This window comes from Rhizobium cauense, from assembly GCF_019511525.1.
Lineage (GTDB): Bacteria > Pseudomonadota > Alphaproteobacteria > Rhizobiales > Rhizobiaceae > Rhizobium > Rhizobium cauense.
Window position 1 is genome coordinate 396,926 of the sequence record NZ_JAEUAT010000005.1, and the last position, 54,097, is coordinate 451,022.

The window sequence follows — 54,097 nt, forward strand, 5'->3', positions numbered from 1 at the left end:
GATGGCTTTCATTGATGACGCTGAGGCGCTCAGGCGCGAACGCGGCGGTCAGCTTTTCTTCGATGCGGGTCTGCAGGGTCATGGTCTCGTTGCTTTGCGAAAAGGTTCCCACCAAGCCAGCAACATTTCGGTTTGTCAATTCTTGTTGTCGCCTCTTGGGAGGCCTAAAATTAGAGCCGTCATGAGACTCGATTCCAAATACTTCGACCGCATCCGCACCCGCCGCAAACGCGAGCAGGAAACCGAACAGGCTCCCCCTTCCTGTCAGTGGGACGGCTGCGACAAGAAAGGCGCGCATCGCGCTCCCGTCGGGCGCAATGCCGAGGGGCAGTTCTTTCTGTTCTGCTTCGAGCACGTCAAGGAATACAACAAGGGCTACAACTATTTTTCCGGCCTCTCCGACGGCGAGATCGCGCGCTATCAGAAGGAAGCGATAACGGGCCATCGCCCGACCTGGACGGTCGGCGTCAACAAGTCGGCCAAGGACAGCCCGCTGCATTCGGATATGCGCTCGGGTTCCTACCGCGTCCGTGATCCCTTCGGCTTCGTCAACGGCACCAAAAGCAACGGTCCGCGCTTTCCGGAGCAGCGCAAGCTGAAGACCCTGGAAGCGAAGGCTTTCGACACGATGGGCCTTGAAGCCAGCGCCACCTCCTCGGAGATCAAGAGCCGCTACAAGGAACTCGTCAAGAAGCACCATCCGGATGCCAATGGCGGCGACCGTGGTTCGGAGGAAAGGTTCCGCGCCGTCATCCAGGCCTATCAATTATTGAAGCAGAACGGTTTTTGTTAATTCCTGTCCTTGCTCTTGGTCTTCAATCAGGTATGGTCCCAAATCGGCTGAGGCCGCAGGCAACCGCGGCATAAGTTTCTGCGTTTGTCCCACAGGCGCCTCGGCCACTTCCGGGCGCGGCGTTTCTTGTCCGGGACTTTGTTCAAGAATGCTCGCTAGCGGTAGATTATCGCCCCCGAGGTTTCGTTTCAGTCCCGGAGAAGCATCGCCGACGTTCCGACATGAACGAGCGCGGGGTCGACTGCGGCGTCATGGTTGCGAAATGGGCTGAGACAGTATGGCCGGGTGTCCGCCACCCGCCTTGGAGACATGATGAGCAAGATTGACCTTGATATTTCGGAGATCCCGGACACCACCGTTTCGGTCAGGGAGGTCTTTGGGATCGATTCCGACATCCGCGTGCCGGCTTACAGCCAGGGCAGCGCCTATGTTCCGGACCTCGATCCCGATTATCTCTTCGACCGCGAAACCACGCTCGCCATTCTTGCCGGCTTTGCTCACAACCGGCGCGTGATGATCTCCGGCTATCACGGCACCGGTAAGTCCTCGCACATCGAACAGGTCGCCGCGCGCCTCAACTGGCCCTGCGTGCGTATCAACCTCGACAGCCACGTCAGCCGTATCGACCTCGTCGGCAAGGACGCCATCGTCGTCAAGGACGGTCTGCAGGTTACCGAATTCAAGGATGGCATCCTGCCGTGGGCCTACCAGCACAATGTCGCGCTCGTCTTCGACGAGTACGATGCCGGTCGCCCTGACGTCATGTTTGTCATCCAGCGCGTTCTGGAATCCTCCGGCCGCCTGACCCTGCTCGACCAGAGCCGTGTCATCCGCCCGCACCCCGCCTTCCGCCTGTTCGCGACCGCAAACACCATCGGTCTCGGCGATACGACCGGCCTCTACCATGGCACGCAGCAGATCAACCAGGCGCAGATGGACCGTTGGTCGATCGTGACCACGCTGAACTATCTGCCGCACGACCATGAAGTGAACATCGTCGCCGCCAAGGTGAAGACTTTCGGCAAGGACAAGGACGGCCGCGATACCGTCTCCAAGATGGTCCGCGTTGCCGACCTGACGCGTGCTTCGTTCATGAACGGCGACCTGTCGACCGTCATGAGCCCGCGTACTGTCATCACCTGGGCCGAAAATGCCGAAATCTTCGGCGACATCGCTTTCGCCTTCCGCGTGACATTCCTCAACAAGTGCGACGAGCTGGAACGTCCGCTGGTGGCCGAGCACTATCAGCGCGCTTTCGGCGTCGAGCTGAAGGAAAGCGCCGCCAACATCGTTCTGGAGGCTTAAGGCCGACCGATCATGGCTGCTCGCGGTGACAATTCGAAAGCAAAGCCCGGCTCGCCTGTCGACGTCGAACCGTTGCGCCGGGCAATAACCGGCAGCGTACGCGCGATTGCCGGCGACGGCGACGTCGAGGTGACCTTCGCCAATGAACGCCCGGGAATGACAGCCGAGCGGATCCGCCTGCCGGAGCTCTCCAAGCGTCCGACGCTGCATGAACTCTCCGTGACGCGCGGGCTCGGCGACTCGATGGCGCTCAGGCTTGCCTGCCACGACGACAAGGTGCACGCGACCATGGCGCCGCAGGGCTCCGACGCGCGCGCGATCTTCGACGCCGTCGAGCAGGCGCGCGTGGAATCGATCGGCGCCCTGCGCATGGAAGGCGTTGCCTCAAACCTTCGGTCGATGACCGAGGAGAAGTATTCGAAGGCGAATTTCTCCGGCATCGAACGGCAGGAAGATGCGCCAATCGGCGAAGCCATGGCCATGTTGGTGCGCGAGAAGCTGACCGGCGAGAAGCCTCCGGCCTCAGCCGGCAAGGTGCTCGACCTCTGGCGCTCGTTCATCGAGGAAAAGGCCGGCACCGAACTCGAAAACCTTTCGGGCGTCATCAACGACCAGCCGGCTTTCTCTAAGGCGATCCGCAACATGCTTTCGGCCATGGAGATGGCGGAAGAGTATGGAGACGACGACAGTGAGCCGGATTCCGACGACGATTCGGAGCAGGAAGACCAGCCGAACGGCGACGAGCAGGACCAGGACGAAGTCGATGAGGACGCCGGTTCGGATGCCGCACCCGTAGAGGACAGCGAAGTCGTCGACGAGCAGATGGAGGACGGCGAGACCGAAGGCGCCGAAATCTCCGACGACGACATGCAGGAAGAAGGCGAGGAAGATTCCGAGACGCCGGGGGAAACCCGACGCCCGAACACGCCTTTCGACGACTTCAACGAGAAGGTCGACTACCACGTCTTCACCGAGGAATTCGACGAGACGATCACCGCCGAAGAACTCTGCGACGCCGCCGAGCTGGAGCGCCTGCGCGCCTTCCTCGACAAGCAGCTCGCGCACCTGCAGGGCGCCGTCGGCCGCTTGGCCAACCGCCTGCAACGCCGCCTGATGGCGCAGCAGAACCGTTCCTGGGATTTCGATCTCGAGGAGGGCTATCTCGACCCGGCACGCCTGACGCGGATGATCATCGATCCGATGCAGGCGCTCTCCTTCAAGATGGAGCGCGACACGCAGTTCCGCGATACGGTCGTGACGCTTCTGATCGACAACTCCGGCTCGATGCGCGGCCGCCCGATCACGGTCGCGGCCACCTGCGCCGATATCCTGGCCCGCACGCTTGAGCGTTGCGGCGTCAAGGTCGAGATCCTCGGCTTCACGACGAAGGCCTGGAAAGGCGGACAGGCGCGCGAAAAGTGGCTCGGCAGCGGCAAGCCGCAGACGCCGGGCCGCCTCAACGATCTGCGTCATATCATCTACAAGTCGGCCGACGCGCCCTGGCGTCGCGCACGGCCGAATCTCGGCCTGATGATGCGCGAAGGATTGCTTAAGGAAAACATCGACGGCGAAGCGCTGATGTGGGCGCATAACCGCCTGATCGGCCGTCGTGAGCAGCGCAAGATCCTGATGATGATCTCCGACGGTGCGCCGGTGGACGACTCGACGCTGTCGGTCAATCCGGGCAACTACCTGGAGCGGCATCTGCGTGCCGTCATCGACCGGATCGAGACGCGCTCGCCGGTAGAGCTTCTGGCAATCGGCATCGGCCATGATGTGACGCGCTACTACAGGCGCGCCGTAACGATCGTCGATGCTGACGAGCTGGCCGGTGCGATGACCGAGCAGCTTGCGTCGCTCTTCGAAGACAAGACCGCCCAGCCGCGGGGCGGTCGCCTCCGCCGCGCCGGCTAACGCGAAAGGGCGCTTTCTGGATGCTCCGGAAGTCCTTCGCCAGCCTGATATCAATTGCTTTCGGGCTGGCGGCTCTCGTTCCACCGGCACTTGCCGATGGCGACGTTGAGGTCCGCAGTCGCGTCATCACCGATTTCAAGATCGGCTCCGATGAGACGAAGTTCGGCACCCTCGAATTTCTCGGCGGGCTGGAAATGGTGTCACCACAGAGACTGTTCGGCTCGTTGTCGTCGATCCGGTTTCGATCGGACAGGACGCATTTCGTTGGCGTGCTCGATACCGGTCACTGGATGACGGGTCGCATCGAGCGTGATCCGCAGGGGCGCCTCTCCGGCGTTGCTGATGTGGCGATCACCCCAATGAAAAACCGGGTAGGGCGCAGCTTCGAAGGCAAGGGACATATGGATGCCGAAGGCCTGGCGCTGCACGGCGATCAGATTTTTGTGTCCTTTGAACAGCAGCACCGCGTCGACGTTTATCCTGATCAGGGCTTCGAAGCATCGCGTGCGATCGATACGATCCCTCTTCCCTTTCCGAGGAAATCGCTGCGGGCCAATCGCGGTTTCGAGACGATCGCCGTTGCGCCCGTCGACAGCGCCTTGAAGGGTGGCACACTGATCGTCGCGGAGCGCAGCCTGGATGCCGACGGGAATGCCTATGCGGCGATCCTCGATGGACCGCTGGAGGGGCGCCTGTCGCTTGCTCACTACGGCGATTTCGATGCGACGGACGGAGCGTTCCTGCCTGACGGTGACCTGCTGCTTCTGGAGCGCCGCTTCAACATGGCGGAAGGCATCGGAATGCGAATCCGCCGCATCAAGGCCGCTGACATTCGCCCCGGCGCGGTGATGGACGGCGAGGTCCTGCTCCAGGGCGACTTCAGCTATCAGATTGACAACATGGAAGGTCTGGATGTTTTCGCCGCAGAAGATGGCACGACGCATGTGGTGATCGTCTCCGACGACAACCATTCCATCCTGCAGCGGAATCTGATGCTGGAGTTCCGGCTGGTGGAGCCGCGAGCCGGCGACACGGCCCGCTTGCAGAACTGAACCTTGCATCAGCCGCCGATCACTCAAGCAGCCTAGCCGCAAGATAGCCAGTCGCGCACAGAGCTTCCGTGTGCTCGAACGCAAAACGGCGGAGCATCGCCCCGCCGTCCGTCCGAGATACCGGCTTCGGGCTTTTAGTTAGCGCGTGCGGCCTGCATCGGGCGCAGCACATTCATCAGTGCGCCGTAGGGCAGCAGCATCACCAGGCCGACGATCATCTTCACCGAGAAATCGCCGATCGCCCAGGAGATCCAACGCGGAGCCTCGGTCGTGAGGACGCCGAGAACAGGCGCGGACTCGAGCGCGAAGGGATCGTTCGGGCCAAAGAAGACGAAGAAGGCCGCAAAGGCGAAGGAGAAGAAGATCACCGTGTCCAGCATCGAGCCAACAAGCGAGCCGACCAGCGGCGCGCGCCACCAGGCCTGACGACGCAGGCGGTTGAAGACCGAGATATCGAGCAATTGGCCGGCGAGATAGGCCGAGCCGGAGGCGATCGCGATACGCGGAAGCGACGTATAGAAGGACAGCGCCACGCCAACGACGAAGCCGGCGAAAACCACCTTGCGGGCAGCCTGAGGTCCGAACTGGCGGTTGGTCAGGTCGGTGATGAGGAAGGCGACGGGATAGGTGAAAGCACCCCAGGTCAGGATGTCGGCCAGGTTGATGCCGGCCAATTCGGCATTCAGCGGGAACTGCACGAGGAAGTTCGAGGCGACGACAACGAGCGTCATCAGTGCGACATAGATAAGCGTAGAGCGTGTCGTCAGCATTTTTTTATCCTGGGGTATGCCACCAGTTAGAGGAACAGACCGACAAAGCAAAAGGCCTGTCCGGAGATCATCCGTGCAAGCCTTTTGAAGCCGTATGTAGAAGAAGCGGTCGAAGCTTACGCAGCAGCGGCTTCGGCAGTCTTCTTGACGATCTGGCGGCGCAGCAGACGAGCGCGCATCGACAGTTCGTTTTCGCTTGCCTTGATCAGGAAGGCATCGAGACCGCCACGATGCTCGACGGAACGAAGAGCAGCAGCCGAAACGCGAAGACGGTAACGCTGGCCGAGCGCGTCGGAGATCAGCGTAACCTGGCACAGGTTCGGGAGGAACCGGCGCTTGGTCTTGTTGTTGGCATGGCTGACATTGTTGCCAACGAGGACTGCCTTGCCGGTCAATTCGCACATGCGGGACATGGAACACCTATTCTTGTTTTTCTCGGCCATCAGTTGCGTGCCCACAGAAAATCGGGCTAGCAATCCATCAGGCCATGATTGGAAAGTTGCGGTTCTATAGTCAGACAGGCCGTGCGCGTCAAGCCAAACCTTGGCGTTTCCCGCAATTCTGTCAAAAAGCTCGTGTTTGCTTCGTCGTGATACAGGCGTATAGACCGTGAGGAACGGCTTTACCAGCCGCCTGAACAGGGTTCATTTCATGGCTCATCTGGGCAAACGTTTTCTAATTTCCACGCTCGCTGCGCTGATGGCCATTCCGGCCGGCGCAAGTGAGATCGTGCATCGGACGGAATACAAGGTTTCTCTTGGCATCCTGACGATCGCGCGCGCCGCCTTCCTGACGAAGATCGAGGACAACAAGAGCTACAGGGTCTCCGGCGATATCAGCTCGGCCGGCCTTGCCGATCTCGTCACCAACATCTCGGCCAAGACTAGCGTCGACGGCGTGCTGCGCGGCGACCGGCTACAGGCGTCCCGCTACTATCTGTACTACAAGAGCGGCAAGCGCGCCCGTACATACGAGGTGCGCTACAACAACGGCAATATCGTTTCGACGACCGTCAAGCCGCCTCGCAAACCACCGAACAACTGGGTCAATGTGCCGGCAAGCGACTTGCGCTCCGTCCTCGATCCGATCTCTGGTCTCATTTTCCCCGCGGACGCCAATGTCTGCGCCCAGAAACTGCCGATCTATGACGGCGAAATGCGGATGGACCTCGTTCTCTCGCCCAAAGGCCAGCAGAACTTTTCGACAACCGGCTTCAACGGCAAGGTGACCGTGTGCAATGTGCGCTTCGTTCCTCGCTCCGGTTACAAGAAGGGTCGTAGCGACATCGACTATCTGAGCAGGAGCAGCCGCATGGAAATCTGGTTTGCCAAGTCGGATGCGGCGAATGTATATGCTCCGGTCTACGTTCGTATTCCGACGCAATACGGACCGGTGACGATTACCGCGGTGAAATACGGCGCAAGCTGACGGAGCGTGGTCTCCGCAAAGGGGGACAGGTGAAGCTTCGGGCAACGCTAATCGGCTTTACGGCCATCCTCATGTGGTCGTTCCTGGCGCTGTTCACGGCTGCATCGGGCACGATGCCGCCGTTCCAGTTGTCTGCCATCTGCTTTGCCATCGGAAGCATTCCCGGCATCGTCGTGCTGATCCTCAATCCGTCGCGGCTGCGGCTGCTCAAGCAGCCGGCCAAGGTTTGGATCGTCGGGATTGCCGGCTTGTTCGGATACCATTTCCTCTATTTCACGGCGCTCAGAAACGCTCCGGCGGTCGAGGCGGGGCTGATTGCCTATCTCTGGCCGCTGCTGATCGTCGTCGGGTCGGCGCTGCTGCCAGGCGAGCGCCTGCGCTGGTATCACATCGTCGGCGCTTTGGCCGGTCTCTGCGGCACTTTCCTGATTGTCGGCCGCAACGGCATCAATTTCGACGGTGCCTATGCCGTCGGATACGGTGCCGCCTTCCTTTGCGCCTTCACCTGGTCCGGCTACTCGCTCCTGACGCGTCGTTTCGATGCGGTCTCGACCGACGTCGTCACCGGCTTCTGCATGGCGACGTCGATCCTGTCTCTCATCTGCCACCTCGGGCTTGAAACGACGGTCTGGCCGGAAACCGTGTCGCAGTGGATTGCAGTGGCCGGCCTCGGGCTCTTCCCCGTTGGCGCTGCCTTCTATGCCTGGGATTACGGCGTCAAGAACGGCGACATCCAGATTCTGGGCGCCGCAAGCTATGCCGCGCCGCTTCTGTCGACGTTGAACCTGACGCTCTTCGGTTTTGCCGAGCCGAGTTGGCGCATTGCGCTCGCCTGCGTGCTGGTCACCGGCGGTGCCGTGCTTGCTGCAAACGAGATGTTTCGCCGGAAGGCCGCGACGGCAGAAGAGCGTGTCGCCGCGGAATAGCTTTCAACCGACCGGCTTCCAGTCCGGCGGCGCCATCTCGAAGGACGCGAAGTGGAAGCCCGGTGCAACCGTGCATCCGACCAAGGTGTACTCACCCGTCGTTGCGGCAGACTGCCACCAGTTGGCAGGGACGATCGCCTGCGGACGTTCACCCTTGAGGATATCGCTCCCGAGCGTCAGCGTCTCGCTGCTGCTTCCATCCTGCGAGCGGTGAAGCGTAAGCGGCGCACCGGCGTAGTGGTGCCAGACCTCGGCCGCGTCATGGACACGATGCCAGTGGGAACGCTGTCCGGCCTTGAGCAGATAGTAGATCGCCGTCGAATGGCCGCGGGATCCGCCCTCGATGTCGCGGAACGTCTGCACGTACCAGCCGCCTTCGGGATGCGGCTGCATTCCAAGTTCGCGAATAATATCGTCCGGTGACATCAGAAAACGTCCTTGCGCCGGCGGATTTCCGCGAAGACTTCCTCGTTGGTCTTGGTTTCCATCAAGAGGTTACGGCGAATGGCGGGATCTGCTGCGCGAAGGAAGGGATTGGTTTCCTTCTCCAGTGCCAGCGTCGTCGGAATGGTGAACCTGTTCTCGGCCCGGAGAGCTTCGATTTCGGCCGCGCGGCTTACCAGTCGCTGATTGTCCGGATCGATGGTGAGCGCAAAGCGTGCATTGGAGAGCGTATATTCATGGCCGAAATAGATCGCCGTTTCATCAGGTAGCACGGCAAGCTTTTGCAGCGAGTGCCACATATCGGCAGCCGGGCGCTCGAAAAGACGCCCGCAGCCAAGGGCAAACAGCGTGTCGGCGGCGAAGAGCAGCTTGTCGTCGACGAAGTGGTAACAGATATGTCCGGCCGTATGACCGGGGGTCTCGATGACCTTTACGTTATGATCGCCAAACAGAAACGTGTCGCCGTCGGCCATCGTCTTGTCGAGGCCGGGGATCGCCACCGCCTCGTTGATCGGACCGATGATCTCGCAGCCATATTGCTCCTTCAGCGCGAGATTGCCTTCGACGTGATCCGTGTGATGGTGGGTCGTGAAAATATGGGTGATCGTCCAGCCGCGACGGGTTGCTGCCTTTTCGACCGCGCCTGCATCGGGCGCGTCAATCGAGGCCGTCAAACCGGTTTCGGGGTCGTGGACAAGCACACCGAAATTGTCGGTACGGCAGAGAAAAACGTCTAAATCCAAAGGTTTCATAGTCTCAGGGAGCCTCTTTATCGCGGGTATATCGGGAATGTAGAGGGTCGCGCCTTGAAGTCCAACCGCCCACTGATAACATTTACCTCGATGCACGCTGATATCGTCGACCTACGCCAGTTCTATCATTCCGACCTCGGACGCATTGCCGAGCAGTCGATCGCCATGGCGCTTTCTTCGCTCTGGGTGAGGCTGCCGCAGGAGCGTCTTGTTGGTCTCGGCTATGTGGTGCCCTTCCTCGACCGCTTCCAGCCCGACACGGAGAGGACCTTTGCCTTCATGCCGGCGGGGCAGGGGGCGGTGAACTGGCCGGTGGGGGCGCTATCCTCGACGGCTCTGGTTTTCGATGAGGAGTTGCCGCTGCCGGATTCCTCGATCGACCGGGTGCTGATGGTCCATTCCCTTGAGTTTGCGGAGAGCCCGCGGGAGACCCTGAAGGAGTTGTGGCGGGTTCTGGCGCCGGGCGGGCGCCTGGTGATCGTCGTTCCGAACCGCCGCGGCGTCTGGGCGCGCATGGAACATACGCCGTTCGGCTCCGGGCGGCCCTATTCGCGGGGACAGCTGACAAATCTCCTGCGCGAAACCAATTTCACGCCGGGGGCAACGGCGGAGGCGCTGTTCTTTCCGCCCTCGAAGCTGCGTACGATGATGCGCCTGCGGGGCGTCTTCGATCGTGTCGGGCGGACTTTGTGGCCGGCTTTCTCGGGCGTCATCGTCGTCGAGGCGCAGAAGCGGCTCTATCAGGGGCTGCCGGTCGCCGCCCGCGCGTCGCGACGCGTCTTCGTGCCAGTCCTCGCGCCCCATGGCGTTCCGACGACGCGCAGCCGCTAGTCCTTCCGCACTCGACAAGGCCGCCGTTCCGTTCTATTGCCACAAGGCAGTTTTCAGCCGAGTTTTCCGGTATTTTCCAAGGTCGATCCGATGAGCGAAGAGATGAGCAAGCCCGTTCCGCGTCCAGGCATTCTGGATATCGCAGCCTATGTGCCGGGCAAGCACCATGCGCCGGGTGTGGCCAAGGTTCACAAGCTCTCATCCAATGAAACGCCGCTCGGCGCGAGCCCGAAGGCAATTGCAGCCTTCCGCGCCGCTGCCGAAAAGCTGGAACGGTATCCTGACGGGCAGGCTCTCGAGTTGCGTGAATCGATCGCGGCGGTTCACGGTCTCAATCCCGCTAATATCATGTGTGGCAATGGTTCGGACGAGCTGCTCGCCCTGCTTTGCCACGTCTACCTCGGCACTGGCGACGAGGCTGTTATTACGGAGCATGGCTTCCTGGTCTACAAGATCCAGATCATGGGCGCTGGCGCCACGCCCGTTACCGTGCGGGAAAAGGATGCGACGGTCGATGTCGATGCAATCCTCGCCGCGGTCACACCGAAGACGAAGATGATCTTTATTGCCAACCCAGGAAACCCTACGGGTACCTATGTTCCGGTGAGCGAGATTCGTCGCCTGCACGCTGCCCTGCCGAAGAACGTCGTCCTCGTCCTCGATGCCGCCTATGCGGAGTATGTCCGCCGCAACGACTACGAGGCCGGGATTGAGATCGTTTCGTCCAATCCGAATGTCGTCATGACCCGGACCTTCTCCAAGATCTACGGTCTTGCCGCGTTGCGTATCGGCTGGATGTATGCGCCCGCCGACATCATTGAGGCTCTCGACCGCATTCGTGGTCCGTTCAATATGAACGCGCCGGCCATCTCCGCTGGCGCCGCGGCCATTCGTGACCAGTCGTTCACGCAGGAAGCCGTGGCCTTCAATCAGATGTGGATCGAAAAGATGACGGTCGCACTTGAGGCGCTCGGTCTTAAGGTCACCCCGTCGGTTGCAAACTTCATTCTTGTTCACTTCCCCGATGTCGACGGCAAGCGAGCACCCGAAGCCGATGAGTTCCTGACCAGCCGCGGCTATATCCTGCGTGCGGTAAAGGGCTACGGATTCGCGAACGCACTGCGCATGAGCATCGGCACCGAAGAGGCGAACCGCGGTGTCATCGAAGTCCTTGGAGAGTTTATGGGACGCAAGTCATGACCGTGCAGTTCGATCGCATCGCGCTGATCGGGATTGGCCTGATCGGCTCCTCCATCGCGCATGACATCAAGCGTCTTGGTCTCGCCAAGGAAGTCGTCATTGCCACCCGCAGCGCCGACACGCTGAAGCGGGCCGAGGAACTGCAACTTGGCGACCGCTATACGACGTCATCGGCTCAGGCGGTGAAGGATGCGGACCTGGTCATCGTCTCGGTGCCTGTTGGCGCCTCGGAAAGCGTGGCGAATGAAATCGCAGGCAGCCTGAAGTCCGGCGCGATCGTGACCGACGTCGGTTCCACAAAGGCTTCGGTTATCGCGCAGATGCAGCCGCATATGCCGCCGCATGTCCATTTCATTCCCGGACACCCGCTGGCCGGTACGGAAAAATCCGGCCCGGATGCCGGTTTTCCGGGTCTCTTCGAGGGCCGCTGGTGCATCTTCACGCCGATCGCCGGGACCGACGAGACGGCATTGAAAACGCTGCGGCTGTTCTGGGAAGCATTGGGCTCCAAGGTCGACGAGATGGATCCGTCGCATCACGACAAGGTGCTCGCCATCGTCTCGCACCTGCCGCATCTGATCGCCTACAACATTGTCGGCACCGCCGACGATCTGGAAACGGTGACGGAATCGGAGGTCATCAAGTACTCTGCTTCCGGTTTCCGCGACTTCACGCGTCTGGCCGCCTCCGATCCGACGATGTGGCGTGATGTCTGCCTGCACAACAAGGACGCGATCCTCGAAATGCTGGCGCGCTTCTCCGAGGATCTCGCCTATCTGCAGCGAGCCATTCGCTGGGGCGAGGGCGACAAGATCTTCGACCTTTTCACCCGGACCCGTTCGATCCGCCGCTCTATCATCCAGGCGGGCCAGGATGTCGATGCGCCCGATTTCGGTCGCCCGCATCCGCTCGAGAAGAATGCCTGATCTCAGATCGGCGGGATCGATCCCAACGGAATGAAGCCGCCGACCGTGGCATTGCCCCGCGCAACCACGAGATCCACGGAAACCTTGTCGCCGCCGCCTGCGAGCGCCTTCAGAAGCTTGGCGGCGGTATCGACGGTCTTGGCGATCTCGGGGAAGGTCTGCTTGATGCTGTCGCGCCAGGGGCCGAGTTGCTCGATCTCCAGCTTGAACTTGCCTGAGAGATAACCCTCCTCGTCGAAGGAGAAGGGGCCGCTCAGCGTCATGACCCTGCCGTCACCGATATCGGTCACGACCTTGCGCAGTTCGCCGCTGGCCCCGTACAGCCCTTTCTGGTCGCTGCCGTCGATCATGCCGGCCTTGCCGGCGAGCGTTACGTCGGCGCTGGCCGAAAGTTTCGGGAAGGCTGGCCAGTCCTTGATGGCTGTATTGGAATCAGTAACCGATATCGCGCCATCGAGGTCGCCGCCATTCTGGCGAAGGTGGATTTCGGTGTGGGCGGCGTCGAAGTTGATCGTTTGTCCTGTCTGGGAGGAGACAGCCGTGCCCTTGAGGCCCTCGATAATCGTCGACGAGCGGTCAACTCCCTTCAACTTGGTGATCAGGCTGGATTGCAGGCTCGCCCATTCGGCATTGAGGGAAAGGCCATTGGCGCTGCGAATCTCAGCGGGCGAATCGAGTTCCCACACGATATGGCCGGGGGCGTAGACCTGCGCCGCGGAGCGCAGCTGGCCGAAGGTCGCCGAAACGCCGTTGACGTTGTCGTCGACATCGACCTTCGCGCAGAAAAGGCCGATACGGAAGGGATAGCCGCGGAAGTCGATATCGGTGCATTCGCCGCTGACGCCGGCCGTGTTGCCGGGCGCGATTGCCTTCAACACGCTCGTCTTCAGCGTCGATGCTGCATAGAACCAGGCGCCCGTATAAAGCGCGATCAACAGAACGATAGCGCTGCCGAGCAACCAGAATTTTCTGCCGCCGCGGGATTGGCTTGACGCTGCCATGATGTTCTCCAATGGTGACTCGCGAGTTGGGATGTCGGTCTGGCGTGGGATATGGACGAATTTTGGGTATTTGGCTACGGATCACTGATGTGGAATCCGGGCTTCGAGTTTTTGGAGCGTTCTCAGGCTCTTGTCTATGGCTATAGGCGTTCGCTATGCGTGCATTCCTGGGTGCATCGCGGCACCGAGCAAAATCCCGGCCTTGTGCTCGGCCTTGATCGCGGCGGTTCCTGCCGGGGCATGGCCTTTCGGATCGCGCCGGGTCAATGGGACGAAACGATCGAATACCTCAGAGCGCGTGAGCTGGTGACCAACGTCTATCTCGAGCGCTGCCTGCCGCTCCAGCTTGCGGACGGCCGGAGCAGCAAAGCGGTCGCCTACGTCGTCGACCGCAACCACAGGCAATATGCCGGGGCGCTCGACGCCCTCGCGGCTGCACAGGTCGTTCATGGCGCTGAGGGCAAGTCAGGACCGAACGATGCCTATGTCTTCAACACGCTGGCGCATCTGCAGGACATGGGTATTCGCGATCACTGGCTGGAGCAGGTGGTCGGTGAAGTCGAACGGTTGAAGACAGCGGCCTGAATTCAGGCAGTCAGACTGCTGACAGGGTCTTGCGGCCTATCGGGGGCGGATGCCGGGGTCCAGCGCGCGCAAGTCCTTGCGCGCAAAAGACCTCTTTGCACCGCAGACGCGGCGGCGATGGATGCCGGCTCAAGGCCGGCATGACGGAGAAACCGATCATTCCGCAAGAAAGAACGCTTCGTCAGTAGGCTGAGCTCAGGCTGTCGCCGTCTCGCTTTTTCGCAATTCTGCAAGCCGCTTTTCGGCGGTCGGGGGAAGAGGCAGGTTCGGATTGCGCGTGACGGTATCGACCAACAACTCGTCACTCGCCTTCTCCGTTACCTCGATCAGATGCGCAAAGAAGGCATCCGGATCCATGCCGGGCTGGATTGCTGGCAGGATGCGGACCTTGAAGTGGCCCGGAAAACGCATGATGCTGCGTCGCGGCCAGAAGAGTCCGGGATGCATCGCGACTGGCACGACGGGCAGCTGCAGATCGCGGTACATTCGGGCAATGCCGTATTTGTAGAGCGGCTCGGCCCCCGGCGGTCGGCGGGTTCCTTCAGGGTAGATGATCAGCTGGCGGCCGGTTGCCAGTTCTTCCTTGGTCCGTCGCAACGCCTCGACCATGACCTTGCCGCGCGCACCGCGATTGATCGGTATCATCCGCTGCTTCTTGGCATACCAGCCGAACAGCGGAATCCACATCAGTTCACGCTTGAGGATGTAGACGGGATCCTTCAGCCAGGGCAGGAGGGCGTAGGTGTCCCAGAAGGACTGATGCTTCGGCGCCAGGATGTAGCCGCCGTCCGGCAGGTTCTCCATGCCTTCGATCTCGAAGGTGGTTCCGACCAGCTTCTCCATCAGCCAGTGGTTCGACATCGCCCAGTTTTTCGGGATCTGGTAGGCGACCTTGCGCGACACCACGAAGTAATAGGGAGAGAGCACGATCATGCGAACGATGAGGTTGGCATAAAAGATCGTATTGAAGAGAACGGAACGCAGAGCGATCATAAACTTTCCCGAGACCAGTATCCGCAAGATGCGGTTGCGCCCTCCTACACGATATTGGCCGCCAGAAAAAGGTTTCGCTACGCTTTAGCCCGAGACGCTGGCTGAGCGGAGCCCGGGATGACGGCCGAGACCTGTCAGATTGCGCGCGCCGGCGAAGAGCACTTTCGCGTATTCGGCCAGCATGACGCGCACGGCGTTCGGATCGGTGAACCAGTCGCTGGTTTTCAGGTCCGTGTTCACCACGGGATAGGGAATGAACTGTGTTTCGGAGTCGACGTAAGCGAATTCCGCCAGACTGCGCGGCATATGATAGTTGTTGGTGACGACAAGCACGCTCTTGTAGCCGCGTTGGTGAATCCAGTTTGAGGCTTCCTGGGCGTTGCCGATCGTATCGAGCGCATCGTAGCCGATGTCGACGCAGCAGGAGAACAACTCCGGCGGAGCCTGCGTCATCCGGCGGATCTGCTTCGGCGTCGTTGACGGGTGAACGCCGGAAATCAACAGGCGCTTGCCGGCGCCTTTCTGCAGCAGTTCGACGGCCTGGTCGATCCGCTGATAGCCGCCCGTCAGAACGACGATCGCGTCCGCGCGGGGATCAAGTGGTGGTTTCAGGGTTGTGACGGAATCGGCAAAGCGGAGGAACCCGCCGAAGATAAGCGCGGCAGCAAGCACGAAGGCGACGCCGCCCCAGCGCAGCATGCGCCGCACCGGACCGCGACGTGCCGGCCCCCCCTCGGAGCGAGTAAGCTCTGCTCCAGGGCGAATCGTGTTGCGCGAAAAATGGCCCATGCTCATGAATCAGGAAAATATATGCAGATTGCGGCGGCGAACAGACGCTTTCATGGCAAAAAAGGCATGGTAAAGCTCAATTTGCCAGTCCATCCGCGCGGGTCGGATCGGAACGCAAAGTATCGATCTCATAGATCGTTCGCATCACCGTCAACCGAGCCGTAAAAGTCGTCAGGAGGGCGATGACGATCATCGTCGCAAAGATGCCGGCATAGCCGAGGGCACCGACCGAAAACGTGCCGAAGAGAGCGGTCGCCTGGTCGGTCTGCGGGGTGGCCAGGGTACGACTTTGCAGGAAGCCCGCGGTCATGAAGAAGAGCGCTGCAAGGGCGCTGCCGACTGCTGAACCCTTCAGGCTGATCTTCAGAAAGTGCTTCTGGAACTCGGTTGCGACGAATGAACTTTCCGCGCCGACGAAGTGGAGAACCTCGACGATGTGGCGGTTGCCGGACAGGGCGCCGCGTGTTGCGAAGACGACGGTCAGCACCATGGCGGAAAAGACGAGCAGCAGGATGCCGGTGCCAATCATCACCGTCGTGTGTGCCATCGAAACCAACCGGTCGACCCATGTGCGGTGATCGTCCAGCGAGGCTTGCGGGATACTTCCGGTAAGCATTGAGCGCATCGCCTCGAAATCAGGCGGATTGCTCTCGTCGATGGTGATGATCACCAGCCGCGGGACAGGCAGTTCCTTGATATCGAGCCCGGTCCCGAGCCAGGGTTCAAGCAGGCGGGCAGTGGCCGCTTCATCGACGATCTGGCCGTTCTTCGTGCCGACAAACGTCAGCGCGAGATCGCGCGCCTGCGTCAGCGCCTTGTCCATGTCCAACCCGTCATCGGGCTTGATCTGGATGGTGATCTCCCGGGAAATCTGGCTCTCCCAGCTTGCTGCAGTGGAGCGCACCATGCTGACACCGCCAAGCGTCAAACAGGCGAGGAAGGCCATGATGGCAATGACGACCATCAGCGCATTGCCCTGAATGTTGGCGGAAGGCAGGATCGGCGCCGTCGGGCGTACCTTCATTTCCGGCCGCTTCTGGCTTTTCGGCGCGGCCTCTGCCGGCGATTTGGGCGCAGCTTTAGTCATGGATGTCGAGGTGCCCTTCCGAGAGGATCATACGGCGGGCTTCTACCTGGTCCATCAGCGCCAGATCGTGGGTGGCGATGACAACGGCTGTGCCGAGACGGTTGAGTTCGAGGAAAAGATTGAGCAGTCGGCGTGCCATTGGCGGGTCGACGTTCGCGGTCGGCTCGTCGGCAAGAAGGATCTCGGGGCGGTCGATCAGGGCGCGGGCGATTGCGGCGCGCTGCTTTTCACCGCCCGAGAGGACCGGCGGCAGGACATTGATGCGCTCGCCAAGCCCCACCCACTTCAGAAGCTCCAATACGTCGGTCTTGTAGGAGCTCTCGTCCTTGCCGCGCACGCGCAACGGCAGCGCGACGTTCTCGTAGGTCGTCAGATGATCGAGAAGACGGAATTCCTGGAAGATGATGCCGACGCGCCGGCGCAGCAGCGGCAGCTCGGGGCGCGGAATGTCGGAAATGTCGCGGCCGAACATGCGGATCAGCCCGCGGGTCGGCTGCAGCGACAGAAACAGCAGCCGCAACAGCGTCGTCTTGCCGGCGCCGGAAGGGCCGGTCAGGAACTGGAAGGATTTCTTCGGAATGTCGAACGTCAGGTCCCGGAGAATTTCCGGCCCCATCCCATAGCGCAAACCGACATTTTCGAAGTGGATCAACGGGAGATCAGTCTTTTGTTTGTTCACCGCACGACTTGTTAACCAACAGCATTAACAACCAGTAAATTTACCGGAAAGACGCCGCTTTGATGGCGATCTTTGCGAAGCATTAACCATTAAAATTTACGACTGTGGAGGATTCGTTTCAATGCCGGATTTCCGTCCGGCCTGAAGCTATTGTGGACACCGGAAAGGCCGTCATCATGACCTCCTCCTCGTTCAGACGCCAAGCGCCCGGTCGCGCTTACGATTTTCTACCGCCCGAACCCGCAAAACGCACGGTGCGTCCAAGTCGTCCGGCCGATATCGCCGACGCCGAATTCGTGGTGATTACGAACGGCCGCACGCAGGACTTCACCCGCCGCAGCTTTCATGACAATCGCAAGCGCGCTTCGCCGCCGGCCGGCAAACCGCCGCTCCCGCCAGCCCTGGCCTCATTCGTTCGCCTCGGTGAGGCCTGGTTGCAGCGCGCTTCGGCCAGAACCTTCGCAGCGCTTGTTCTTGCCGTTTCGATCCTCGCCTTCGGCCTCGTCGGCGGCTTCTCCGGCTTTTCGGAAAGCGAGGCCGCACCCGCCACTTCTCCCCTGCATTTCTCGCATGTGACCATGACGCCGCGTGAGGCGAACGGCATGCAGGTGTTGTTGATCAACGGCATCGTCGATAACCACAGCGGCACGACACAGCTCGTGCGTCCCATCCGCGCGGATTTGCTTGTCGGCGAGCAGCTGATGGCGAGCGTCGTTATCAATCCGCCGGCCGATGTCATCTACGGTGGCCAAAGCCGCGGCTTTTCCACGAGAATCCAGTACGCAGGCGGAAAAATGCCGGAAGTCCGGCTTTCGTTCATGCCCTAAGGGGTGTTTCGTCCCGTCGTTTGTGGTAACGGCTTGTGCTTCTATTCATGGAGCAAGCCTTCTCATGCCCGTCGTGCGCGGAAAAAACATCGAGCCACTGTTCACCGCCGAGCAGATTGCTGAACGCAACCATGTCATGGCGAAGCAGATTGCATCGGGGCCGACGAAGGACCTTCTGGTCATTGCCGTATTGAAGGGCTCGTTCATCTTTGCCGCAGACCTCATCCGCGCGCTGCATGACAGCGGCCTGGCGCCCGAGGTCGAGTTCATCACCTTGTCGAGCTACGGCACCGGGATGGTCTCGCAAGGTGTTCGGATCGTCAAGGACATCGACAGCGACGTAAAGGATCGCGATGTTCTCCTGATCGACGATATTCTGGAATCCGGCCGCACGCTGAAGTTCGCCAAGGAACTGCTCTACGAACGCGGCGCACGCAACGTCACGATCGCCGTGCTCCTCGACAAGAGCGTCAAGCGCAAGGAAAAGCTGGAGGCCGACTATGTCGGCTTCGAATGCCCCGACTATTTTGTGGTCGGTTACGGCATGGACGTCGCCTACGCGTTCCGCGAACTTCCCTTCGTCGGCGTGGTCACAGGCGACGCCTGATTGTGCCAGGATAAGACGGGTTGTTAACCATCCCGTCCATCCCTTCCTGCCGTTTACCGATCGCAAAGGAAAGTCATGTGATTTCCGTTGCGGGGCATGAAACGGAGTGATGCACACCATGGCAAAAATTCTGATTACGGAAGACGAGGACTCCCTGCGTTCTTTCGTAGCCCGCGCTTTGCGTCTTGACGGTCATGAGACCGTGGAAGCCGCCGACGGTGCGGAAGGACTGGAAAAACTCAGGGACGGCGCCTACGACCTGCTCCTCTCGGACATCCGTATGCCAGTTATGGACGGCATTGAACTGGCGCATCAGGCGAAATCCGCCTTCCCGGCGCTGAAGATCCTGCTGATGACCGGCTATGCCGAGCAGCGCGAACGCGCTGACGACCTGGCGGAAAAGATCGTCGATGTCGTCTCGAAGCCTTTTGCGTTGCCGGACATTCGCAAGGCTGTCGCGCGTGCGTTGGCCGCCTGAGGCGGCTGACGGTACACCTCGATCCCTCAGCCCTCGTTGGGGATGAACTTGCCTTCATAGCGTACGCGAAAATTGCGTCGCTGGAAGTCCTGCTGAAAACATACGAATATCAGTTCGATGTCGGACAGGCTGTCGCGCTTGTGCAGTAGGCTGAGCGTCACGACAATGACGCCGGCATAGCCGCGCGTCAGCCTGAACGCCGCATTGCGGATGGCGTTGGCTTCGGCATCCTGTCGATCGTCGCGCCGCTCGTAGATCACCCAGAAGCGGCAGAGGTCCCAGGTCGAACGGAGGATCTCGGTGATCTCGGCCTGGAACTGTTCGGCATGCATCCCCGGCGCCCAGGAAAGCGTGCGCTCGCCCTCGTCCGCCACGACATTGAGGTAGCCATCATAGTCGCCGGTTCGGGAGAGCGCATTCTCGATCAGCTCGAACGCCGCGTTTTCACCGATTACCGTCTTGAAGAGAATTGCCATCGAATCGCTATCGTTATTCACCCGCAAGGTGACATACGAGGCTTTCGCCGGGCAAGGCTAGTCTGGGTGACAAAAATCGACATGTGGCGCCAAGCGTCGGACGCACGCGCACTCCTTCATCGCCCGCGACAGGAGACGACGGCATGTTGAACAAGGTCTAGCCGCGCCCTCTCAATAGTCGGGGCAGGCCGAATTTATAGTCGTGCCGCTGTTTCCGCCCTGCGTTTGCAGTGAACCCGGTACCGGTGGAGGCGGGCAATTCACCGGGCGTCGCGCTCTGGTCGAGCCATTGGAGATGCTTCCCGTCGTCTCCATACTATAGGGCGCGGGCCTGTAGGCGTTCGATCCGTTCCTGTCTCGGCTCGATTCGTATTGGCCAGAGGCAAGACCCTTGCTGCCACTGTTTGTCGATGAGAAGCCACCAATATCCCATGCGCTTGCCGTGCTTGCGGCCATGCCGAATCCAAGAGCGACAGCTGCGATCAGCTTCAATTCCGTTTTCATGGAAATACCCTCAACTCGTGCTCAATCGACGCTCAATCTCGCGTCAAGGTAGACATAGGTAGCTCTGCTGCGGAGGCGCGGAATCTCACGCTATTGTGACCTGAAACGGCACGGCTCAGCTACTGAATGTCGAGAAGTCGCTCGAGATAGCGCCGTTCGATTTCCTGGGCGGGGTTGTTGCCGAGCTTTTCGCGGATGGCATCCAGGATTTCGCGGGCACGTTGCACGTCGATCTCGTCGGGCACCTTCACCTGCTCGCCGAAATCGGGTCCTTCGGAACGGCGCGGCCGACCAAGCGGGTCACGGCCGTTCTGGTTGCCTTGCCCGACCTGGCCCTGAGGACCTTGGCCCTGCTGGCCCTGCATCGCCTGCATCATCTGGTTCATCATGTCGCGGGCGCCTTGGCGCAGCGCTTCCAGTGCACGGCCCTGCCCTTGGATGGCCGGTTCGCCGCGACCCTCGCCGAGTTCGCGTCCGGCGCCTTCCATCTCGCGCTGGGCCTGGCCAAAGCCTGGGCCGGGCTTGATGCCCATGTCGCCGAGGCCCTTCTGCAGCTCGCCGAGCTGCTTGCCGAGTTCGTCCTGCCGCGAACGCAGCTGCTTCAATGCTTCACGCAGCTGTTCGGCCGTCATCTGGTCGGAAGGTGATTGCCCTTGCTGGTCCTGACCCTGCTCACCCTGTTGGTTCTGGCCCTGCTGCTGATCCTGCGGCATGCCGTCGTTGTCCATCGGCATGTTGTCCAGAAGCGGGTCGTTCATGCCCATGTTCGGATCGCCGCGCTGCATACGATCCTTCAGCTGCTGGTCGAGCTTGAAGGTTTCTTCCATCAGTCTCTGCTGGTCGCGCAGGATCTGGCCGAGCTTGTCCATCTGCTGGCGCATCTGGCTGTTGTCCTGGCCCTGCTGGCCTTGTTGCGGTCTGCCGGCCTGCAGGTTGTTCATCATCCTCTGCAGCTCGGAGAGTAGCTGCTGGGCAGCGTCGCGATTGCCCGAACGCGCCAGATTTTCGATCTGGTCCATCATTCGCTCAAGATCCTGCTGGCGAATGATGTTCTGGGCATTCTGGTTGGGCTGCATCGGCGCATTCTGCATGCGCTGTGCAAGCTCCTTCATATAGTCCTGCATGGCCTTACGCAGCTCGTCCATGAGCTTCTTTATCTCGGCGTCTGGTGCATTGCGCTGCAAGGCGTCAGCCAGGTTCTGCTGCGCATTGCGCAGGTTGCGCTCAGCCTGCGAGAGGTCGCCATCCTCCATGCCGATGGCGATATCCCAAAGGTAGTCTGCCGTGTCCTTCAGCGCCTCCTCGCCCTTGGCAAGCTTCATCCGCGTCAACGCCGATTGAAGCAGCAGATAGTTTGTCAGGTTCGGGATGGTCTCTTCAGGGCGCAGTGTCAGCGCTTCGTTGAGCGCAATGGCTTCCGGCATCTTGCGCGTATTGAGCGAGAAGACCTGCCGTTCCTCGGCCACGGCGGCGGCGAGGGGCTCGTTGAACGGGCGGGCTGGCAGCGTCATCTCGTGCGGCGGGCTGCGACCCGTCTGGCCGGCGGCATCCTTGGCAACGAGCGTGACGCGGACCCGTTTACCCGAAAGCGGATGCTCGGTGAGGTTCTTGCTGGTCACGCCCTTGGCGTCGCGCGAATTGCGGCGAGGAATATCCAGTCGGAAGTCCGGCAGAGGGTAAAGCGGCGTGGCGGTCGGGTCGGGATCGACAGGAACGATCTCGGCACGCGCCTCCTGCACGCCGTAATCGTCCTTTGCGGTAAAGCCGATTTCGAGAGCGCCGTTGACCGTCGGCTTCGGCATTCCATTGAACGCTATCTCGGGCGCTTTGTCAGGAATGACGTCGAATTTCCATGTGCGGCCATTGACTTCGAGAGCGCCGTTTTCCTCAAGCTTCATCAAGTGGGTGCTGGCCGATGGAACGGGATTCGCAGCAGCGCTACCCTCGGCTTGCGTTGCCACCGCAGGTGTCGGCTCCTTGGCTGTCTCCTGAGCCGCAATGTCCTGCGCCTCGCCGTTTTGTCCGCGGAAAACCACCTTCTCAGCCGTTTTGCCGCCGCTGACGCGGACGGTGAGGTTTGAAAGTTCCGGCACGCGGATCGCTGCCTGCTCGGTCCCGTTTGCCGTCAGATAGATCGGGGCGCGTCCGGTATAGGAGGGTGGGGTAACCCAGGCGTCGATGCGAACCGCAGGATCGGTCGCTTGCGGTGTCGGCCGTGGCTGCAGTGCATCGGTGATCGAGCCGCCGCCCGGCGACAGCGAGTAGGCGAAGGCCATTACCACGAGAAGGGCTGGAACGGCGCGCAGCGCCATGCGGTCATGCGAGGCAATGTCGGGACGCGGGAAGCCGGCATCGAGGGCCGCGATCTTCTCCGCCATACGCGTCTGGTGCTCGCGCCAGAGGGCGCGCGCGAAGGGGGTATTGGTCGCGGGCTCGTCTTCCTGAACGGCCACTGGCTGATGCTTTAGGCCGTTTCGTTGCTCCAGCAGGCGATCGGCGGCAGCCGTATCGGGCCAGCGCAGCCGGCGCAGGGGAAGCAGGGTGGCGACGAAAGCAACGCCGAAAGCGATCAGCAGCGCCAAGCGAATCCAGTCGGGCGCATAGCGAAAGACGCCGATCCAGGACGTGGCCAGATAGAGCGCCACGACCGAAAGCACCGGGAGGAGCAAAGGCAAAAGCTGCTCGGACAGCAGCACCAGCCGCGCCAGAAGGCGCTTCGCCGCAACCAGCCGCGCCAGGGACGGCCTCAGGGCAAATGCACCGTGTTTCTCGCTGCTGGAGCTCTTGTTCAATCCGGTCTCCACGAGCTTGCGTTCGATGGCAAGGGCGCTTTCGGCAAGTGCCGGGGCAATTCGCTTTCGGTCAAAGATAACATTCTTTGTGGCGAAGGCGAGGGCAAGCGCCTGCTAATGCCGGTTTTTCACGGTCCTCGCCAAAAAGTGATGCCATAGCCGACGGCGTGATCAATCCAGCCAGGCGGGCACGGAATCGAGGCCGATCAGCTCTTCGTAGGTGCCGCGCGGGCGAATCACGTGGAAATCGCTGCCCTTGACCAGCACTTCGGGAACGAGCAGCCGGCTGTTGTAGGTGCCTGCCTGCACCGCGCCATAGGCGCCCGCGGATGAAACGGCGAAGAGGTCACCGGGCTTGGGCATCGCCATTTCGCGGTCGAGAGCCAGGAAATCGCCGGTTTCGCAGACGGGACCGACGACGTCAGCCTTGATGCGCGGCGCGTTGGCTGCCGAAATCACGACGGGGCGAATCTCGTGATAGGCCTCGTAGAGGGTCGGGCGGATGAGGTCGTTCATCGCGCCGTCGACGATGACGAACGTCTTCTCGCCGCCATCCTTCACGTAAATCACCTCGGTCACCAGGATACCAGCGTTGCCGACGATCAGCCGGCCCGGCTCGGTGACGATCTTGCAGTTCAGCTCGCGCAACTGGCTCTTGACGATGTTGGCATAGGCGTCGGGCAGCGGTGGCGGGTTGTTGTCGTCCTTGTAGGGAATGCCGAGGCCGCCGCCGATATCCACGTGGTGGATATCGTGGCCGTCGGCGCGCAGAGTGCCGACCAGCTCGCGCAGCAGCTTGAAGGCGTCCTCGAACGGCTGCAGCTCGGTGATCTGGCTGCCGATGTGCATGTCGATGCCGTTGGCTTCGATGCCGGGCAAGGTTGCGGCGCGGGCATAGACCGCGCGGGCGCGCTCCCAGGAAATGCCGAACTTGTTTTCCTTCTTGCCCGTCGAGATCTTGGCGTGCGTGCGGGCGTCGACATCCGGATTGATGCGGAAGGAGACGGGCGCCTTCTTGCCCGCCTTGACGGCGCGCTGGTTGAGGATCTCGAGTTCCGGCTCGGACTCGACGTTGAAGCAGTAGATGCCCGCTTCAAGCGCGAAGTCCATTTCGCGCGGCGTCTTGCCGACACCGGAGAACATGATGCGGTTGGCCGGGATGCCGGCGGCCAGCGCGCGGCGCAGTTCGCCTTCGGAAACGACGTCGATTCCGGCACCGAGATTGCCGAGCGTCTTCAGCACGGCCTGATTGGAATTCGCCTTCATGGCGTAGCAGACCATCGCATCGACGTCGCTGAACGCTTGGGCGAAGACCCGGTAGTGACGCTCGAGCGTCGCTGTGGAATAGCAATAGAAGGGTGTGCCGACAGCCTTGGCGATTTCGGGAACGGGAACGTTCTCGGCGTAGAGGATGCCGTCGCGGTACTCGAAATGGTTCACGTCGATTGTCTCTTAAAGAAGCGGATCGAGGATGAAGGGCCTGTCGGCCCTGCCCGGCTGCGGCGTCGGTTTCGACGAGTCGCCTGTTTTCGTTGCATTCGCGCTCGGCGGATCGAGATCACCCTTGCGCCCGCACCCGGCGACGGCAAGGCCGATCACGGCAAAAACAACCGTCAGGCGGACGATCTGCGGCAAGCTCTTCTGCATGGAATTCCTCTTGGGAAGCGGCACTGGTGGAGACCTTCATAGCGAAGTTTCTCCGCCTTGTGCACCCCGATTGTTGAGGTCAGTTGCGGCCGCGCCAGTAGGCGATCTGCTTGCGCACTTCCGACGGTGCCGTGCCGCCAAAGCTCTTGCGGCTTGCGACCGAAGCCTCGACGGTCAACACGTCGTACACTTTGTCTGTAATTGCCGCATTGATCGCCTGCAGATCGGCAAGCGACAGCTCGGCAAGGTCGCAACCCTTGCTCTCGGCAAGCGCCACGGCGCGGCCGGTGACGTGATGGGCGTCGCGGAACGGCAGGCCGGCTTCGCGCACCAGCCAGTCGGCAAGGTCGGTCGCCGTTGAATACCCCGAACCGGCCGCGGCCTTCATGCGCGCGGTGTTTATAGTCATGTCGCGGACCATGCCGGTCATCGCGGCAATTGCCAGTTCCAGACTCTCGGCAGCGTCGAAGACCTGTTCCTTGTCTTCCTGCATGTCCTTGGAATAGGCGAGCGGCAGGCCCTTCATGATCGTCAGCAGCGCGATCAGCGAGCCGTTGATGCGGCCGGTCTTGGCGCGTACCAGTTCCGCGGCATCCGGGTTCTTCTTCTGCGGCATGATCGAGGAGCCGGTGGAGAAGGCGTCGGAGAGGCGGACGAAACCGAACTGCGGCGTCGACCAGATGACGATCTCCTCAGCCAGACGCGACAGGTGCATGCCTGTGATGGCTGCGATCGCCAGGAACTCGATGGCGAAGTCGCGATCCGAAACAGTGTCGATCGAATTGCGGGTCGGTTCACGGAAGCCGAGCGCCTGGGCTGTCATGTGGCGGTCGATCGGATAACCGGTGCCGGCAAGGGCTGCTGCACCGATCGGGCTTTCGTCCAGATGTTCGATGGCATGGCGCACGCGCGAGCGGTCGCGGCCGAACATCTCGACATAGGCCATGCAGTGATGGCCGAAGGTGACTGGCTGCGCGGTCTGCAGATGCGTGAAACCGGGCATGACGGTGTCGGCATGCTCTTCGGCGCGGTCGAGGAAGGCAGCAATCAGGCCGGTGAGCAGCTGCTCGGTCTTCTGCAGTTCTTCCTTGACCCAGAGGCGGAAGTCGAGGGCGACCTGGTCGTTGCGCGAGCGGGCCGTGTGCAGGCGGCCGGCGGCGGGACCGATCAGCGTCGCAAGGCGAGCCTCGACATTCATGTGAATGTCTTCGAGCTTGCGGGAGAACTCGAATTGACCAGCTTCGATCTCTGACAGGATCGTGTTTAGCCCTTCGACGATCTTGTCTTTATCCTCGGCCGAAATGATGCCCTGGTGGGCAAGCATGGTGGCATGGGCGATCGAGCCGCGGATGTCCTGGGCAAACAGCTTCTTGTCGAAACCGATCGAGGCATTTATCTCCTCCATGATCGCATCGGGACCGGAGGCGAAACGGCCGCCCCACATCTGGTTGGAGGATTTGGTGTCCGTGCTGTCGGCCATGAAGATGCCTGCCTTGAAGAACGCGTGTCTCGGAGAATGAAATGACGACAAGAAGGCCCTTGCGCCTACCATCCCTGAAGCTGATAGGGATCGCGGCCGTCGCAGGCATCATCGCCGGTGCGGCAGGGGTTTACATCAGGGAAGCCGGGTCTGGCAATGGCGGCACGCAAACGGCCTCTGGCGAATGCGCGGCGACAAAGGAGATCGCCACGCGAATTGCGCCGCTTCTCAAGGGGCAGGTGGCGGCGATGGTTGCCCCTGACGAGCATCGCAGGCTGACCACCGTTGCCTTCAAGGATGCCGACGGCAAGCCTGTGACGCTCGACAATTTCTCCGGCAAGACGGTGCTCTTCAATCTCTGGGCGACATGGTGCGTTCCCTGCCGCGAGGAAATGCCGGCGCTGAACACGCTGGAGAAGGAGATGGGCAGCGACAAATTCCAGGTCGTGCCCGTCAATATCGACACAGGCGACGACGAGAAGCCGAAGGCGTTCCTGAGCGAGATCGGTGTCGATGCGCTCAAGCTCTACCGCGACAACACGATCGAGGTGTTCAACAGCCTCAAGAAGGAAGGGCTCGCCTTCGGCCTGCCCGTCACGCTCCTGATCGACGGCAAGGGCTGCTTGATCTCCGCCATGAACGGCCCCGCCGCCTGGGATAGCGATGACGCCAAGGCGCTGATCAAGGGCGCCGTGGGTTCGTAAGGCGCCTAGAGAAGCGGCGGGCCGACGATCGCGATATTGTTCTCGGCGCAGCAGCGCGTGAGCGCTTCGATCATCTCGGGAGACGGCGCGGCTGCGGTGGGAAGTTCCGCCCTGTCGGCGGCGCGGCTCGCCTGCCGCAGCATCGTCTCGAAGTCATCGCCGCGGGTGATTGTCAGGCAGTGGGCACCGGCGACGCTTTCGACACGAAAGCTGTGCGGCACGCCCTTGGGCGCAACAAGCGCCTGTCCCGCGCGAGCGTGGACGTTGCGGTCGCCGATTTGAAAGCGCATCTCGCCTTCCAAGACATGGAAAACTTCGTCTTCGCGGTGGTGAACGTGCAGAGGCGGTGTCTCTCCCCATGGCATCCAGTGTTCGATGACGCTGATCTTGTCGTCGCTTGCCGCCGATGAAAGCCTGATAGCGACGAGCGTGTTGCCGAACCAGCGAAGCTCGGTATTTGACTGCGGATAGGTGTCCATGTTCATCTCATCCTTCCAGGATTTGAAGTGCTTGCGATGAGCGGTTTCTAGCTTCAGAGCCTGACTTCGATCCAATCCAATGATCGTATGGACCGAATCCACGCCATGAATTTCAATGCCCTCGACTTGAACCTCGTGCGTGTTTTCGATGCCTTGATGCGGGAGCGAAGCGTCACGCGCGCGGGCGATCGCATTGGCCTCAGCCAACCTGCCGTGAGCGCGGCGCTGAACAGGCTTCGCCACGTCTTCAACGACAACCTCTTCGTGCGGCAGGGAAACGAGATGCTGCCCACGCCGCGGGCGCTGGAACTCGGCGAACGGGCACGCGTGGCGCTCGCCGAAATCGAGGGCATGATACGCTCGGTCCGGGGACTGGAACTTGCCGAGCTCGATCGAACCTACACGCTTCTGGGTGCGGATTTCTTTTCCATGCTGTTGATGCCGCAACTCGCACGAACGGTGCACGAGCAGGCGCCGAATGTGCGGCTGCGTTTGCTGGATAGCGCCAGGGGTGATGTTGCGAGGCTGCTGCAGGAGAATGCTGTCGACATGGCGCTCGAGCGCCCGCTCGAACTGCCCGACTGGGTGTCGAGCACACTGCTCTTCCAATCACCTTTCGTTATCATTGCCTCGCGAAACAACGAGGCGGTTGCAACGGTTCCGGACGGCGGACAAGTTCCTCTCGATCTCTTTTCCCGATTGCCGCACGCCATACGATCGATCGATGGGACGCTTTCCGGCATGGTGGACGAGGCTCTCCAGTCGCACGGACTTCGTCGCGAGGTGACGCTTGCTCTTCCGCATTTTCAGGGCGTGGCGCTTGCCGTTGCCGCCGGATCGCATATTGCGGCAGTGCCCATGCAGTTTGCGCGGGCAATGAAGGCACAACTCGAGCTGAAGGTCTTCGAGCCGCCCATCGATGTCCCCGCGCCGCACGTAAACCTCTACTGGCATTCGCGTTACGACGAGGATCGCGCCCATCAGTGGATGCGATCACTGATCATTGCGACGGTCTCGGAGCTGGGATTCCCCCTCTGAAAGCAAAGCTGGCGCGCCAGTCTTTATGCGAAGCTTACATTGGTACCCGCTCAATCCAATCGAAAAGATATGCCAGGACCGGTAGCCTTGCCGGTGCGGTCGATCATCTGGCCGTTTGGAAGAGTTCTTGCTGGAAGGATCAGGCAATGTACGGTCGCTGGTGGGCATATCATGTTGCTGCGCAGTCGCGGCAGGCGTCTCAATCTCCATCGTCCTGGAATGCCGAGCAACACAAGGTCGCGTTCGATCGCGCAGACGATCTCTGGATCTTCCTTAGGCTCGCGCTTGTTCTTGCAGCCTTCCTTGCCGGATTGGCTGGCATCCTATGGCTCGCGAACTGATCGCAGCGCTTTAGGGGATGCCGGTTTTAATGCGATTTCTATTTTCGCCGGTACGCAGTCCAATCGATTTCATACGCGGGAACATCCAGATTCTCTCCAACAACAGTGTTTACTGGAGACTTGAATGTTCGGCCGGCATGGAATCGATTATCTGACAAAGGAACGGGATATTATCGCCGGCCGCTATCGAAGGCCGCAGAGAGGTCCGAAGTTCAGCCAGGTTCTGATGGCCACGGGTCTGGTTCTCGTGGCGCTCTTTGGATTGATCGCAGCACGACTGGTGGCTTGATCGGCAAATAGGCGATGCCGGTCATTCGGGTCGGCTTTCACGATCCGCCGCGTCCAGCGCCTTGACGCTGACGGCCGCGACCAGGCCTGTCAGCACGATGCCGGAAAGGCCGATGACCAATGCCAGTGCTCGCGCCAGGAGGTGCTTCGGCGTCAGGTCACCGTAGCCGATCGTAAGTCCCGTGACGAAGGTGAAATACAGGGTTTCACCGACGCGCCAGTCTTCGATCCGGCCGATGACCACGCCGGAGCAAATCATGACGACGAGAATCCCTGAGATAACCGGCCACAATATGCGGGCCTGCTGGAACAACGCGGCGAAAAACAGTCGTCTCATTCGCTTCGATTGAGCCCTGGAGCTTCTCGCCATGCCATGTGCCCTTTTGGTTTAAGCAACGTGTCGGCTGAACTGTTCAGCACAGCTCAATCAAGACGGATTTGCCGGCGGCAAGACAAACAATGTGAATGCAAAAATGCCGTAAAGTGCGAGGGCCATAACCCCGACGTACCATGCTCCACGTCCACCGTTGGACAAAAGGGTGGCCGCCATCGTGGCAACGATCATCATTGTGACAGCACCCCGCCAGAACTGAAGGGTCATCGGTTCTGGGCCGATGAAATAGCTGACGAGCACCAGCACCGGCGCGACAAAGAGGGCAATCTGGGCGGCACTCCCCAAGGCGATCCCGACACTGAGATCGAGACGATTTGCCCGGGCAGCCGAAAAGGCGGTCGTCATTTCCGCGGCTCCGCCGACCAAGGCAACAACGATGAACCCCACAAAGGCAGGTGTCATTCCAAGATGCTCGGCAGCGACTTGCACCGAACTGACGAATATCTCGCTCACCAACGCAACCAACAGCGTAACGAGGACCAACAGGATGATACTCAGCCCAAGTGGCCATGGCGTTTCACCCTCTTCGGCGTGGCCAACACTGGCGAAAAGCTCCCGGTGTGTTCTCAACGAAAACAACATGCCCAACGCGTAAACGGCGATAAGGAGCACTGCCAGGCCCAGGCTGAGATCTTGAGAGACATCCAGGGCGGGGGGATGGTCAACTTCGCTGATCAGCGAAGGAACCAGAATGGCGATGGTCGCGAGGAACAGAAGACAGGCCTGAAAGCGTGCGTTGACCCTGTTGAATTCCTGGGTGTGATGTTTGAGGCCCCCAAGGAGGAAGGCGCCTCCCAGCATGAACAAGGTGTTGGTCACGATCGCGCCCGCCAGCGATGCCTTGACCAGCATGTATTGCCCGGCCCGCAGAGCCGCAAGCGAGATCACAAGTTCGGTGAGGTTCCCGAGGGTGGCGTTCAGCAATCCACCGACAGCGTCGCCGGTCTTGGCCGCAACGGCCTCCGTTGCCCGGCTCAAGAGGGCGGCGAGCGGCACGATCGCCACGACCGAAAGCAGGAACAGCAGCGTGTGAGCATCCGGCAACGTCCGTTCAAGCAGAATGACGAGGGGCACGAAAACGATGAGAGCGAGGATAGGTGATCGACGAATTTCGTCCGCAACGGCTCTTCCCACGGAAAGCGAAGATGCGACCGGTTTTTCCTCGGATTTGCCCATGCCCTTTCTCCTCAAATGGGTATTGCTTGGCCTCTCGAAAGTGACGAGCGCAAAGTGGGTCACCACACTGGCAGTTCGTCGCCGTGTCCCCCGGACAGGATCTATTGAAGCCGAGCGATTTCAACAGATGGAACGGGATCATTCTCAAGCCTATCAGGAGACTCGTCTCCGTCGACGTAAGATACAGTAACCTACTTGGTCGATACGGTGGATCGGGCAACGGCGTTCTCAAAGGGGACGGATAGAGCCGTCCCGCGACGCAAAAGCGCGACTGGCAACGCGTGGCGCTTTTCGGATTGATCGCAGTGCGTCTGGTGGTGTGAAGCCAAATGCCCGTCATTCGGGTCGGCATTCGCTATCTGCCATATCCAGTGCCTTGACGCTCGCGGCCGCAATGCGCCGCCAACAGGAGACATTCGCGCCAACTTGAATGAATGACCGCCTTGGGGCCGATTTTGCCTTGGGTCATCCAGAAAATGGTGCCGCCGAATTCCCTCTATGACGATGACCATCGGAGTAGTGGTGGCGGCTCATCGTGGCTGTCGAGCCTCAGTAAATCCGGCACCGCGCCCAGATCCCCTCCCTCTGGTCGCAGTGCCGTGCATAGACGCCGAAATACTTCGTCGTTGCGGGAGTTCAGTACCTTTTCGACCGGCTGTAGTCTTGCCGCGCGACGACAACCGCTTGCGTTAAGCTGCCAGGGGTTCATAGTGCAAGCTTGCGTTCCTACAGGCAGGGAACGATGATGGAACAGGTCGAGACAATCATCCGCAGGCTGACCTCTTTTCCAATGGCGAGCGGTCTGGCTTCACGGCTGGCGGCAAGACATCTCGAGCGAAAGGGGATAGATCCGACCCCTCTTCTCTTGAAGGCGGATATCTCGCCCCGCTCACTCGCCGAATACGGGCGTATCAGCGTCAAGGCACAGGTCCATTTCCTTGATTTGGCCTCGCGCGCAGCGGGGGACGAATGGATGGGGCTAACGCTCGCAAACGAGTGCGAGCTGCGTGAAATGGGTATGCTTTACTACGCGGCTGCCTCGTCGACCCATCTCGGCGACGCGCTCAAACGCCTTTCAAGATATGTTCGCCTTGGCAACGAGGCTCTCGTTGTGCGATTGCAGGAAAGGTCCTCCATCTCCGTTGAACTCTCCTATTCCGGTGTGCAGCGCCACCAGGACCGCCATCAGATGGAGCTCCTTGCTTTTGCCGTCCTGCGCTTGTGCCGCAAGCTCGTTGGTCGAAATCTCACACCAATTAAGATGAAATTCACTCATCACAGATCCGGTGATCTAAGCCAAATTCGCCGCCTGTTTGGCTGCGAAGTCGAGTTCGACGCGAACGCTGATGAGATTTTGTTCGACGTCAATGTGATGGCACTGCCCCTAGTGGCAGGTGACCCGTTCCTCAACGAGTTGATCGTGAAGATGTGCGACGAGGCGGTCGCGGTTCGCTCAAAGAATGTCAGCCCGTTTCGGACTGTTGTCGAAAACATCATCGGGCCGCTCCTGCCGCATGCTGAAGCAACGGCAAAGACGGTCGCGGAACAGCTTGGCCTCAGCGAGCGAACATTCGCTCGGCGGTTGGCAGCCGAGGGCCTGAGCTTTAGCGAAGTCTTGGACCAACTGCGGCGTGACCTTGCAATCCGCTACCTCGAGGAAGATCTTCAAGCTTCGCAGATCGCGTGGCGGCTCGGCTTTCAACAACCCAGCTCTTTCAGCCATGCTTGCCGTCGGTGGACGGGGAAAAGCCCGTTGGAATTCCGACGCACTCGTGTATCTGCGATGAGCGCTGTGGTCGACGGAAGCACGTTCAGCATTTAGCGCGATCGTGATTGGCTCTCACCGACAACAGATTGGCACCGAGGAGCAAGAATGCCCTCGCGGCAGTCCCTACATCTTCAAGGCAATTGCGATGAAAAATCGAGGGTACAGCTTTGGGAATGGGCCTGTTTCGGATGCTAGTGCGGCTGTTTGCCGGAAGAGGCCGCCCCCAATCGCACCGTACGGCGACGGAACCGCTCCAACCGCTATTCCTTCGGACGCACGTGGAGCGGCGCGCCATTGGGATCAACCTGCCTCAACCGCTCCCGATGGAAACCATCCTGCGGGGCCGATGCTGGGTCATCGATGGCGACACTATCGTGATTAACAACATTCGCTTGCGGCTTGCCGGCATAGATGCACCCGAACTGGATCACCCTTGGGGCCAGCGGTCGAAATGGGCCTTGGTTCAATTGTGCAAGGGCCAGACCGTGACGGCTCGGATCAAGCCCGAACTTTCATACGACCGCATGGTGGCAGAATGTTTCCTGCCCGACGGGCGTGATTTGGCTGCCGAGCTAGTCCGCAGTGGCTTAGCTCTGGACTGGCCCAAATTCTCTGGTGGCAAGTATCGGCACTTGGAGCCGGAAGATGCCCGACGCAAGCTATGGCGCGCTCAGGCTCGTCAACGCGGCAGGCTTCGAACGCAGGACGATCGTTAGCAAGCGACCATTCTCAGGCCGAGCGCTACCCGATGTGTGCCATGATGGACGCTCGAAAGGTTCGGCAGGGACCTGATCACCAACATCCCTTCGATGCTTGATGGCCGCTTTTGGGGTCATTGGAATAGTTGGCCAATGACCGAAATGGCGGCGAAAAGCGCTCATCGGGCTTGGATCGTCAAATGGCAAAGCCGCTGTCGAGTTTGCCGCCGCGCAGAAAAATTCTCGTCGACGATTTTCCCCTCTCCCCAGCCCCATGCCTACAATCCTTTCGCTTCCGTCGCCGGAGTGTTTCGCGAGACGTTCGCGGGCAGGCGGGAGCCGGCGCCCTGTCTGAAGCTGTAACGTGCAGTAACGGCAGGGAGGCGAAAGCCGGGCATCGGGGTCAAAGCCGCTGCCGTCACAAGTCTCCCCCGGATGTTCCAGCATCCGGTTTGGTTCAGCCATGCAAGTCGGGGCAATTAAGCCCTGACGCAGCGAGACGAGGCGATCGCCTGAAGGACCGGAAGTCCTCAAGAACGCCGAAGGCCACGCAAATGCGGAGCCACCATAAACTAACCAGCGAGGTTCCGCATTTGCGTGGGCTCTCCGAACCGCTCTTTGACACCGCGCGCTGATGCGTGCGGACGGGAAGCCGTGGCCGGTCGCCGGCGTCGGCAGCCTGAGCATGTCCTCGAAGGAGATTGCGCAACAAGCAATGCTGGGCAGGGCCTATTGCCGACCTCCTTGCGCGCCTTAGATTGCAAATGGGGTCTGGTCGCGCGCTTGGCGATAAGTTTGAGTTCTGCCGCCCCAAGGAGACAAGGTCTTCGGAGCTTTTGAAGTTTTGGTTCGCCGGGTCGACTTAGGCCGGCCCCATTGAACGCAGGTCAGATAACCGGTGCAACAGCATAGGAGGCGCAGATGGCAATTTCGCGCAAGCAGGCAGAGCGTTTGCTAACGGCGGACGAATGGCAGCTCGTTCAAAAGACCCACCATCCGACGATGCAGGATATATCGGATGCCGATCTCTCGGATCTCGCCAAGCGAATACGTGAAAGGCGCGATCGCGCCCAAGGGGAAGCCAACAGACAGCGCAGGGAAATGAGAGGAAAGGCGCAGCCCAAGGGGGCGACGCCTGCTCGCAAGGATACCGGCACCAGAGCCAAGCTCGAAGTTCTGGCCATGGGCGTGCGGAGTGTGAATGCCGAGCAAGCTCGTCGGCGTCGGATGCTCGCCAAGGTTCAGATGGTCGAGAATATGCGGGCCGCGTTGGCGCGAAGGAAAGAAGCGCAAAGCGAAAAGGACGAGGCATTCAACACGCGTCAGGCCCATGCCGGCATGCACTCGATCGAAAGCGAAAAGCGCAAAAGTCTCATCCGGCCCATGGAGCGAGGTCGCTTGCGAAAGGCCAGCGCTGTTTCGCAGGCGAAGCGCGATGCTCGCGGCGCATAGGCTCTGATTGACAGGCAGCAGCGGAGACCGCTTCTTGCGGCTCCGCGAGAAGTCTTAGCGGGTCGGGACCGGGGTTTCGCCGCGATAGTCGTAGAAGCCGCGGCCGGATTTGCGGCCGAGCCAGCCTGCCTCGACATATTTCACCAGCAGCGGGCAGGGCCGATACTTGGAGTCGGCCAAGCCGTCATGCAGCACCTGCATGATCGACAGGCAGGTATCGAGGCCGATGAAATCGGCGAGCTGCAGCGGTCCCATCGGATGGTTGGCGCCGAGCTTCATAGCCGTGTCGATCGCATCGACGGTGCCGACGCCTTCATAGAGCGTGTAGATCGCTTCGTTGATCATCGGCAGCAGGATGCGGTTGACGATGAAGGCCGGGAAATCCTCGGCGACCGTCACGGTCTTTTCCAGCGAGGCGACGAATCCCTTGGCTGTTGCGAAGGTCACTTCGTCGGTCGCGATGCCGCGCACCAGTTCGACCAGCTTCATGACAGGCACCGGATTCATGAAGTGGATGCCCATGAAATGCTCGGGGCGGTCGGTGGCGGAGGCGAGCCGCGTAATCGAGAGCGAGGACGTGTTGGTGGCAAGGATCGCTTCCGGCTTCAGGACCGGACAGACCTGGGCGTAGATCTTGCGCTTGACGCTCTCGTCTTCGGTTGCTGCTTCGATGACGAGATCTGAAGCTGCAAGATCGTTGATGTCGGAGGAGCCGGAAATCAGGGAAAGCGTGGCGGAGCGCTCCTCGTCGGTCATCTTGCCGCTCGTCACATGGCGAGCGAGGTTGCCGTTGATCGTGGCGAGACCGTGCTGGACGCGTTCGTCGGAGAGGTCGTAGAGCTGGACCTTATAGCCCGCTGCCGCCGAAACCTGTGCGATGCCGCAACCCATCTGGCCTGCGCCGATAATACCAATCGTCTTCAACACCGCGTTCATCTCCAAACCCCCGCTCGGCATGCGCCGCCGCGCTGCCGCATTTTTCTAACAAAACTGCCGGGCAAATGATCGCCCGGCAGAAGTAGTAGCCCTTAAAAAGATAATTTTCCAGTCATTCGCAAGTGCGAAATAAGGGCATCTGCACGCATCAGAGCGCCTTCTGCAATTCCGGCAGCGCTTCGAAGAGGTCCGCCACGAGGCCGTAGTCGGCGACCTGGAAGATCGGCGCCTCTTCGTCCTTGTTGATGGCGACGATGACCTTCGAATCCTTCATGCCGGCGAGGTGCTGGATGGCGCCCGAAATGCCGCAGGCGATGTAGAGATCAGGGGCGACGACCTTGCCGGTCTGGCCGACCTGCCAGTCGTTCGGGGCATAGCCGGCATCGACGGCGGCACGCGAGGCGCCGACGGCGGCACCGAGCTTGTCGGCGACCGGCAGGATGACTTCCTGGAACTTCTCCGCCGAGCCGAGCGCGCGGCCGCCTGATATGATGACCTTGGCGGAGGTCAGTTCCGGACGGTCGGAGGCCGAGAGCGCGTCCTTGATGAAGGTCGACAGTTGCGATGAAGAAGGGGCTGCCGTCGAGATCTCCTCAACGGCAGCAGGTTGCCCCCCGAAGGGGGCCTGGGAGAACGATGCCGTACGCACGGTGATGACCTTCTTGGCGTCGGTCGCCTGTACCGTCTGGATGGCATTGCCGGCATAGATCGGGCGCTTGAAGGTGTCTGATGAGACGACCTCTGTTATTTCCGAGACCTGTGCGACATCGAGCAGGGCGGCGACGCGCGGCATGACGTTCTTGCCCGTCGAGGTGGCTGCGGCGATGATGGTGTCGTAGCTGCCTGAAAGCTGGACGATCAGGGCGGCCAGCGGCTCGGCCAGATTGTTGGCGAGGCTTGCGTCCTCCGCCACCAGCACCTTGGAAACGCCGGAGAGCTTGGCGGCCTGTTCGGCCGCCGCCTTGGCGCCGGCACCGGCGACGAGGACGGTGACGTCGCCGCCGATCTTCGATGCCGCCGTCAGCGTCTTGGCGGTCTGGTCGGAAAGGTGGTTGTTGTCGTGGTCAGCCAGAAGAAGAATGGCCATGGTAATATCTCCCTTTCTCGAACCTTTAAAGCACGCCGGCTTCGGTCTTGAGCTTCTCGACGAGCTCGGCGACCGACTTGACCTTGACGCCTGCCTTGCGGCCGGATGGCTCCTCGGTCTTCAGGACCTTCAGGCGCGGTTCGGTGGAGACACCGAAATCACCAGGGGTCTTCTTGTCGAGCGGCTTCTTCTTCGCTTTCATGATGTTCGGCAGCGAGGCGTAGCGCGGCTCGTTGAGGCGAAGGTCGGTGGTGACGACCGCCGGCAGCTTGACCTCGATCGTCTGCAGGCCTCCGTCGACTTCGCGCGTCACCTGGGCCTTGCCGTCACCGATCTCGATCTTCGAGGCGAAGGTCGCCTGCGCCGTGCCGAGAAGGGCCGCGAGCATCTGGCCGGTTTGGTTGCTGTCGTCGTCGATCGCCTGCTTGCCGACGATGACGAGGCCGGGCTGTTCGGCGTCGACAATGCCCTTGAGGATCTTGGCGACGGCCAGCGGTTCGACGGCATCGTCGGTCTCGACGAGAATGGCGCGGTCGGCACCCATGGCGAGGGCGGTGCGCAGCGTTTCTTCGGCCTTGGCCGGGCCGATCGACACCACCAACACTTCCTCGGCCTTGCCGGCTTCCTTCAGCCGCAGCGCTTCCTCGACCGAGATCTCATCGAACGGGTTCATCGACATCTTCACATTCGCAAGCTCGACGCCCGTGCCATCCGGCTTGACGCGGATCTTCACGTTGTAGTCAACCACCCGCTTAACGGGGACGAGAATTTTCATGGGGTCCTTCCTTCAACTCTTTCGCCAAGAAAATGCGCGTTTCGGCGCTGCTCCGATTGTCGAATGGCGACATGGATACGCGTTTTTCCTCCAAACACAACGCTTCCATGACGCAGATAGGCAAATTGCATCTGCAAATATATTACGCTTACGTTCACGTCAATATTGGAGTTATCGCTTATCCCAAGGCAGGCGCTGACGCACCTCCTGGCCGGGTGCCACGGCCATTGCCGGGTTGGGTAAAGGCCGATCCCGGACGGCCCTTGGCGTGACGACTTCACGATCGAAAAGCGGGACACCGGGGCGGCGCATGATGAGAACCAGCAAGCCGCCGGCGAGGATGCCGCCGACATGGGCGCCCCAGGAAATGCTGCCATCGGGCTCCAGGACCAGCATGACGAACTGCTGACCGATCCAGAGAAGCAGAGGAACGAAGGCCGGCAACGGCAGCGGCACCCGCATCAGCACGAGCACCCAAACCTTCACGCGGGGGTGCAAGACAACGTAGGCAGTGACAACGCCGGAGATTGCGCCCGAAGCGCCCACGAGCGGCGCCTCCGACGTCGTTCCGACGAGGCCGTGGACGAGCGCGCCGGCGGCGGCACAGAGCAGATAGAAGACGAGGAAGCGAAGATGGCCCATTGCGTCCTCGACGTTGTCGCCGAAGACCCAAAGGAAGAGCATGTTCGGAGCAAGGTGCCAGAAACCGGAATGGACGAAGGAGTACGTGACGTAGGTGAGCGGCTCCGGTGTGAATGCCAGGGCCGGCTCCAGTGTTGCGTAGTGAAAGGCGACGGCCGGAATGTAGCCCAAGCCGACGATCGTCGCCTGCGACGCAGATGGGCTGGCAACCACACCGGTAAAGAGCCAAACCGCGACATTCAGCACGATCAGGCCCAGCGTCACCCACTGGACCTTGATGTGCTTCAACGTATTGGCATCGTGCAGTGGTATGAACATGAAGCCTGCCCCCGGGCGTTCGCGTCACATGGTCGCGAAGGAGACTACCTGTTTTTTCCCGGAACCCAAAGTACGTCCGCGTGGCCGCGGTCATTGGCGTGACGGGCGGCGACGAACAGGAAGTCCGAAAGGCGGTTGACGTATTTCAGAGCGGCTTCGCTGACAACCTCGCCATCGGCGCGGGCAAGCTCGACCATCAGCCGCTCGGCACGCCTCGCGATCGTTCGGGCGAGATGAAGATGAGCGGAGGCGGAGTGGCCGCCGGGCAGCACGAAGGACTTCAAGGGCTGCAGGTCGGCGTTCAATTCATCGATGTCGCTCTCGATGCGCGCGACCTGACTATCAACGATGCGCAGAGGCTCGTGTGCTGGCGGTTTGCCATCGTCTGGCGTCGCAAGGTCCGCGCCAAGATCGAAGAGATCGTTCTGGATCAACGTCAGCATTCTCTCCAGCACAGGCATGCCCTGCATATGCAGCCTTGCGACGCCGATGGCGGAGTTGGCCTCGTCGATCGTGCCGTAGGCTTCCACGCGCAGATCGTATTTCAGACGGCGTGGGCCGGAAACGAGTGCGGTCGTGCCATCGTCGCCGGTCTTCGTGTAGATCTTGTTGAGCCTTACCATAGCTACCCCTCTTTCTTGTCGGCTTAGCTAGGGCGACCGCCCCCGGTCAGCCAGAGCGTCAGCATGATCAGGAGAACCGCGATCGCCTGCAGCAGCACGCGCAGCTGCATCAGCTTGTTCGAAAGGTTCGGATTGCCGCCCTTCATCATGTTGAAGAGGCCGCGGATCAGCACCAGGGCGACGATGCCCATGACGATGATCGCGAGAATATAGGTGACCGTGGACATGCTGGCTTGGCCTTCTTGATTAGTCCACCCAGCGCATCAGGCGGTAGAAGAGGTCGGCGGGCAGCAGCCTCTTCAGCACCATGCCCTGTTTTGCCGGCGTGGTTACAGGGTAATGTGGCTTCGGATTGCTTGAGTTCAATGCATGCTTCAACACGGCATAAACAGCGTCTGGGCCGAGCTTATGTCGATTGGGACGACCCGATCCGTCAAGCCGTGCAAGCTGACGGCGGTAATCTGCCGCATGCACCGAGTTCTTCACGTCAATGTGTTCGTTGATTTTCGCGAGTGCGTTTGCCGTGAAGCGCGAGGCGATCGGTCCGGGTTCGATCAGGCTGACGTGAATTCCGCTGCCCTGCAGTTCCATGCGAAGACTGATGCTGAGGCCCTCGAGCGCAAATTTTGAGGCGGTGTAGGCGCCGCGATATCGATAAGGCACAACGCCAAGGATCGACGAGCACTGCACGATCCGCCCTTGCCCCCGCTTGCGCATCACCGGCACGATCTGGCGCGTCAATTCGTGCCAACCGAAAACGTTCGTCTCGAATTGCGCGCGTAGCGCCTCAGTTGGAAGGTCCTCGACCGCGCCAGGCTGCCCGTAGGCACCGTTGTTGAACAGCGCGTCGATGCGTCCGCCTGTCAATCCGGTTATATCGCGCACCAGATCCGAGATCGTGTCTGACCGCGTATAGTCCATGCGGAAGGCTTCAATTCCATCCGCTTCCAATGGCGCCAGATCATCGAATTTGCGCACTGTTGCGAAGACCCGCCAGCCGTCGGCTTTCAACGCCCTTGCACAGTATGCGCCGATGCCCGAAGAGCATCCCGTCACGATGATGGTGCGTTGATCCGACATCGAATGATTCCTGTACAAAGTGGGAGTGGTTTCCCATATTCGAACGGGCGACACAACGACCAAAGCCTGGAGACGGAATGCCGAAAATACTGCGCATCTTCTATGATGTGGTCTATGATGCCATCTGCCACCTTATTGAAGACGACGGCTTCGCGATGGCGAGCCATGTCGCGTTGTCCACGCTTCTCGCAGTCTTTCCCTTCCTCATTTTCGGAACGACACTGGCGACCTTCCTGGGTGCCGACCAGTTCTCCGACAGGGCGATACATCTGATCTTCGATACCTGGCCGGAGGCGATCGCCAAGCCGGTTGTTGGGGAGGTGATTCAGGTCCTGACCGTGCCACGCGGCGGACTGCTGACCATATCGGTGCTGGCGGCCGCCTATTTTGCCTCGAACGGCGTCGAGGCGTTGCGGATATCGCTAAACCGTGCCTACCGGGTTCAGGAAACGCGTCCGTGGTATATCACCCGCCTTGCAAGCCTTGGCTATGTCGTCATCGCCGTGATCATATTTGCAGCAGTCAGCATCCTGCTTGTGGCTGTCCCGCTCGCTCTCGATTATGCGCGCCAGTGGTTTCCTGTCTTCGCCGACAAGCTCGAGGTGGTCTTCAGCTGGCGCGTCTACGGCACCTTGTTCATGCTGACTGTCGGTCTGTTCGTCGTGCATCTATGGTTGCCGGCGGGTCGTCGTCGCGTCTTCGATGTCGTGCCTGGTGTCCTCGTCACGCTGCTGCTCTGGCTGGTGGGGGCGTTGATCTTCGCCTACTATCTCGCGACGTTCGCCAACTACGCCGCGACCTATGCCGGTCTGGCGTCGGTGATGATCGTTCTGATCTTTCTCTACATGGTCGGCGTCATTTTCATCATCGGTGCCGAGATCAACGCCGCGCTCTTGAAATTCCGCGTGCGCGCGATCTTCAAGAACAATTTTCTGGGCGGTGGTCAGGGTAAGGCATCAAAGCCCCACAAGACGGCGGATATCGGCCGGTGAAAGGCCGCGCTGACGGAGTTCGGCGAGGCCTGTGTCGCCCTGGCTCTTGGAAAGCTTGCGGCCGTCTTTGTCGGTGATCAGGCGATGGTGGTGATAGACCGGCGCCGGCAGATCAAGGAGCGTCTGCAGCAGCCGGTGCACCGATGTCGAATGAAAGAGATCGAGCCCGCGGACGATATGGGTGACGCCTTGCAGGGCGTCGTCGAGAACGACCGAGAGGTGGTAGCTCGACGGCGCATCCGACCGAGACAGGACAACATCCCCCCAGGCGCCGGGATTTGCGGCAACCAGGCCTCGGTCACCGTCTCCGGTTTCCTGCCAGAAGAGGGGCTCGCCGACCACTGCCAATGCCTTGCCCATATCGAGTCGCCAGGCGTGTTTAAGGCCCGACGCGAGCAGCTCATGCCGCTCGAAATCGGCGCGTCCACGATCGTCCGGTGGGTAGAGTGGCGAGCCGTCAGGATCGCGCGGCCAGCGCTCTCCATTCGCCGCTGCCGCGGCAACGCGCGTCTTCGTTTCGCCCCGGGTCATGAATGCGGGGTAAGCGAGGCCACGGTCGATCAAGCGGTCGAGGGCTGCCTGGTACTCCCCGAAATGATCGGACTGCCGCCTTGCCGGTTGCTCCCAGTCGATGCCGAGCCATTCAAGGTCCGCGTAGATGCCCGTCTCGAATTCGGGTGTACAACGCGTCAGGTCGATGTCTTCGATGCGCAGGAGAAAGCGCCCGCCTGTCGATCCCGCCATGTCGTGATTGAGAAAGGCAGAGAGTGCGTGACCGAGGTGAAGCGGGCCATTCGGGCTCGGGGCAAAACGAAACACAGGCTTTTGACGGAGAATCGCGGTCATGCTTTCTTCTGCCACGGATTCGATGAGATCGCGAGGAAGCGTATTGATCATTCGCAGCGACGAGGACGTGAGTAAGGGGTTGGAGAACCTGCTTCTTCTCGACCCCCGGCTGAACAGCATCGCCTTGGATGCCGGGCCGCTTCCGTTGCGACTGCGTGAGCCGGGGTTCGAAGGCCTGGCGCATGTTATTGTTTCGCAGATGGTGTCGCGAGCCAGTGCGGAGGCGATCTGGAAACGGATGCGACCGACCGAAGGGGCGTTGACAGCAGATAACTATGTGCTTCTCCATCCCGAAGCCTGGCGAGAGTTCGGCCTGTCGCGCGCCAAGGCTGACACGCTATCGCGCATTGCAGTGGCGGTCGCTTCGGGCCAGCTCGATCTCCTCGCGCTTTCCGCGCGGCCGCCCGATGAGGCGCTGGCGGAACTGACCGCTCTCAAGGGCGTAGGTCCCTGGACTGCCGAGGTTTATCTGATGTTCTGCGGCGGTCATGCGGACGTCTTTCCCTCCGGCGACGTCGCCTTGCAGAACGCGGTGGCTGCGGCATTCGGTCTCGCCAACCGCCCGGCTGCCCGCGAACTGGCGTCGCTGGCACGTGCGTGGTCGCCGTGGAGGTCCATCGCCGCGAGGCTTTTCTGGGCTTATTACGCCGTCAAGCTCGGTCGCGGCATTTTGCCTATCGATTGAGCGAGGATAGTTGAACTGCAGGATTGATGGCTGAATTTATTGGACTTCACAATGCCGTCACAACCGGCCTAATATAAGGGTGCAGATGCCGAATCGATCAGGAGAGTCCCTTGACGATTGCAGTCTCCCCACAGGCCCTGCCAGCGCTCGTCCTGAACGCTGACTACAGGCCACTGAGTTACTATCCCTTGTCGCTTTGGTCCTGGCAGGACGCGATCAAGGCGGTGTTTCTCGACCGTGTGAATATCATTGCAGAGTACGAACACTCGGTATCTTCGCCGAGCTTTTCGATGCGACTTCCAAGCGTCGTTTGCCTCAAGACCTACGTTCAGCCGTCCCGCAATCCGGCCTTTACCCGCTTCAATGTGTTCTTGCGCGACAAGTTCGAATGCCAGTATTGCGGCGAGCATGACGATCTGACTTTCGACCACGTCATTCCGCGCGCCCATGGCGGCGAGACGACATGGCAAAATGTCGTTGCGGCCTGTTCTCCCTGCAATCTGAGAAAAGGCAGCAAGCTGCCGAAGCAGGCAGGCATGTTCCCGAATCAGAAGCCCTACCAGCCGACGGTGCAGGATCTGCACAATAACGGTCGGCTCTTCCCGCCCAACTATCTGCACGACAGCTGGCTCGACTATCTCTACTGGGATAGCGAACTGCAGCCCTGATCAGCTCTCCATCAGCCGGTTTCAGGCCGTTTTGCGGACGCCGATAAAGGCGAAGGCCGCCAGGATGAGGCTTGCAATCACATTCCAGCCGGCGAAGGACAGGCCGAGGACGCGAAGAGCGGCATCGGTGCAGGACGGACCCTTGATGGTATTCAGTTCGCTGAGCAGATCGCCCGCATTCTGCGTCATGCTGCCTGCAGTCGTGGAGCAGGTTGCCGGACCTTGCCAGAACTGCCACTCGACGCCGGCATGGTAGACGCCCATGCCGGCTCCAACGATCATCAGCATGCCGGCGGCGAGCAGAAATGCGCGGCCGATCCAGCTTGGAAGACCAACAAGGGAAGAGACAGCGCCGAGGATCGCGATCGGGATAGCGTAGTAATAGGGCTGGCGCTGGAGCAGGCAGAGGGCGCAGGGGATATAGCCGCCAAGGTACTGGAAGCCGAGCGCGGTGCCGACCACCACAGTCATGCCAAGGGCAAGCGCAAGCGAATAGCCGACAACCGGCCGAGCAAGGGAAAACGAGGCAGACATGGCAGGACTCCGCGCAGAAAGCTCAGTGAGCAAGTAATTTATAGGCGACCCCAAGGGCAATGGCGAGCGCTGCAACAACACCCGCAACCTGAGCCAGGCGCTTTTCGATGAAGTGGCGGATCGGCTCGCCGTAGCGGCGCAGCAGCCACGCGAGGAAGAAGAAGCGGGCGCCACGCGCCACGATCGCGGAAAGAACAAAGAAGCCGAGATTCATGTGAATGACGCCGGCAAGGATCGTTACGATCTTGATTGGCGGCAGATGCGCCAGGCCTGATGTCACCAACAACAGCAGCAGGATTTCCCATTCGTCATGGATATAGAGCCGCAGTTGCTCGAAGGCGTCGAGCTTTCCGTAGAACTCGAGAACCGGTCGCGCAATGGCATCGTAGGCATAGTAGCCGAGCGCCCACCCGGCGATGCCGCCGAGGACAGATGCCACGGTCGCGACCAGCGCGTAGCGATAGGCGCGTTCCGGCTTGGCAAGCGCCATCGGGAGGTAAAGAACATCGGCGGGGACGAGAAAGACGGAACTTTCAACGAAGGCGATAACGGCGAGCCAGACTTCGGCCGACTTCCGGGCGGCGAGAGACATGGTCCAGTCGTAGAGTCTGCGGAGCATTCCAATCCTTTCGCTTCGAGCACATGAGCTTTATGGGGCGTTGCTGCGGCTGTAAATGCTTGCTGTGTCGTTCGTAGGGTGACGTACCAAAAAAATCTTCGTGATCGGTCTCCCTTCGCCGATGCGTCATGAATCGATGCTGGACGGCTGATTGCGTTGCTGCCGCATGACGTTCATTTCAGCGCGTTCGCGCGCCATTTCGCTGACAGCCTGGCGCAGGACGGGATGCTTGGCCGTGAACATGTTGAAGTCCCGCCTTTCCAGCACGAAGAACTGGCAGAAGTCCACGGCCACGACATCCGCCGTCCGGCGACCGCCGCTGAGAAGGGCCATCTCGCCGAAGAATGCGCCGGGCTCCAGGGGGATCTTCCCGTCCGGAAGCTGCACCTCGACGGCGCCGGAAGACAGGAAATACAGGCCATCGCCCCGGTCGCCCTTGCGGATCACGCGTTCGCCGGGCAGTGCGGATTTCGGACGGAAAAGAAGAAGCAACTCCTCCTGCGAATCTTCGCTGACCTTGGCAAAGAGCGGAAATGTCTCGATCAATTCCTGCATTTCCAGCTGATGCTGGCGTTCGCGCGCTTCGTTGACCGCACGGATTTTCTCAAGCTCGCGGCCAAGTGCCTCGTGTCGGCGGCGACCGAAGCGATGGCTGAGCACGGGCCATCTCGCTTGCACATGGGTGTGGACCGCTTCGGCACCCGCGCAGACCAGGGGATTGAGCGTGATCGAAATGATCGCCGAGGCGAGGATGATATCCTGCCCGTCTTCCGGCAACAGTCCGAGTGTGACGCCAAGACCTGCAAGAATGAAGGAGAACTCACCGATCTGCGCCAGTCCGGCCGACACCGTCAGCGCCATCCCGATCGGGTAGCGAAGCAGGACGATGATCAGGAAGGAGATGGCGGTCTTCCCGACGATGATCAATGCGAGTGCGCCGATCACGGCCATCGGCTGGCGAACCAGGATTGTCGGATCGAACAGCATGCCGACAGATACGAAAAACAGGACCGAAAATGCGTTCTGGAGTGGCAATGAATCGGCAGCAGCCCGATGGCTGAGGTGGGATTCGCTCATGACGACGCCGGCGAAAAAGGCGCCGAGCGCAAACGAAACGCCGAAGATTTGTGCCGAGCCGAACGCGATGCCGAGTGCTATGGCGAGGACAGCCAGCGTGAAGAGTTCGCGGGATCCGGTTCGGGCGACCAGCGTCAGGAGCCAGGGTACGATCTTGGGCCCGAGAAAGATCGCCATGACCGCAAAGGCGCCAACCTTCAGCAGCGTCAGTGCAATCGTTAGCGGAAGCGGCAGTCCGGCGGCGTGGCCGGCGGCATGACCCCCGAGCAACTCGGCTACGGCGGGCAGTAGCACCAGCGCCAGAACCATGGCGAGGTCTTCGACGATCAGCCAGCCGACCGCCACGCGGCCGCTTGCCGCATTGAGCAGGTTTCGCTCTTCGAGCGCCTTCAAGAGTACGACGGTACTCGCCACGGAAAGGCTGAGGCCGAAGACGATGCCGGCACCCAGACTCCAGCCCCACCATTCGACAAGCGCGATGCCGATCACCGTGACGACCGCGATCCTGGCGATCGCGCCGGGAACGGCAATGCCGCGCACGGCAAGCAGATCGGCTGTGGAAAAGTGCAAGCCAACGCCGAACATGAGCAGGATGACGCCCATCTCTGCCAGCTGGCTGGCAAGCGCCGTGTCGGCGACGAAGCCCGGTGTCATCGGTCCCATGGCGATGCCAGCGACGAGGTAACCGACAAGCGGCGGCAGACGCAGCCGGTCTGCGATGTAGCCGAGTATCGCCGCAAAGACGAAACTCACGGCAACTGTGGCAATAAGCGATACTTCTTGATGCAAGCGTACAATTTCCCTCTTGGCGGGCGCAGTTTGGCCGAAACGCCCAAGAAGTTAAACAGTTGATTTTCAGCCATCCAGCTATTCGTCGGTACGGCTTGAATGAGGCGCAATGAAGTGAGAGCACTTACGCTACGGCGTTGGGGTCAAAGCGGTCGGGTGTCGATCGGAATTTTCACTCCAAGCAATCGATACTCGACATGATTGACAGGATCGCGACGCACATCAGTCCGTGCGACTATCGTGGCGCCCGATCCCGAACCACCTTCCAGAGCCGCCAGGCTTCACCCGCAAGCGCGATCGGGAGTCCCGAAAGTGCGATTGAACCGAACCCGGCCAGACGAGAAAAGCCGCCCAACCGTGTCCTGGGCTTCGTCCAATCGCTGCCCGCAAGGTCACTGCTGTAGGACCTTGCAATGAGAGTGTAAGGGGAGGTGTCACGATAGATGAGGTCCAAGGACTGAACGAGTGTTGCCTTTGCCGTATTTTGGCGGCGCCAAGGCTTGGGTCCCTGCGAGTGGATGAACAAGGTAGGCCCGCGCCTTAGCCAGCGTACGCGTTCTCCGGGCGTAAAACCAAATAATCCGAAGCATTGCGTGATGCCTTTCCCAATGCGGAGCATTTCCAATGGGGTCTTGTGAAACGGGGCTGTAGAAAGGACCACGGTCAAGAGATCCTGATCGCCGAACAAATGGAACGGCCTGTCGAGGTAATTGCCTTTCTGCGCCGTGACGTAGCGAGTATCGCCCAACAGCTCTTTCCATCGCTCCAAAAGTGGCAGGTGCGATCGATTTACAGCGACGACACAACTGTTGACGCCGGATTCAAGCAATCTTTCCGGCTCTAGATCCCACGCTTTCGCCCTTCGGCCACCGTCGTTACGGTCGCGAGCCCAAAGGGCCTCTTCCGCGACTATTATTCTAGGCGCTGTAGGGTCGAAGAACTGATCGGGAATAGGAGCAGTCACCATGATGTCGGAGTCTATCCAGACCGCGGCATCAGCGAACTCAAGAGCTTTCTGCAGAAGATCGGGTTTAATGTTCCAACCGCTAGGCGACCCTTCCGTCAGGGTGAAGCGCCGAACCAATGGGATGTCTTTCAGCCAATTTGAAAGATCGTCAGTAGCATTTGGCAAAAATGCAAATATTTCTAAATTCGGATTATATCTACGCAAACTTGAAATCAGTATTCTTATTCCGACTTCCTCCTCGATTCTATCTTCATAGATACAAATCGCGCCAGGCATTATATTTCTCCAAGTATAGATCCAACTTGGAAACTATTGTTCAATCTATGCTGGTTTTCAAGTTCCCCTTCATGAGGTTGCCATAAGCCTCGTCATGCAAATGGTTCTTCCGCCAAAGAGATTAGGGGAGTCTCTCGCCGCTTCTCGGACATGGAAGAGAAGCCCGGGCGCTGGGCCATACACGCAGGAGTTTGGAACAGGCCGTTTGGTGGGGCTGATTTACAACGTGGCGAAGTGCCGACGCATCCTGATCGGAACGAAAATCAGAAAACTCTGTAAGGAAATCAATGTCGATCTTGGGAGGTGGTGCCCCATGCCGGGGTCGAACCAGCACTTCTTTCGAAACTCGATTTTGAGTCGAGCGCGTCTACCAATTCCGCCAATGGGGCAACGGATACCGACGAGGCGGCTGTCTAGCATGCGTTCGCCCGCGCGCGCAAGACGGCGGGCGACGTTCTCGGTTTGATTTATTGGAGGTTTCGGCCCGGAGAGGGTCGAAAGCCCTAGGACTTATCAATGTGCGCCGGCTGTGGCTGGCTGGCGGAGACCAGACTTCTTCAGCGTAATCGCAAGAATCGAGGCGAGCAGGCAGAAGGCGCCGGCAATGAAGAATGCGGGCAGGTAGCTATCCAGCTCGGTTCGCGACCAGCCGGCGCCGTAGGCGGCGGTTGCGGCCCCAAGCTGATGCCCGGCGAAGACCCAGCCGAAGACGAGGCCGGCCTTTTCGCGTCCGAATCGGTCGGCGGCGATCTTGACGGTCGGCGGGACGGTCGCGATCCAGTCGAGGCCGTAGAAGACCGCGAAGATCGACAGGCCGTAGAAGCTGAAGTCGCTAAAGGGCAGGAAAAGCAGCGAGAGGCCACGCAAGCCATAGTACCAGAAGAGCAGCCAGCGGTTGTCGAAACGGTCGGAGAGCCAGCCGGAACCGATCGTGCCGAAGAAATCGAAGATCCCCATGACGGCGAGGACGCTGGCAGCGGCAACAGGCACGATACCGAAGTCGCCGCAGAGCGTGACGAAATGGGTCTGGATCAGACCGTTGGTGCTGAGGCCGCAGATGAAGAAGGTGGCGAACAGGATCCAGAAGGTTGAGGTCCCGGAGATTTCCTTGAGAACCGTGATCGGGGTCGCCAACATTGTCAGCAGGCCACCTTGGGGCGGCACATGCGGCGTGACGTGCTCATCACCAAAAGCCGGCAGGTTCAGGTCCGAGGGGCGGTCCCGCATGAAGGCCAGCACCAGAAGCGCGGCCACCATGATCATGCCGCAAACGAAAAAGACCGTCCCGCGCCATCCGTAGCGTTCGGTGAGTTCTGCCATGAGCGGCAGGAAAACCAGCTGGCCGGTTGCGGAACTCGCGGACAGCATGCCGACCACGAGGCCGCGATGCTTGGTGAACCAGCGGGCGGATACGGTTGCCGCGAGTACCATTGCCGTGAGCCCGGTGCCGAAGCCGACGACGACGCCCCAGAGCAGCAGCAACTGCCACAGCTCGGTCATGAACAACGAGCCGACGAAACCGCCGCTGATCAGGACCATGGCGAAGACGATGACCTTGCGGACGCCGAAATAATTCATGAAGGCGGCGGAGAATGGTCCCATGAGCCCGAACAGGATCAGGCGGACGGCCAGCGCGGACGAAATCTGCGAGGTCTCCCAACCGAATTCGTCCTGGAGCGGCTTGATGAGAACGCCCGGGGCGCCCATCGCACCGGCAGTCACAAGCATGGTGAGGAAGGTTGCCGCGACGACCACCCATCCGTAGTGGATGTTGCGTCGCGCCAGCGATGAGGCAAGTGCAGTCGATACCATGTGGCCGTTCCGTCCTGGAGGTTGCCGGAGATTATTGGAAGCTTTTAGATGATGATCATCATAATTGTTGCGTATTGATGATGGACGTCATATAAATTGTCAAGCTGCTAATTGCGGAGAAGCGAATGCGGGTCAGCCGAGAGAAATTTGCCCAGAATCGGGAGAAGATCCTGCAGGTTGCCAGCGTGCTGTTTCGTGAAAAGGGCTTCGATGGCATCGGCGTTGCCGAGATCATGAAGGCCGCCGGAATGACGCATGGCGGATTCTACGGACATTTCGAATCGAAGGAGGAGTTGGCGCTGGAAGTGAGCCGGGCTCTGATCGAGAAGGTCAAGGTCCGCTGGAACGAGATCATCGCGGCATCCGAACAGCCGCTTGACGCGCTGCTCAAGCACTATCTTTCACGCCTCAGCGTTGACGATCCGGGCGGAAGCTGCGTCTTCGCTTCGCTTGCCCAGGAGGTCAGCCGCAGTGAGGGGCCGGTGCGCGCCACGTTCAACGACGGACTTTCGATGCTGGTCGATCTTTTGTCCGAGATCGTGCCCGGCGAGACCCCCGAGGAGCGGCGCAAGAACGGATTTGCGACGCTTTCGGCGATGATGGGCGCGGTGATCCTGGCACGTGCCGTCGAAAGCCGCGAATTGTCCGACAGCTTCCTCTATACGACCCGCGACGCGCTTTCCGTGGGAAAAGCGCCGGGTCGCTAGCTACGGCGCGCGATCAGGGCGCCGATCCCCACCACCTCCGAGAATTCACCTTCGGGTGAAAGCTTGAAAAGGGCGGCGCGAAGTTCTGCCTCGAAGGCTTCGGCGCCCTCGCCGAGAGTCTGTCGTGACGTGACCGATGTAGACAAGGCTCGCCCAACGATATCGTCGGGACTGAGCTTGCGTTCCCTGACGAGGGCGATCCGCTCCAGATCGTTGAAAGCGGAATTCAGCAGGATGCGTTCGTGCTCGATCCAATCCGGTCCTTTCCGCCGTTCGCGGTCGGCATTGCGTTCCGGCGCAAAGGTTTCGGACAGCCTGTTGACGGCCTGTCGCCAGTCGGGTGTCGATGAGATATGGCGGTCACCAAACAGCACGACACAGCCGCTCTTGACGGTTATCTCGTCGAGCGCCCTCAGCGTCGCGGGTCGATCCATCCAGTGGAAGGAGCGCCCCATGACGGTCAGCTTGAGTGGCGCGAAGCGTGAATCGAGATCGTAGGACGAGCCTTTGACGAAGGTGACATCGACGCCGGCGGCCGCCGCATCGGCGCGAGCGGTCTCCAGCATTTCCGGTTCGGGATCGAGGCCGACGACCGTGGCCTTGGCCAGTCGGGCAAAGGCGATGCCGAGCTGACCCGGACCGCAACCGAGATCGAGCACGCGCTCGCCGGCAGAACGATCAGTCCGTTCCGCGATCCGTTTAATCAGTCGGTCGGGATAGGGAACACGATAGCGAGTGTAGTAGGTCGCGGTCGACTGAAAGCGGCGCGCCTCGAATGGAATGGTGATCATGGCAACGTCCTTGAGCGGACGGCCGGTCGCGTGCTTTTGAACGCGCGATCCGGCCCCTAAGAATGGATGTCGTTATTTGAAGCCTTCGACCCGGTGTGGAACGTAAGGCTCCTCCAGGGTCGCGACATCTTCCGGTGTCAGCTTGACCGACAATGCAGCAACCGCGTCGGCCAGATGGTTCGCTTTGGATGCACCGATGATCGGCGCCGTGACGGCGCCCTTCTGCAAGATCCAGGCCGTGGCGATCTGGGCACGGGCGACGCCATGCTTGGCGGCCAGCTTGCCCACGATACCAATGATGGTGCGGTCGGCGTCTTCCGCCTGTTTGTAGAGCGTCTTGCCGAATTCATCCGTCTCGCTGCGGGCGGTCTTCTCGTCCCAATCGCGCGTCAGCCGGCCGCGGGCGAGCGGGCTCCACGGGATCACCGCAATCTTCTGGTCCTGGCAGAAAGGCAGCATCTCGCGCTCCTCCTCGCGGTAGAGCAGGTTCAGATGATCCTGCATGCTGACGAAGGGCGTCCAGCCGTTGGCGCGCGAGGTATAGAGCATCTTGGCGAACTGCCACGCATACATGGAAGAAGCGCCGATATAGCGTGCCTTGCCCGCCTTCACGACGTCATGCAGCGCTTCCAGGGTTTCCTCGATCGGCGTCGTAGGGTCGAAGCGGTGGATTTGATAGAGGTCGACGTAGTCGGTGCCGAGGCGGCGCAGGCTGTTGTCGATCTCGTCGAAGATCGCCTTTCGTGACAGGCCGGCGCCGTTCGGCCCGGGTCGCATGCGATTGAAAACCTTGGTCGCGAGGACGATCTCGTCGCGCTTCGAGAAGTCCCGAATTGCCCGGCCGACAATCTCTTCGGACGATCCGTCCGAGTAGACGTTGGCGGTGTCGAGAAAGTTGATGCCGAGATCCAGCGCTTGCTTGATCAATGCGCGGCTGTCCTCCTCGCCGAGCGTCCAGCTGTGATTGCCGCGGGCGGGCTCGCCGAAGGTCATGCAGCCCAGGCAGATTTTCGACACTTCCAGCCCAGTGCCGCCAAATTTGACGTAGTCCATGAAGTTACTCCAAATATCGGGTCGCTACCCAGCGCGCCCTTTGATCTAGTGCGGCAAACACGAAAGTGTGGGCCGCTGACATAAAAGTTTTGTGACCGGCCCGTGGGCGCTCAGCAGTGCATGCGCTTGCGCATGCGGAGTTCCCGGTGTTAGCTGCTGCAGCATTTTGACTGGATTTCCGCCGATGAGACTACCGCAGTGCGATCGCTACGAAGACCTGTACCGAGATTTTGCGTGGGACATACCGGAGGATTTCAATATCGGTCGTGCGGTCAGCGACGATTGGGCCGAGCGAACGCCGGGGCGAACCTGTCTGGAGCATTTCAGTCCAGACGGCAATCACCTGTCGATGACCTACCGCGAACTGGCGGATCGATCCTCGTCGCTTGCCAATGCGTTCGTGGCGCTCGGTTTGAAGAAGGGCGATCGGGTCGCGCTCTTGCTGCCGCAATCGTTCGAGACCGTTGTCGCGCATGTCGCGATCTACAAGATGGGCGCGATCGCCCTGCCACTGGCTTTGCTCTTCGGCGTCGAGGCGTTGGAATACCGGCTCCGGACGGCTGGTGCGTCCGCAGTCATCACCAATGCGTTCGGGCTTGAGCGGATCAGCCAGATCAGAGCTCGGCTGCCCGATCTGGCCGAGGTGATCTGCGTCGACGGCATCGGGCACGGCGCACGATCTTTCGCTGCACTGGTGGAAGACCACCCGCCAGTGTTCGAAGTTGCGAAGACCGCGCCTGATGATCCGGCCTTGATGATCTTTACCTCGGGAACGACAGGTCCGCCGAAGGGTGCTCTGCATGGCCATCACGTGCTGGCCGGGCATATACCGGGCATGCAATTCGCCCATGAGGGCTTCCCGCAGCCGGGCGACAAGGTCTGGACACCATCCGACTGGGCCTGGGCCGGCGGCTTGCTGAATGCGTTGCTGCCCAGCCTGTTGCTCGGCGTCCCTGTCGTCTCGTCACCGGCGCAAAAGTTCGATGCCGACATGGCCTATCGCATCATGGCCGAAATGAAGGTGCGCAACGGCTTCATCCCGCCGACGGCGCTGCGGCTGCTGAAATCGGTGCCCGATCCGCGCTCAAAGTACGACCTCGTGCTGCGGACGATCGGTGCCGCGGGCGAGTCGCTCGGCGCCGAGACACAGGAATGGGTCAAACGGACGCTTGGGATTACCGTCAACGAGTTCTACGGCCAGACCGAGTGCAACTTCGTGCTTTCGTCGAGTGCAGCGATCGGCGTCAGCCGTGCCGGCGCAATCGGTCGACCGGTGCCCGGGCATAGCGTGGCGATCATCAGTGAAGCAGGTGAAGAGCTGCCTGTCGGTGAAGCGGGGCAGATTGCCATCCGCCGGCCAGATCCCGTCATGTTTCTCGGCTATTGGAACGATGCGGCGGCGACCGAGCGGAAGTTCGTTGGCGACTGCCTGCTGACCGGCGATATTGGACGCCGGGATGAGGAAGGATACGTCACCTTCTTCGGACGGGACGACGATGTCATCACGTCCTCAGGCTACCGCATCGGACCGGCTGAAATCGAGGACTGTCTCATCGGGCATCCGGCCGTGCAGCTGGCCGCCGCGGTTGGAAAGCCCGATCCCGTTCGTACCGAGATCGTCAAGGCCTACGTCGTGCTAGCTCCGGCGTATGAACCGAGCGAGCGGTTGGCCGCCGATATAAGCCATTGGGTAAAGACGCGGCTCTCCATGCATGAGTATCCCCGTGAGGTGGAATTTGTGACGGAACTGCCGCTGACAACGACCGGCAAGGTCATCCGACGCCTGCTCAGGGAACGCGCGCGGGCCAGCTGAGAGGTTTGGCACCTTATTGAGGAGACTTCCCGCGCCGAGCGAGCGACATGATCTTCTGCCTCAGCATTTTCGCAACGTTTCGCGTGCTGCTGTACATGTGGAGTTGGGCGGCCACCTGGCGAACGTCACGGTCGCCATTCTGGTGAAGCCCGATCACCATGGTTCCCATGTCTTCCCGCTCTCGCCAGAACCGGTTGATCATGGGATGGTCGGGAATAGCGCAGGAGTCCGAGCGCGCGATGTTGGCGTCGTCGAGGTGCCATTCAGTCACTTCGCCCATCAGCAGCTTGCCCGGCGAATGGCGAGCATAGGCCTCGTCATAGGCGGTCTTCCACGTATAGGCCTCGCTGCCCATCATCAAGACCACCATCGAGGCGATCGCC

General features: G+C 60.6%; 60 protein-coding genes and 1 tRNA gene (2 of these 61 cut by a window edge). 25 read left to right on the plus strand and 36 right to left on the minus strand.

Features of this window, described 5'->3' with window-relative positions:
- A protein-coding gene (locus JNB88_RS12545) for a BolA family protein (protein ID WP_037081939.1) crosses the window boundary here: on the minus strand, positions 1-82 show its start. It extends 200 nt beyond the left edge of the window; 82 of the gene's 282 nt are visible here — the first part of the coding sequence; its start codon is at positions 80-82; the stop codon falls past the left edge of the window.
- Between the two features lie 99 nt (positions 83-181).
- Between JNB88_RS12545 and JNB88_RS12550 the strand changes: the two genes are divergently transcribed.
- The 4 genes from JNB88_RS12550 (at position 182) to JNB88_RS12565 (ending at position 5,064) form a co-directional block, all read left to right on the plus strand.
- Positions 182-793, plus strand: coding sequence for a J domain-containing protein (locus JNB88_RS12550; protein ID WP_220355723.1), 612 nt, complete (start codon positions 182-184; stop codon positions 791-793).
- A 312-nt stretch (positions 794-1,105) separates the two neighbouring features.
- The gene (gene cobS / locus JNB88_RS12555; protein ID WP_220355724.1) at positions 1,106-2,098 is read left to right on the plus strand and encodes a cobaltochelatase subunit CobS; all 993 of its coding nucleotides are present in this window, start codon (positions 1,106-1,108) and stop codon (positions 2,096-2,098) included.
- Between the two features lie 12 nt (positions 2,099-2,110).
- Complete coding sequence (gene cobT, locus JNB88_RS12560; protein ID WP_220355725.1) at positions 2,111-4,012, plus strand: cobaltochelatase subunit CobT; 1,902 nt, start codon at positions 2,111-2,113, stop codon at positions 4,010-4,012.
- A gap of 20 nt (positions 4,013-4,032) precedes the next feature.
- Entirely contained in the window at positions 4,033-5,064 is a 1,032-nt protein-coding gene (locus JNB88_RS12565) for an esterase-like activity of phytase family protein (protein ID WP_220355726.1), read from the plus strand.
- A gap of 134 nt (positions 5,065-5,198) precedes the next feature.
- Here the strand turns inward: JNB88_RS12565 and JNB88_RS12570 are convergent, their stop codons facing one another.
- A complete protein-coding gene (locus tag JNB88_RS12570) occupies positions 5,199-5,834 on the minus strand; it encodes a queuosine precursor transporter (RefSeq protein WP_037132275.1) in 636 nt (211 codons plus the stop codon).
- Positions 5,835-5,950: 116 nt separating this feature from the next.
- Positions 5,951-6,247, minus strand: a complete 297-nt coding sequence (gene rpmB, locus JNB88_RS12575; protein WP_016556451.1) for a 50S ribosomal protein L28 — start codon at positions 6,245-6,247, stop codon at positions 5,951-5,953.
- Positions 6,248-6,485: 238 nt separating this feature from the next.
- Between rpmB and JNB88_RS12580 the strand changes: the two genes are divergently transcribed.
- Both JNB88_RS12580 and yddG read left to right on the plus strand, forming a co-directional pair.
- Entirely contained in the window at positions 6,486-7,262 is a 777-nt protein-coding gene (locus tag JNB88_RS12580) for a DUF3108 domain-containing protein (protein WP_220355727.1), read from the plus strand.
- A 29-nt stretch (positions 7,263-7,291) separates the two neighbouring features.
- Positions 7,292-8,188 carry an aromatic amino acid exporter YddG gene (yddG, locus tag JNB88_RS12585; RefSeq protein ID WP_220355728.1) on the plus strand — a complete coding sequence of 299 codons (897 nt, stop codon included), beginning with the start codon at positions 7,292-7,294 and terminating at the stop codon, positions 8,186-8,188.
- Positions 8,189-8,191: 3 nt separating this feature from the next.
- Here yddG and JNB88_RS12590 read toward each other — a convergent pair whose 3' ends face one another.
- Both JNB88_RS12590 and gloB read right to left on the minus strand, forming a co-directional pair.
- Positions 8,192-8,614, minus strand: coding sequence for a cupin domain-containing protein (locus JNB88_RS12590; protein WP_220355729.1), 423 nt, complete (start codon positions 8,612-8,614; stop codon positions 8,192-8,194).
- Positions 8,614-9,384, minus strand: a complete 771-nt coding sequence (gloB, locus tag JNB88_RS12595) for a hydroxyacylglutathione hydrolase (protein ID WP_037132287.1) — start codon at positions 9,382-9,384, stop codon at positions 8,614-8,616. The genes JNB88_RS12590 and gloB overlap by 1 nt, the downstream gene beginning before the upstream one ends.
- A gap of 54 nt (positions 9,385-9,438) precedes the next feature.
- Here gloB and JNB88_RS12600 point away from each other — a divergent pair, with 54 nt between their 5' ends.
- The 3 genes from JNB88_RS12600 to JNB88_RS12610 all read left to right on the plus strand — a co-directional run bounded on the left by JNB88_RS12600 (position 9,439) and on the right by JNB88_RS12610 (position 12,341).
- Positions 9,439-10,215 carry a class I SAM-dependent methyltransferase gene (locus tag JNB88_RS12600; RefSeq protein ID WP_037132291.1) on the plus strand — a complete coding sequence of 259 codons (777 nt, stop codon included), beginning with the start codon at positions 9,439-9,441 and terminating at the stop codon, positions 10,213-10,215.
- 90 nt (positions 10,216-10,305) lie between these two features.
- The gene (gene hisC / locus JNB88_RS12605) at positions 10,306-11,415 is read left to right on the plus strand and encodes a histidinol-phosphate transaminase (RefSeq protein WP_220355730.1); all 1,110 of its coding nucleotides are present in this window, start codon (positions 10,306-10,308) and stop codon (positions 11,413-11,415) included.
- Positions 11,412-12,341 (plus strand): prephenate/arogenate dehydrogenase family protein, encoded by a 930-nt coding sequence (locus JNB88_RS12610; RefSeq protein WP_220355731.1) that lies wholly within the window; start codon positions 11,412-11,414, stop codon positions 12,339-12,341. The genes hisC and JNB88_RS12610 overlap by 4 nt, the downstream gene beginning before the upstream one ends.
- Positions 12,342-12,343: 2 nt before the next feature.
- Here the strand turns inward: JNB88_RS12610 and JNB88_RS12615 are convergent, their stop codons facing one another.
- Positions 12,344-13,342: a DUF2125 domain-containing protein gene (locus JNB88_RS12615; RefSeq protein WP_220355732.1), complete on the minus strand. Its 999-nt coding sequence runs from the start codon at positions 13,340-13,342 to the stop codon at positions 12,344-12,346.
- Positions 13,343-13,393: 51 nt separating this feature from the next.
- Between JNB88_RS12615 and JNB88_RS12620 the strand changes: the two genes are divergently transcribed.
- On the plus strand, positions 13,394-13,927 hold the full coding sequence (locus tag JNB88_RS12620; protein ID WP_220355733.1) for a gamma-glutamylcyclotransferase: 534 nt from the start codon (positions 13,394-13,396) through the stop codon (positions 13,925-13,927).
- A 195-nt stretch (positions 13,928-14,122) separates the two neighbouring features.
- Here the strand turns inward: JNB88_RS12620 and JNB88_RS12625 are convergent, their stop codons facing one another.
- The 4 genes from JNB88_RS12625 to ftsE form a co-directional block, all read right to left on the minus strand.
- Positions 14,123-14,920: a lysophospholipid acyltransferase family protein gene (locus JNB88_RS12625; RefSeq protein WP_220355734.1), complete on the minus strand. Its 798-nt coding sequence runs from the start codon at positions 14,918-14,920 to the stop codon at positions 14,123-14,125.
- 84 nt (positions 14,921-15,004) lie between these two features.
- Positions 15,005-15,715, minus strand: coding sequence for a YdcF family protein (locus JNB88_RS12630; protein ID WP_197066636.1), 711 nt, complete (start codon positions 15,713-15,715; stop codon positions 15,005-15,007).
- Between the two features lie 70 nt (positions 15,716-15,785).
- Positions 15,786-16,733 carry a cell division protein FtsX gene (locus JNB88_RS12635; protein ID WP_420832183.1) on the minus strand — a complete coding sequence of 316 codons (948 nt, stop codon included), beginning with the start codon at positions 16,731-16,733 and terminating at the stop codon, positions 15,786-15,788.
- A gap of 55 nt (positions 16,734-16,788) precedes the next feature.
- Positions 16,789-17,448 (minus strand): cell division ATP-binding protein FtsE, encoded by a 660-nt coding sequence (gene ftsE, locus JNB88_RS12640; protein WP_007528031.1) that lies wholly within the window; start codon positions 17,446-17,448, stop codon positions 16,789-16,791.
- Positions 17,449-17,651: 203 nt separating this feature from the next.
- Between ftsE and JNB88_RS12645 the strand changes: the two genes are divergently transcribed.
- The 3 genes from JNB88_RS12645 (at position 17,652) to JNB88_RS12655 (ending at position 19,387) form a co-directional block, all read left to right on the plus strand.
- Complete coding sequence (locus JNB88_RS12645; protein WP_220355735.1) at positions 17,652-18,302, plus strand: hypothetical protein; 651 nt, start codon at positions 17,652-17,654, stop codon at positions 18,300-18,302.
- A 64-nt stretch (positions 18,303-18,366) separates the two neighbouring features.
- Positions 18,367-18,909: a hypoxanthine phosphoribosyltransferase gene (gene hpt, locus JNB88_RS12650; RefSeq protein WP_220355736.1), complete on the plus strand. Its 543-nt coding sequence runs from the start codon at positions 18,367-18,369 to the stop codon at positions 18,907-18,909.
- Positions 18,910-19,027: 118 nt separating this feature from the next.
- Positions 19,028-19,387: a response regulator gene (locus tag JNB88_RS12655; protein WP_037132317.1), complete on the plus strand. Its 360-nt coding sequence runs from the start codon at positions 19,028-19,030 to the stop codon at positions 19,385-19,387.
- A 26-nt stretch (positions 19,388-19,413) separates the two neighbouring features.
- Here the strand turns inward: JNB88_RS12655 and JNB88_RS12660 are convergent, their stop codons facing one another.
- The 6 genes from JNB88_RS12660 to argH all read right to left on the minus strand — a co-directional run bounded on the left by JNB88_RS12660 (position 19,414) and on the right by argH (position 26,286).
- Positions 19,414-19,863, minus strand: a complete 450-nt coding sequence (locus JNB88_RS12660) for a hypothetical protein (protein ID WP_220355737.1) — start codon at positions 19,861-19,863, stop codon at positions 19,414-19,416.
- A 171-nt stretch (positions 19,864-20,034) separates the two neighbouring features.
- Positions 20,035-20,367, minus strand: coding sequence for a hypothetical protein (locus JNB88_RS12665; RefSeq protein WP_220355738.1), 333 nt, complete (start codon positions 20,365-20,367; stop codon positions 20,035-20,037).
- 119 nt (positions 20,368-20,486) lie between these two features.
- Positions 20,487-23,159: a TIGR02302 family protein gene (locus JNB88_RS12670; protein WP_220355739.1), complete on the minus strand. Its 2,673-nt coding sequence runs from the start codon at positions 23,157-23,159 to the stop codon at positions 20,487-20,489.
- Between the two features lie 171 nt (positions 23,160-23,330).
- Positions 23,331-24,599 carry a diaminopimelate decarboxylase gene (lysA, locus tag JNB88_RS12675; RefSeq protein ID WP_037132327.1) on the minus strand — a complete coding sequence of 423 codons (1,269 nt, stop codon included), beginning with the start codon at positions 24,597-24,599 and terminating at the stop codon, positions 23,331-23,333.
- A gap of 12 nt (positions 24,600-24,611) precedes the next feature.
- On the minus strand, positions 24,612-24,806 hold the full coding sequence (gene lptM, locus JNB88_RS12680; protein WP_037132330.1) for an LPS translocon maturation chaperone LptM: 195 nt from the start codon (positions 24,804-24,806) through the stop codon (positions 24,612-24,614).
- 79 nt (positions 24,807-24,885) lie between these two features.
- Complete coding sequence (gene argH / locus JNB88_RS12685; RefSeq protein WP_220355740.1) at positions 24,886-26,286, minus strand: argininosuccinate lyase; 1,401 nt, start codon at positions 26,284-26,286, stop codon at positions 24,886-24,888.
- A gap of 41 nt (positions 26,287-26,327) precedes the next feature.
- On the opposite strand from argH, the gene tlpA reads away from it, so the two are divergent.
- Positions 26,328-26,990, plus strand: coding sequence for a thiol:disulfide interchange protein TlpA (tlpA, locus tag JNB88_RS12690; RefSeq protein WP_220355741.1), 663 nt, complete (start codon positions 26,328-26,330; stop codon positions 26,988-26,990).
- 5 nt (positions 26,991-26,995) lie between these two features.
- Here tlpA and JNB88_RS12695 read toward each other — a convergent pair whose 3' ends face one another.
- Positions 26,996-27,475, minus strand: a complete 480-nt coding sequence (locus tag JNB88_RS12695; protein WP_220355742.1) for a cupin domain-containing protein — start codon at positions 27,473-27,475, stop codon at positions 26,996-26,998.
- Between the two features lie 99 nt (positions 27,476-27,574).
- Here JNB88_RS12695 and JNB88_RS12700 point away from each other — a divergent pair, with 99 nt between their 5' ends.
- The 3 genes from JNB88_RS12700 (at position 27,575) to JNB88_RS12710 (ending at position 29,137) form a co-directional block, all read left to right on the plus strand.
- A complete protein-coding gene (locus JNB88_RS12700; protein WP_220355743.1) occupies positions 27,575-28,507 on the plus strand; it encodes a LysR family transcriptional regulator in 933 nt (310 codons plus the stop codon).
- A 146-nt stretch (positions 28,508-28,653) separates the two neighbouring features.
- Complete coding sequence (locus JNB88_RS12705) at positions 28,654-28,848, plus strand: hypothetical protein (protein ID WP_037132343.1); 195 nt, start codon at positions 28,654-28,656, stop codon at positions 28,846-28,848.
- 124 nt (positions 28,849-28,972) lie between these two features.
- Entirely contained in the window at positions 28,973-29,137 is a 165-nt protein-coding gene (locus tag JNB88_RS12710; RefSeq protein WP_220355744.1) for a hypothetical protein, read from the plus strand.
- 21 nt (positions 29,138-29,158) lie between these two features.
- On the opposite strand, the gene JNB88_RS12715 is transcribed toward JNB88_RS12710, so the two are convergent.
- Together JNB88_RS12715 and cax are read right to left on the minus strand one after the other, a co-directional pair.
- Positions 29,159-29,473 (minus strand): potassium channel family protein, encoded by a 315-nt coding sequence (locus JNB88_RS12715; RefSeq protein WP_220355745.1) that lies wholly within the window; start codon positions 29,471-29,473, stop codon positions 29,159-29,161.
- Positions 29,474-29,563: 90 nt separating this feature from the next.
- The gene (gene cax / locus JNB88_RS12720; RefSeq protein WP_220355746.1) at positions 29,564-30,706 is read right to left on the minus strand and encodes a calcium/proton exchanger; all 1,143 of its coding nucleotides are present in this window, start codon (positions 30,704-30,706) and stop codon (positions 29,564-29,566) included.
- A gap of 742 nt (positions 30,707-31,448) precedes the next feature.
- Here cax and JNB88_RS12725 point away from each other — a divergent pair.
- The 3 genes from JNB88_RS12725 (at position 31,449) to JNB88_RS12735 (ending at position 34,624) form a co-directional block, all read left to right on the plus strand.
- Complete coding sequence (locus JNB88_RS12725) at positions 31,449-32,528, plus strand: AraC family transcriptional regulator (RefSeq protein WP_220355747.1); 1,080 nt, start codon at positions 31,449-31,451, stop codon at positions 32,526-32,528.
- A gap of 224 nt (positions 32,529-32,752) precedes the next feature.
- Complete coding sequence (locus tag JNB88_RS12730) at positions 32,753-33,190, plus strand: thermonuclease family protein (protein ID WP_220355748.1); 438 nt, start codon at positions 32,753-32,755, stop codon at positions 33,188-33,190.
- Positions 33,191-34,093: 903 nt separating this feature from the next.
- Positions 34,094-34,624, plus strand: a complete 531-nt coding sequence (locus JNB88_RS12735; RefSeq protein WP_220355749.1) for a hypothetical protein — start codon at positions 34,094-34,096, stop codon at positions 34,622-34,624.
- 54 nt (positions 34,625-34,678) lie between these two features.
- Here the strand turns inward: JNB88_RS12735 and JNB88_RS12740 are convergent, their stop codons facing one another.
- The 7 genes from JNB88_RS12740 to JNB88_RS12770 form a co-directional block, all read right to left on the minus strand.
- Positions 34,679-35,560 (minus strand): 3-hydroxybutyryl-CoA dehydrogenase, encoded by an 882-nt coding sequence (locus tag JNB88_RS12740; protein WP_220355750.1) that lies wholly within the window; start codon positions 35,558-35,560, stop codon positions 34,679-34,681.
- A gap of 148 nt (positions 35,561-35,708) precedes the next feature.
- Positions 35,709-36,647, minus strand: a complete 939-nt coding sequence (locus tag JNB88_RS12745) for an electron transfer flavoprotein subunit alpha/FixB family protein (RefSeq protein ID WP_220355751.1) — start codon at positions 36,645-36,647, stop codon at positions 35,709-35,711.
- A gap of 25 nt (positions 36,648-36,672) precedes the next feature.
- Entirely contained in the window at positions 36,673-37,422 is a 750-nt protein-coding gene (locus JNB88_RS12750; RefSeq protein WP_220355752.1) for an electron transfer flavoprotein subunit beta/FixA family protein, read from the minus strand.
- A gap of 171 nt (positions 37,423-37,593) precedes the next feature.
- On the minus strand, positions 37,594-38,382 hold the full coding sequence (locus JNB88_RS12755) for a rhomboid family intramembrane serine protease (protein WP_220355753.1): 789 nt from the start codon (positions 38,380-38,382) through the stop codon (positions 37,594-37,596).
- 44 nt (positions 38,383-38,426) lie between these two features.
- On the minus strand, positions 38,427-39,005 hold the full coding sequence (locus tag JNB88_RS12760) for a cob(I)yrinic acid a,c-diamide adenosyltransferase (RefSeq protein WP_220355754.1): 579 nt from the start codon (positions 39,003-39,005) through the stop codon (positions 38,427-38,429).
- A gap of 23 nt (positions 39,006-39,028) precedes the next feature.
- The gene (locus JNB88_RS12765; protein ID WP_007790735.1) at positions 39,029-39,232 is read right to left on the minus strand and encodes a twin transmembrane helix small protein; all 204 of its coding nucleotides are present in this window, start codon (positions 39,230-39,232) and stop codon (positions 39,029-39,031) included.
- Between the two features lie 19 nt (positions 39,233-39,251).
- Positions 39,252-40,085: an SDR family oxidoreductase gene (locus tag JNB88_RS12770; protein ID WP_220355755.1), complete on the minus strand. Its 834-nt coding sequence runs from the start codon at positions 40,083-40,085 to the stop codon at positions 39,252-39,254.
- A gap of 77 nt (positions 40,086-40,162) precedes the next feature.
- On the opposite strand from JNB88_RS12770, the gene JNB88_RS12775 reads away from it, so the two are divergent.
- A complete protein-coding gene (locus JNB88_RS12775) occupies positions 40,163-41,077 on the plus strand; it encodes a YihY/virulence factor BrkB family protein (protein ID WP_037137947.1) in 915 nt (304 codons plus the stop codon).
- Here the strand turns inward: JNB88_RS12775 and gluQRS are convergent.
- Positions 41,042-41,923, minus strand: coding sequence for a tRNA glutamyl-Q(34) synthetase GluQRS (gene gluQRS / locus JNB88_RS12780; RefSeq protein WP_220355756.1), 882 nt, complete (start codon positions 41,921-41,923; stop codon positions 41,042-41,044). The genes JNB88_RS12775 and gluQRS overlap by 36 nt on opposite strands.
- Here gluQRS and JNB88_RS12785 point away from each other — a divergent pair.
- Positions 41,922-42,608 carry a DNA-3-methyladenine glycosylase family protein gene (locus tag JNB88_RS12785; protein ID WP_220355757.1) on the plus strand — a complete coding sequence of 229 codons (687 nt, stop codon included), beginning with the start codon at positions 41,922-41,924 and terminating at the stop codon, positions 42,606-42,608. The genes gluQRS and JNB88_RS12785 overlap by 2 nt on opposite strands.
- A gap of 110 nt (positions 42,609-42,718) precedes the next feature.
- Positions 42,719-43,276, plus strand: a complete 558-nt coding sequence (locus JNB88_RS12790; protein ID WP_007790722.1) for an HNH endonuclease — start codon at positions 42,719-42,721, stop codon at positions 43,274-43,276.
- A gap of 21 nt (positions 43,277-43,297) precedes the next feature.
- Here JNB88_RS12790 and JNB88_RS12795 read toward each other — a convergent pair whose 3' ends face one another.
- The 6 genes from JNB88_RS12795 to JNB88_RS12820 all read right to left on the minus strand — a co-directional run bounded on the left by JNB88_RS12795 (position 43,298) and on the right by JNB88_RS12820 (position 49,350).
- Positions 43,298-43,810: a disulfide bond formation protein B gene (locus JNB88_RS12795; RefSeq protein ID WP_220355758.1), complete on the minus strand. Its 513-nt coding sequence runs from the start codon at positions 43,808-43,810 to the stop codon at positions 43,298-43,300.
- 22 nt (positions 43,811-43,832) lie between these two features.
- Positions 43,833-44,429: a YqaA family protein gene (locus tag JNB88_RS12800; RefSeq protein ID WP_037137938.1), complete on the minus strand. Its 597-nt coding sequence runs from the start codon at positions 44,427-44,429 to the stop codon at positions 43,833-43,835.
- Positions 44,430-44,555: 126 nt separating this feature from the next.
- The gene (locus JNB88_RS12805; RefSeq protein WP_037137937.1) at positions 44,556-46,295 is read right to left on the minus strand and encodes a cation:proton antiporter domain-containing protein; all 1,740 of its coding nucleotides are present in this window, start codon (positions 46,293-46,295) and stop codon (positions 44,556-44,558) included.
- A gap of 235 nt (positions 46,296-46,530) precedes the next feature.
- Entirely contained in the window at positions 46,531-47,538 is a 1,008-nt protein-coding gene (locus JNB88_RS12810; RefSeq protein WP_037137935.1) for a glycosyltransferase family protein, read from the minus strand.
- A gap of 304 nt (positions 47,539-47,842) precedes the next feature.
- Positions 47,843-47,927: transfer RNA gene (locus JNB88_RS12815), tRNA-Leu, on the minus strand.
- 124 nt (positions 47,928-48,051) lie between these two features.
- Positions 48,052-49,350 carry an MFS transporter gene (locus JNB88_RS12820; RefSeq protein ID WP_220355759.1) on the minus strand — a complete coding sequence of 433 codons (1,299 nt, stop codon included), beginning with the start codon at positions 49,348-49,350 and terminating at the stop codon, positions 48,052-48,054.
- A gap of 125 nt (positions 49,351-49,475) precedes the next feature.
- Between JNB88_RS12820 and JNB88_RS12825 the strand changes: the two genes are divergently transcribed.
- Entirely contained in the window at positions 49,476-50,057 is a 582-nt protein-coding gene (locus JNB88_RS12825) for a TetR/AcrR family transcriptional regulator (RefSeq protein WP_220355760.1), read from the plus strand.
- Here the strand turns inward: JNB88_RS12825 and JNB88_RS12830 are convergent.
- Together JNB88_RS12830 and JNB88_RS12835 are read right to left on the minus strand one after the other, a co-directional pair.
- The gene (locus JNB88_RS12830) at positions 50,054-50,848 is read right to left on the minus strand and encodes a class I SAM-dependent methyltransferase (RefSeq protein WP_220355761.1); all 795 of its coding nucleotides are present in this window, start codon (positions 50,846-50,848) and stop codon (positions 50,054-50,056) included. The genes JNB88_RS12825 and JNB88_RS12830 overlap by 4 nt on opposite strands.
- Positions 50,849-50,920: 72 nt before the next feature.
- Entirely contained in the window at positions 50,921-51,901 is a 981-nt protein-coding gene (locus JNB88_RS12835) for an aldo/keto reductase (RefSeq protein WP_220355762.1), read from the minus strand.
- A gap of 184 nt (positions 51,902-52,085) precedes the next feature.
- Between JNB88_RS12835 and JNB88_RS12840 the strand changes: the two genes are divergently transcribed.
- Positions 52,086-53,714 (plus strand): AMP-binding protein, encoded by a 1,629-nt coding sequence (locus JNB88_RS12840; RefSeq protein ID WP_220355763.1) that lies wholly within the window; start codon positions 52,086-52,088, stop codon positions 53,712-53,714.
- 13 nt (positions 53,715-53,727) lie between these two features.
- On the opposite strand, the gene JNB88_RS12845 is transcribed toward JNB88_RS12840, so the two are convergent.
- Positions 53,728-54,097, minus strand: the 3' portion of a protein-coding gene (locus JNB88_RS12845) for a GNAT family N-acetyltransferase (protein ID WP_220355764.1). It continues 920 nt past the right edge of the window; the window shows 370 of its 1,290 coding nt (coding positions 921-1,290); the start codon falls outside the window, past its right edge — the gene reads right to left on this strand; its stop codon occupies positions 53,728-53,730.

What these genes read in the sequence shown, in the direction of transcription:
- JNB88_RS12550 (WP_220355723.1), top strand. Translation starts at nt 182, where the DNA reads ATGAGACTCGATTCCAAATACTTCGACCGCATCCGCACCCGCCGCAAA.
- JNB88_RS12695 (WP_220355742.1), bottom strand. Translation starts at nt 27,475, where the DNA reads ATGAACATGGACACCTATCCGCAGTCAAATACCGAGCTTCGCTGGTTC.
- JNB88_RS12735 (WP_220355749.1), top strand. Translation starts at nt 34,094, where the DNA reads ATGGCAATTTCGCGCAAGCAGGCAGAGCGTTTGCTAACGGCGGACGAA.
- JNB88_RS12810 (WP_037137935.1), bottom strand. Translation starts at nt 47,538, where the DNA reads ATGCCTGGCGCGATTTGTATCTATGAAGATAGAATCGAGGAGGAAGTC.
- JNB88_RS12755 (WP_220355753.1), bottom strand. Translation starts at nt 38,382, where the DNA reads ATGTTCATACCACTGCACGATGCCAATACGTTGAAGCACATCAAGGTC.
- JNB88_RS12750 (WP_220355752.1), bottom strand. Translation starts at nt 37,422, where the DNA reads ATGAAAATTCTCGTCCCCGTTAAGCGGGTGGTTGACTACAACGTGAAG.
- JNB88_RS12615 (WP_220355732.1), bottom strand. Translation starts at nt 13,342, where the DNA reads ATGGCAGCGTCAAGCCAATCCCGCGGCGGCAGAAAATTCTGGTTGCTC.
- JNB88_RS12620 (WP_220355733.1), top strand. Translation starts at nt 13,394, where the DNA reads ATGGACGAATTTTGGGTATTTGGCTACGGATCACTGATGTGGAATCCG.
- JNB88_RS12660 (WP_220355737.1), bottom strand. Translation starts at nt 19,863, where the DNA reads ATGGCAATTCTCTTCAAGACGGTAATCGGTGAAAACGCGGCGTTCGAG.
- JNB88_RS12610 (WP_220355731.1), top strand. Translation starts at nt 11,412, where the DNA reads ATGACCGTGCAGTTCGATCGCATCGCGCTGATCGGGATTGGCCTGATC.
- JNB88_RS12825 (WP_220355760.1), top strand. Translation starts at nt 49,476, where the DNA reads ATGCGGGTCAGCCGAGAGAAATTTGCCCAGAATCGGGAGAAGATCCTG.
- JNB88_RS12740 (WP_220355750.1), bottom strand. Translation starts at nt 35,560, where the DNA reads ATGAACGCGGTGTTGAAGACGATTGGTATTATCGGCGCAGGCCAGATG.
- JNB88_RS12570 (WP_037132275.1), bottom strand. Translation starts at nt 5,834, where the DNA reads ATGCTGACGACACGCTCTACGCTTATCTATGTCGCACTGATGACGCTC.
- JNB88_RS12635 (WP_420832183.1), bottom strand. Translation starts at nt 16,733, where the DNA reads ATGAAGGTACGCCCGACGGCGCCGATCCTGCCTTCCGCCAACATTCAG.
- JNB88_RS12630 (WP_197066636.1), bottom strand. Translation starts at nt 15,715, where the DNA reads ATGAGCATGGGCCATTTTTCGCGCAACACGATTCGCCCTGGAGCAGAG.
- JNB88_RS12590 (WP_220355729.1), bottom strand. Translation starts at nt 8,614, where the DNA reads ATGTCACCGGACGATATTATTCGCGAACTTGGAATGCAGCCGCATCCC.
- JNB88_RS12840 (WP_220355763.1), top strand. Translation starts at nt 52,086, where the DNA reads ATGAGACTACCGCAGTGCGATCGCTACGAAGACCTGTACCGAGATTTT.
- cobS (WP_220355724.1), top strand. Translation starts at nt 1,106, where the DNA reads ATGAGCAAGATTGACCTTGATATTTCGGAGATCCCGGACACCACCGTT.
- JNB88_RS12715 (WP_220355745.1), bottom strand. Translation starts at nt 29,473, where the DNA reads ATGAGACGACTGTTTTTCGCCGCGTTGTTCCAGCAGGCCCGCATATTG.
- gluQRS (WP_220355756.1), bottom strand. Translation starts at nt 41,923, where the DNA reads ATGACCGCGATTCTCCGTCAAAAGCCTGTGTTTCGTTTTGCCCCGAGC.
- JNB88_RS12710 (WP_220355744.1), top strand. Translation starts at nt 28,973, where the DNA reads ATGTTCGGCCGGCATGGAATCGATTATCTGACAAAGGAACGGGATATT.
- cax (WP_220355746.1), bottom strand. Translation starts at nt 30,706, where the DNA reads ATGGGCAAATCCGAGGAAAAACCGGTCGCATCTTCGCTTTCCGTGGGA.
- JNB88_RS12830 (WP_220355761.1), bottom strand. Translation starts at nt 50,848, where the DNA reads ATGATCACCATTCCATTCGAGGCGCGCCGCTTTCAGTCGACCGCGACC.
- JNB88_RS12565 (WP_220355726.1), top strand. Translation starts at nt 4,033, where the DNA reads ATGCTCCGGAAGTCCTTCGCCAGCCTGATATCAATTGCTTTCGGGCTG.
- gloB (WP_037132287.1), bottom strand. Translation starts at nt 9,384, where the DNA reads ATGAAACCTTTGGATTTAGACGTTTTTCTCTGCCGTACCGACAATTTC.
- lptM (WP_037132330.1), bottom strand. Translation starts at nt 24,806, where the DNA reads ATGCAGAAGAGCTTGCCGCAGATCGTCCGCCTGACGGTTGTTTTTGCC.
- rpmB (WP_016556451.1), bottom strand. Translation starts at nt 6,247, where the DNA reads ATGTCCCGCATGTGCGAATTGACCGGCAAGGCAGTCCTCGTTGGCAAC.
- JNB88_RS12775 (WP_037137947.1), top strand. Translation starts at nt 40,163, where the DNA reads ATGCCGAAAATACTGCGCATCTTCTATGATGTGGTCTATGATGCCATC.
- JNB88_RS12785 (WP_220355757.1), top strand. Translation starts at nt 41,922, where the DNA reads ATGCTTTCTTCTGCCACGGATTCGATGAGATCGCGAGGAAGCGTATTG.
- JNB88_RS12800 (WP_037137938.1), bottom strand. Translation starts at nt 44,429, where the DNA reads ATGCTCCGCAGACTCTACGACTGGACCATGTCTCTCGCCGCCCGGAAG.
- JNB88_RS12625 (WP_220355734.1), bottom strand. Translation starts at nt 14,920, where the DNA reads ATGATCGCTCTGCGTTCCGTTCTCTTCAATACGATCTTTTATGCCAAC.
- JNB88_RS12645 (WP_220355735.1), top strand. Translation starts at nt 17,652, where the DNA reads ATGACCTCCTCCTCGTTCAGACGCCAAGCGCCCGGTCGCGCTTACGAT.
- JNB88_RS12705 (WP_037132343.1), top strand. Translation starts at nt 28,654, where the DNA reads ATGTACGGTCGCTGGTGGGCATATCATGTTGCTGCGCAGTCGCGGCAG.
- JNB88_RS12655 (WP_037132317.1), top strand. Translation starts at nt 19,028, where the DNA reads ATGGCAAAAATTCTGATTACGGAAGACGAGGACTCCCTGCGTTCTTTC.
- JNB88_RS12795 (WP_220355758.1), bottom strand. Translation starts at nt 43,810, where the DNA reads ATGTCTGCCTCGTTTTCCCTTGCTCGGCCGGTTGTCGGCTATTCGCTT.
- JNB88_RS12835 (WP_220355762.1), bottom strand. Translation starts at nt 51,901, where the DNA reads ATGGACTACGTCAAATTTGGCGGCACTGGGCTGGAAGTGTCGAAAATC.
- JNB88_RS12665 (WP_220355738.1), bottom strand. Translation starts at nt 20,367, where the DNA reads ATGAAAACGGAATTGAAGCTGATCGCAGCTGTCGCTCTTGGATTCGGC.
- hpt (WP_220355736.1), top strand. Translation starts at nt 18,367, where the DNA reads ATGCCCGTCGTGCGCGGAAAAAACATCGAGCCACTGTTCACCGCCGAG.
- argH (WP_220355740.1), bottom strand. Translation starts at nt 26,286, where the DNA reads ATGGCCGACAGCACGGACACCAAATCCTCCAACCAGATGTGGGGCGGC.
- JNB88_RS12580 (WP_220355727.1), top strand. Translation starts at nt 6,486, where the DNA reads ATGGCTCATCTGGGCAAACGTTTTCTAATTTCCACGCTCGCTGCGCTG.
- JNB88_RS12770 (WP_220355755.1), bottom strand. Translation starts at nt 40,085, where the DNA reads ATGTCGGATCAACGCACCATCATCGTGACGGGATGCTCTTCGGGCATC.
- JNB88_RS12725 (WP_220355747.1), top strand. Translation starts at nt 31,449, where the DNA reads ATGATGGAACAGGTCGAGACAATCATCCGCAGGCTGACCTCTTTTCCA.
- cobT (WP_220355725.1), top strand. Translation starts at nt 2,111, where the DNA reads ATGGCTGCTCGCGGTGACAATTCGAAAGCAAAGCCCGGCTCGCCTGTC.
- tlpA (WP_220355741.1), top strand. Translation starts at nt 26,328, where the DNA reads ATGACGACAAGAAGGCCCTTGCGCCTACCATCCCTGAAGCTGATAGGG.
- hisC (WP_220355730.1), top strand. Translation starts at nt 10,306, where the DNA reads ATGAGCGAAGAGATGAGCAAGCCCGTTCCGCGTCCAGGCATTCTGGAT.
- JNB88_RS12700 (WP_220355743.1), top strand. Translation starts at nt 27,575, where the DNA reads ATGAATTTCAATGCCCTCGACTTGAACCTCGTGCGTGTTTTCGATGCC.
- JNB88_RS12745 (WP_220355751.1), bottom strand. Translation starts at nt 36,647, where the DNA reads ATGGCCATTCTTCTTCTGGCTGACCACGACAACAACCACCTTTCCGAC.
- JNB88_RS12760 (WP_220355754.1), bottom strand. Translation starts at nt 39,005, where the DNA reads ATGGTAAGGCTCAACAAGATCTACACGAAGACCGGCGACGATGGCACG.
- JNB88_RS12765 (WP_007790735.1), bottom strand. Translation starts at nt 39,232, where the DNA reads ATGTCCACGGTCACCTATATTCTCGCGATCATCGTCATGGGCATCGTC.
- JNB88_RS12820 (WP_220355759.1), bottom strand. Translation starts at nt 49,350, where the DNA reads ATGGTATCGACTGCACTTGCCTCATCGCTGGCGCGACGCAACATCCAC.